This window comes from Micromonospora sp. WMMD1155 (genome assembly GCF_029581275.1).
In the GTDB taxonomy this organism is placed as follows: Bacteria; Actinomycetota; Actinomycetes; order Mycobacteriales; family Micromonosporaceae; genus Micromonospora.
The window spans coordinates 7,016,701-7,074,371 of record NZ_CP120742.1 but is presented as its reverse complement, the minus strand read 5'-3'; the positions used below and the strand labels follow the sequence as shown (position 1 = coordinate 7,074,371).

The following is a 57,671-nucleotide window of genomic DNA, read 5'->3' as shown; positions in this document are numbered from 1 at the left end:
TGAGGGAGCGGTGAAGTACGCCGCGGAGATCATCCCCCTGGTCGAGGACGTGTCGCTGGACACCATCTGGTTGGGCATGCGGGTACGCGGCACCGGTGCGGCGCAGGGCGCGAACCGCTCCTCCGACGTGCTGCTCAGCGCGACCGCCGCGGACGGACCGGGCCGGCTACTCGCGTACCTGACCGAGTCGTTCGGCAACCCGTCGTTCTCCGTCGACTCCGGCGACGGGTTCGACGCCGCCAACGGATACCGGGACGACACCGCCACGCTGCCACCCGACGCCCACACTCACATGAGCTGGGCGTTCACCAAGCCCGGCGTCTACCGGCTGACCATGCGGGCCCACCTGGCGGTGACCCCCGAAACCGCGCCCGTCCCACTGGGTGAGCAGGCGTTCACCTTCGCCGTCGGAGTGGACCCGCACTCGGTGGCAGGGATGGCAGGCGCGCAGGTGTTGAACGCCGGCCACGCCGACGTCACCGTCGACCTCGACGAGCGGCGGCTCTACCTGTTCGCCGACCCGGAGGGCAGCGGTGAAGCCAACCAGCGGGTGTACGACCCGGCCAGCACCGTGATCGAGGTGCCGAACAAGGCGCTGCTGGAGGTGCCCGGTGACCGCAGGTTCCGGTTTCTCGGCCGGCCCGGCACCCAGGTCTACCAGCTGCCGCAGGCGGTGCTCGGCAAGCACGTGCACGGCGAGATCGACCCGCACCTGTGGCAGAACGTCCGCAACGCCATCTCCTATGTGGAGCTCATTCGGGACACCCTGATCGGCGTCGACCCGCACGGCGCGGCGGATTACCGCGCGAACGCCTCGGCCTACATCCGGGAACTGGAGACGCTCGATACCCAGGTCCGCGACACCATCGCCCGCATCCCGCCGTCACGCCGGCACCTGGTCAGCACCCACGACGCGTTCGGCTACCTGGGCCAGGCGTACGGGATGCAGATCTCCGGTTTCGTCACCCCGAACCCCGCCACCGAACCGAGCCTCGCCGACCGCCGCCGGCTCACTGAGACGATCCGCAACCTGAAGATCCCCGCCGTCTTCCTGGAACCCAACCTGGCGGCCCGATCCACCACCCTCACCGAGGTGGCCCGTGAAGAGGGGCTGCGGGTCTGCCCGATCTACGGCGACACGTTCGACCGGGACGTCACCACCTACGCGGACATGATGCGGTTCAACGCCGAATCGCTGCACGACTGCCTGACCACGGACAAGTGATGGAGGAGCCAGTGACGGCAGGACGGGCGCGGCGCCGCCTTCGTACGACAAGCGCCATCCTGCGGTGCGCGGTGGCCACGGTCATCGTGCTGGCCACGACGCATACCCCGGCCCGAGCCGAGGAGCCGACACCGGGCCTCGGCCAGTCGATCGCCGCCGACCAGCCCCTGGCCACCGGCCGGACCGAACTCGCCACCGGTCACGTCGACATCGGTCCCCGCTACGTCGACAACCGGTGGACACTGCTGATCCACGACGGCACACAGGCGCAACCGGTGTGGCGCGACCCCGACGAGACCCTGCTTCGAATTTCCGACGCCGCGTTGCAGACCGTTCCCGACGACCCGGCGTACGCGTTCCTCGGCGTTGACGCCGGCAAGCGGGTGTACGTGGTGCCGCAGACCCAGAACCAGAACGTGGTCTGGCTCGGCTGGAACACCCAGGACCCCCGGGTGATGCAGACCATCGACCGTGGCGTCACCCTGACCTTGCTCGGCGTACAGGGACCGGGGAACCTCACGACCTACCTGCAGTCGGGCAACTTCGCCGCACCCCAGCCGCTCTGGCGCTCCGCCGATTCCACGGCGCAGCCGTTCTGGGCCGAGGTCAACACCCACACCCACGCCAACTGGGTGTTCACCGCGCCAGGAATCTACCTGGTCGCGGTGCGGGCGTCGGCCGACCTGGTCAACGGTGAAACTGTCTCGGCGACCCGCACGCTGCGTTTCGCCGTGGGCGACACCACCAGCGCCGACGAGGCGTTCGCCGCCGCGGCGGACATCCCCACAGCAGCAGGGCCGGCACCAGCTGGCGAGGACCGGGCCGCCGACGACGAGTCAGCGGGCATGGGCACGACACTGCTGCTCATCGCGCTGGCGGGCGCGGCCGCCCTGCTCGCCGTCGGACTGGTTCTCCTGCTGCTGCGCGGACGCGGCGCGAAGCGCCGGGCCGAGACGGAACAGGCCGCCGCAGCGTCGGAGGGTCAGCCGTGAGAGCACTCGAGATCGAAGGGTTGGACGTGGACCTCGGCGGCCGGCCGGTCTTGCGAGACATCCGGCTGCACCTGGACCGGGGCGAACTGGTCGGGCTGCTCGGGCCCAACGGCGCCGGGAAGACCACCCTGCTCCGCGCCATCCTGGCACTGACCCGCACCCGTGGCGGCACCGTGACAGTGGAGGGCAAGCCATCGCGTCCCGGCCGTTCCGAAATCGGTTACGTCCCCCAGCGTCACGAGTTCACCTGGGATTTCCCGATCTCGGTCGAACATGCCGTGATGAGCGGCCGGACCGGGCGCATCGGCCTGCTGCGCCGATCTGGCGTCGCCGACTGGCGGGCGGTCGGCGACGCACTGGACCGCGTACAGCTGACCGGGTTGCGGCGCCGGCCGGTCGGTGAGTTGTCCGGCGGGCAACGGCAACGCGTCCTGGTCGCCCGCGCCCTCGCGCTCGCGCCGCGCATCCTGCTGCTGGACGAACCCTTCACCGGACTCGACATGCCCACCCAGGAACTGCTGGGCGACCTGTTCACCAGCCTGGCGAGAGAGGACCGCGCGGTGCTGATGACCACCCACGATCTCGTCGCCGCGGTGGACTCCTGCACCCGACTGGTCCTGCTCAACGGCCGGATCATCGCCGACGGGCAGCCGGCGGACCTACAGGACGCCGAGCTGTGGACGAAGACCTTCGGGGTGAGCGCCACCTCAGCACTGCTGAAGCTCGTGAGGGCAACCTGATGTCGATCACCGATTTCATCACCGACCTGCTCAACCCCGACCTCGCGTTCCTGCCGAAGGCGCTGGCGATCGCGGTCATGTCCAGCATCGTCTGCGGCGTCATCGGCTGCTACGTCGTCCTGCGCGGCATGGCGTTCATCGGCGACGCCGTGGCGCACGCGGTCTTCCCGGGCATCGCGGTCGCCTTCGTCCTGCAGGGCAGCCTGGTCGTCGGTGGTGCCGTCGCCGGCGTGGCCACCGCACTGCTGATCGCGATCTTCTCGCAGAACCGGCGCGTGAAGGAGGACTCGATCATCGGCGTCTTCCTGGTCGGCGCCTTCGCCCTCGGAATCGTGATCATCTCGCAGGCCCCCGGCTACGCCGGATCGCTGCAACAGTTCCTCTTCGGCTCGATCACCGGCATCCCGGACCGGGACCTGTACGTCGTCGGGGGCACCGGCCTGGTCATCCTCGGCCTGGTGCTCGCCCTGCACAAGGAGTTCGTCGCGGTCTGCCTGGACCGAGAGATGTCCCGCTCGATGGGGTTGTCGGTCTTCTGGCTCGACATCGTGCTCTACGTTCTGGTCACCCTGGCCGTGGTGATCTCCCTGCAGACCATCGGCAACATCCTCGTCCTGGCGCTGCTGATCACCCCGGCGGCGGCGGCACGTCTGCTCACCGACCGGCTCGGCGTGATGATGCTGCTCGCCCCCCTGATCGGCGGTGTATCGGCGACCGTCGGGATGTACCTGTCCTGGAGCTACGACACGCCGGTCGGCGGCACCATCGTCCTGGTCGCCACAGCGGTCTTCCTGGCCGCCTGGCTGTTCGCCCCGCGACACGGCCTCCTGAGTCGACGGTGGCGACGCCCCGGCGGGCAGGAACTCGACGATGACGCGCAGCCGAGTCCTCGTCCAGCCCTATCGCAGGCCAGTTAAAACGACTATCGTTTCCATTAAGCGTTGGTCCACTCGGGACCTTCGCAGGAGAGGAGTCTCTTCGTGCGTAGCACCATCCGTCATCTACTGGCGTCGGGTGTCCTGGGCGTGGCGTTGGTCGCCACGGCCCTGCCCGCCCAGGCCGCCACCACGTCCGCCGTGGTGTTCAACTCCGGCCATCTCGACCTCGTGGACGTGGCCTACGAGGACGGCGCGCTGGAGGTCGGCATCCACGACGAGGACAACGACGTCGAGTACGGCGCCGACGAGGTCAAGCTGATCGTCAAGCGCCAAGCCAAGGTCACGGTCCCCGCCGACCCCGCGTTCGCCTTCCTCGGCACCCCAGGCGCGTCCACGGTGTGGATCCTGCCGCAGATCCAGAACACCAACCTCATCTGGCCGGGCATCGCCGCCGAGGAGATCGAAGCCGGCGTCTTCACCGGCGACGCGCTGACGCTGGCCGTGCAGTCGGTGACCGGCCCCGGCCAGCTCGCGATCTACACCGAAAGCGCTGTCGGCCAGCCGACCATCCTGGCCGACAGCGGTGACGGCCTCCCGGATGCCATCACGGTGACCGCCGGTGACCACACCCACGCCAACTGGGCGTTCGACCAGGCCGGCAACTACAAGGTGACCGTGCGCGCCACCGGCACCCTGGCCGCCACCGGCCAGCAGGTGACCTCCGCCCCCGCCACGCTGCGCTTCACGGTCAAGGCGTGAACGCCATGCGTATCCGCAGCCGGCTGATCGCCGGTCTCATCGTGACTGCCGCACTGCTCGTCGGGACCGGCACGCCCGTCGCCGCGGCACCGGTCGTGCTCTCCAGTGGCCACGTCGACGTGATCGATGTCGACTACGCCGCCGGCGCGCTCACCGTCAACGTCCTGGACGGCACCGGCACCACTGCCGTCGAACGCAACCCCGCCGACGTGCTCTTCCGGGTGCCGAACACCGCCAAGATCACCGTGCCCGGCGGCTCGGCCTGGTCCTTCCTGGGCACGGGCGGTCAGGCGTGGGTCCTGCCGCAGTCCAGCACCGCCGGACTCCTCTGGGCCGGATGGAACACGACCGAGGTGCCCACCGGCGTCTTCCAGAACAACCGGGTCACCTTCAAACTCACCAGCGTCTCCGGACCTGCCGGCTTCAGCATCTACACCGTCTCCGGCGGCACCCCCTCGGTGCTCTTCGACAGCGGGAACGGCCTACCCGACAGCCTCAACGTCACCTACAACACCCACGCCCACGCCAACTGGGGCTTCGACGCCGCCGGCACCTACGCCGTCACCTTCGAGGTCACCGGCAAACTCTCCTCCACCGGTGCCACCGTCAGCTCTGGCGCCAAGACCTTCACCTTCGACGTCCTTCCCTGATCTGTCCCACCGAACCTGACCTGCCACTGTCGGTATCCGCTCCGGCCGGAGTCAGGCGTCACACCGGATCCGACCGCCGCGCGGTGTCTCCTTCGGGCACCGCGCGGCGGACGGTGTCACGGCCCCGGCAACTGCCTGCTGCGCCAGAGACGGAGCACCGGAAGAAATAGAACTTCCGCCGAGGCCGCGGGGGCATCGAATGGTGGCGATAACATCAACGTATATGCACGATTGACTATGTAAGGACGTTTGCTCAGTCGTTCGTCTATCGCCCCTTGGCGGGCGTCGGAACATCGGTTACGTTGAAGCAGGCCGCCGCCACGAAGGGTTTTTCGGCGCGAGGGGCGGTGGCGTCCGTGGCACCACGACTCACCTGAGGAGTCGCATTGCCCCTTCATCTGGCTCCGCGAATCGATCCGACACTCCAGTCGGTGCTCGACGATATCGCCCTCATGACGCAATTATCCGACGCAATGGGATCCCCGCTCGGTGTGATTCTGCCGCATCGGTTGAGGGACAACATCGCCGCATTTCGTGCGGTCTTCACCGAGCACCGCCTCTCGGGTGAGATGTACTACGCGCACAAGGCCAACCGATCCAGCGCCCTGGTGCGCGAGCTCGCCACCACCGACGCGGGCATCGACGTGGCGTCGCTGGCTGAGCTGCAGCACGCGCTCGGTGCCGGCTTCGTGTCGCAGCGGATCATGGCGACCGGGCCGAAGAACGAGGAGTTCCTCTGGCTCTGCGCCCGCACCGGAGTCACCGTCAGCGCCGACTCGATCGGCGAGTTGGCGACGCTCGCCAGGCTGGTCACGGACTGGTCGTTGCCGCGCGTACGGGTGATGGCCCGCCTGTCCGGCTTCACCTCGACAGGCGTGCGGCTCGGCAGCCGTCGCAGCCGCTTCGGGGTGCCGGCCGCCGAGACGAGCGAGATCCTCGACGCGGTCGAGAAACACACCGATGCCCTGAACCTGGTCGGAGTGGCATTCCACCTCGACACGATCGGGCTGCCGGAGAAGGCAACGGCCTTGGAGGGCTGCCTCGGTGCGCTGGACGAGTGCCGCCGGCGCGGTCTGCGACCGTGGTCGGTGGACATCGGCGGTGGGTTCGGCGTCGACTACCTCGCCGACGGCGCGCAGTGGGAGCGGTACACCTCCGCGTTGACCGAGGCGGTGCTCGGCAGGCGTGCGCCGCTGACCTGGAACGGGCACGCCTACGGACTGCGCGCCGAAGGTGACCACGTTCGGGGTTCGCTGAACCTGTACCCCGCCCACCGGCCCGTGTCGGGGCCGGCGTACCTCGATCGGTTGTTGCGGACCCTCTCGCCCGAGCAGCGCCGCCCGCTCGGGACGCTGCTGTTGGACAACATGTACGACCTGCACATCGAGCCGGGTCGGGCCCTGCTCGACCAGTGCGGCCTGGTCCTGGCCCGCGTTCTCGAGGTTCGCGACGAGGCCGACGGCGACACGATCGTGCGCCTGGACTGCAACGCACGGGATGTCAGCATCGAGGAGCACGGCGTCCTGATGGACCCGGTCGTCCTGCACCGGACGACTCCGGCCGGTCCGGGGCCCGCGGGGGTGTACCTGTTCGGCAACCTCTGTCTCGAGGCGGATCTCATCACCCGCCGCAAGGTCTTCCTCCCCTCCAGGCCCCGCACCGGCGACCTGCTCGCCTTCGTCAACACCGCCGGCTACCTCATGGACTTCAGTGCCACGCAGGCGCTGCACCAGCCGATCGGCCGCAAGGTCGCGCTGTACCGCGACGACGGCGGGTGGCGATGGTGCCTCGACGAGCAGTACTGGCCCGTTCACCATCGCGTGGAGGCGACATGAGGTTCGAGAGCATGACGGATGCCATCGGCAACACACCGCTGGTGCGCATCGACCCCGCGGTACACGGTCTGCGCAACATCGACCTGTACGCCAAGATGGAGCTGCTCAACCCGTTCGGTTCCCTGAAGGACCGCGCCGCGTGGAACATGGCCCGGCCCCTGCTCACCCAGGCCGTCGAGCGCGGCGACACCGTCGTGGAGTTGTCCAGCGGCAACACCGCCAAGGCCCTCGCCGTCATCGCCGGCATGCACGGGCTCACCTTCAAGAGCGTCACCAACCGCATGAAGGTCGCCGAGATCAAGGACCTGCTCCTGCTGCTCGGCGCGGAGATCGACGAGCTGCCCGGCCAGGCCGAATGCCTCGACCCCACCGACACCGACGACCCGCTGACCAGGATGTACCACCGGCTCGCCGGATCGGGCGAGGGCTACCTGCACACCGACCAGTACTTCAACGAACTCAACGTCGACGCACACCTCAACGGCACCGGCCCGGAGATCGTGAAGGACCTCGACGGCCGAGCCCCGGACTACTTCATCGCCTGCGTCGGAACGGCCGGCTCGTCCACCGGCGTGGCGGCCGCGCTGCGCCAGCACAATCCCGATGTACGGGTCGTCGGGCTGGTGGCACACAAGTCCGACTTCATCCCGGGGATCCGCACCATCGACGAGGTGCACGAGGTCGGCCTCTTCGACCCCGACGTCTACGACGCAGTCGAGACGATCACCGCCGACGACGCCATCGACGGTCTACTGACTCTCGTACGCCGGTGCGGCACGCTCGCCGGGCCGACCGGTGGCGGCGCATACCAGGGCGCCGTCCGCCACCTGCGCGCCGTCGACGCGCAGCTCACCGAACGCCGCACGGCGGTCTTCATCGTCTGCGACCGGGTGGAGAGCTACATGAGTTACCTGCGGGAGAGACGCCCCGAGCTGTTCGGGCGGCCACCACGACGCAACTCCCTCCGCACGGTCACCGACGCGGAGGTGCGGCAGGCGGCGACGGTGGACGTCGCGGAGGCCGAGCGGTGGATCGCCGAGCGCCGAGGGCTGGTCGTCGACCTGCGCAGCCCGTTCGCGTACCAGGCGCTGCACATCGACGGCTCGGTCAACATCGTCGACGAGCTGTTCGCCGAGCTGCTGCATGGTGGGCTGCCGTTCGGTCGCCGCCAGCCGGTGCTCCTGGTCTGCCCGGTGGGGGAGAAGTCCGCCCGCTACGCCGCTCTGCTGACCCGGATGGGTCATCCGGACGTGCGCTCGCTCGACGGTGGGATCATCGCCTGGCGCGACGCGGGCGCGGAGCTCGTACGCGACTGACATGGGTGTTCTCGACGAGCTGCACACGTGGCAGGACGGGCTGCGTGGTCAGTTCCCGCTGATCACGGCGAACCCGGACGTGGCGTACCTGGACAGCGCCGCCACCTCGCAGAAGCCGCAGGCGGTCCTCGACGCCGTCCTGACCTACCTGACGACGGGCAACGCCAACGCCGCGCGGGGCACGTACCCGTGGGCGAACCGGACCACCACCCGCATCGAGCAGGCCCGCGACCGACTGCGCCGCTTCCTCGACGACCCGGTGCCACAGCGGTCCGGGGTGCACTTCGTCAGCGGCACCACCGAAGGGCTGCGCGCCGTCGCCCGCGACTGGCTCGCCCCGCAGCTACGCGACGGCGACGAGATCATCGTGCCGTTCGCCGATCACGCCGCCAACAACGCACCCTGGCTGGAGGCCGCCGAGCTGCTGCGTCACCAGGGCGTGTCCATCGACGTCCGGGCCATGCCGTACGACGACGCCCACGACTACGACACCGCCGGGCTCGCTGCGATGGTCAACGACCGGACCCGTCTGATCGCCGCGACCCACGTGCACCACGTCTACGGCAACGACATGAACGTGCACCGGCTGCGCGCGGCAGCCGGACCGAGCGTCCCGATCTGCCTCGACGCCGCGCAGGGCGTGGGGCACCTGCCGCTGTCCACCGCGACGACCGACGTCGACTTCGTGGTGTTCTCCGGGCACAAGGCGATGGCGTTGCCCGGGACCGGCGCGATCTGGGCGCGCAATCAGCGCGGTCCGACCTACGCGCCGGCCGGCTGGCTCGGCTCACCCAACACCAGCGGCATCATCAGCCTGGTGGCCGCACTGGACTGGCTCGACGCCGCCGGCCTGGATCGCGTCGCCCGGTGGAACACCGCTCTCGGCGCACGGCTCACCGACGGGTTGCGCACGCTGTCCACCGTCGAGGTGCTGGGCTGTCAGAGCAGCCTGGCCGCCGACAGCCGGACCCAGCAACGCCAGGGCATCGTGGCCTTCCGGCACCGCCTGATCGGCTCGAACGACCTCGGGTTCATCCTGGCCGCGCACGGACTCCTGGTCCGCGCGGACGGTCACTGTCAGGGCGACCAGGGCGAGAAGACGGCATCCGTACGGGTGAGCCTGCACGTCTACAACACCGCCGAGGAGGTGGACCGGCTCCTGTCGGTCCTGATGGAACTCGACCGCGATTGACCGACACGCCGCGATTGGCCGGCTCCTCCGTCTCGACTCGCCTATCCTGTCGGAAATGGCTCTCGTTATCGTTAGCCTTCCCGTCCGTACGTCGTCCGGAGTGCACCCATGGCAACGACCACCGGCGCGCCCGGCGTCGCGCTCGACCCACCGCAGACAGCCCAGTGGCGCGAGACATGGTCAGAGCTCATGGAAGGGTTCGTGCCGTACCTCGCCGGCCTTGAGGAGACGCTGTGCCGGGTCGCCGAGGCCGTTCACGGCCGGGCGCCCCGCCGAGTGCTGGACCTCGGCGGCGGTCCCGGGCTGCTGGCCGAGCGGATGGCCCGGCGGTGGGCCGGTGCCGAGGTCACCCTCATGGACATCGATCCGGTGCTGCTGGCGCTGGCGCGCGGCGCCCTGGCGGGGCAGGTGCGGGCGTTGGAGGGAGACCTGTCGACACCGCGCTGGGTGGACCGAACGGGTGGCGGCCACGACCTGATCACGGTGGTCATGACCCTGCACTACCTGCCATCGTCCCAGGTGCGGGCGTTCTACGACGACGCGCGACGCTGCCTGGCCCCCGGCGGACTGCTCGTCGTCGCGGACCTCATGCCCGACGACGGACTCCCGTCCCTGATGAGCGCGCTGGATCCCGCCCCGAACGAGGCCGCCGCGGAGTTGGCCTGGGCGCAGTGGTGGAACGACATCGCCGACCTGGAGGTGCTGCGCCCGCTGCTGGCGCAGCGGGAGGCGGTCTTCGGCAGCCGCCCACCGGCCGAGTTCACCGCACCGGTGTCGTGGCACACCGCCGCCGCTCGTGAGGCCGGATTCGGCCAGGCCGGAATCCTCTGGCGGTGCGGCAGGCACGCGGCGCTGGCGGCGGTGGCCTGACCGTCGACCGGCCGCCCCCCGAGGAACGCATGCACGTGTCGTACCCCGCCGCCAGACTCACGGCCGCCCGCCTGCGGGCACTGGCATGAGCACCGATCGCCTCGACGAGACGAGGCACGTCCTGGACCGCGCCGTCGTCGTGCTGCGCGCCATGGCGTACGAGCACCGGATGCGCATCCTCGTGCTGCTGCGGGACGGCGACCAGACGCCGGCCTCGCTGGCGGCGGCCATGTCGACGGATTCGACGATCATCGCCCGCCACCTTCGGTACCTCAGGGACGCTCGGTTGATCCGGCGCAAGCGGCGCGGTCGAGAGGTCACCTACACGCTGCACGGAGAGGCCACCAGGCGACTCGTCGCGGAGGTGCTACACCATGCCGAACGCTCGGCCTGACCATCGCGCGGGCGGTGCCACATCGGCGATCACCGGCGCACCCGAACGACGGCCTTGTCCTTGCGCTTCCGGGTCGGGTGGAGCGCGGCGTCGTCGAGAGTCGCTGCTGTTCCGACGTGCGTGCGTAGGCGTCCGTCTCGGCCGCGCTACTCGGCGCGCCGATCAGGGGCGCGTGAGCCGTACGCCGGACCGAACACCACCAGCAGCGCCAGATCCTCGGTCACCTCGTCGAACCGGTGCTCCTCGCCGGCCGGCACGAAGATCACCGAACCCGGGCCCACCTCGGCCGAGCCGTCCGGGGTCACGATCCGGGCCCGCCCCGCGGTTACCACGTAGATCTCATCCTCGGTGTGCGGGCTCTGATCGTCGAGACCACCGGCCGGGATGCAGTACGTCCCGACCGACAGGTCCGGCACCCTCAGGTGTTCGATCCAGTCGTTGGCGGCCCCGGCGGGTGCGGTCCACCGGCCCGCACCTTCGACGATCAGCATGGCCGAACCCTAAGGGACGTCCCGGGACGGGTGAAGACCCTTCCCAGCGCGGCCGTGCCGTCACCTCAGTCGGCGGCGGACCCACCGGAGCGACGACCGGGACAGCACGGGGCGGTCAACGCCGCCGGGCGTCGTCCCGGGCCCGCCGCAGGCCGGCCAGTTCTTACGAAACCGCCCCAGCAGGGCTTGGCGTACCAGTGCGGGTCGAATTCCACCCAGCTTGCGCCGGCTCCGTCGACGAAGCCGTGGGCTTCATCGCCGTTCTGATCCAGCAGATAGGCCCAGTAGATCAATCCGGTTCCCAAGCTGACAGTCCTCCTGCAGGATGACCCGGTGGATGCTTGGCAGTCGGTCGATGACCTCATCGTGCAGCGGCGAAACATCATGGCGATCAAGTCCATCCGCGAGATTGAGTCATGCAGTCTTCAGCGCGCGATCGACCTCTTCACCGAGCGGGCGGAGTTCTTGAGGCAGACACGGCCCAGTGATTTCGCGGTCCCTCCCGACGAACACGGGAACGATGTCTCAACCTGAGTCCCTAGCTGCGTGAGTGACCAACTGCGTGACGACGGGCGCGGCCAGCGCCGGACGCCCATGGACCCTACGGACCGTTCGGCGGGCTCAGCCTTGCTGATGGCGCGGTTCCTCGATGGCCGGTGGTTCCTTCGGACCGAAGCGGTCAGGATTCTGTTCTCTACGCCGGAAGGTCGTGATTCCCAAGCTGATGGCGGCTCGCCCTCACCTATAGACTGATCTGGATTAGCGCAAGATCGTTGGTTGGATGAGGGGTGAGCGTTGGCGGCTCGACAAGGTGTGCCCTGGTTCCCGATCGCGTGGTTCCTGCTTGCGCTGGTGTGCCTGTGGCTGACGGTCGCCACGACGCTAGACCCCGATGGTGCGTGGTGGGTTCCGCTCACCTTCGGTGCCTGCACCATCGTCGCTACAGGGAGCGCCGTTGCTCGGCTGCGGGACCACCGCAATCGGAATCGCCGGACGTAGCCGGTAGGCCGTTGTCGGACAGCAGCGACGGGTCCGACCGAGATGCCGGGTCGGCCATCGGGATCCCTTCGGTGCCGAGCAGGACGGGCCGATGCACCGCGGTCGACGAGCCGCCACGGCGCGGTCGCGGGGCCGCCGGCCCCGCGACCACACCCCGCGTGTTACTTCATTTGGATGGTCATTGCCTCAATCTGGCGGTTCTGCCCGACGGTGCCGGCCACCTGACCGTCGCAACGCTGCCCCTGCCAGCCGAGGTTCTGCACATGGGCCTCGTAGCAGATTCGGTGGATTGCCCCGGTGGCCTTGACCTTGAAGGCCTCCAACTGGAGGTTCCTGCCCATGGTGCCAGCATCCTCGTTGTCGCAGCGTTCTGATTGCCAACCGATGTTCTGCACGTGGGCGGAATAGCAGACGCCGCCCGTGCCGGCGACGGCGAACGCCTCGATCTGTCGATTCTGGCCGGTGGTGCCGGCGATCTGCCCATCGCAATACGGGTAGAGCCAACCGTCGATGTTTTGAAGGTGAACGGCGTAGCAGACGGAGCCCGTCGCGGACAGCGTCGTGCGCCGGTTTACCTCGGCCTGCAGCGCCTGCAGCATTCCCCGAGTCTCGTCATCGGTGACAAAGGATGAATTCGTCGCCGTCTCGTCGGTTACCGCCGCGCTGCTGGCGGTTGCCGGCCAGATCAGCGTCAACGCCACCATTGTGGCCCCGATTGCCTGCTTCGTCCTGTGCAACTTCAAGAGACACCCCCGTGTGACTTGGTGGTGCGGCATCTGCCGCATCAAATGCGCGAGCAGCCCCGTTCGGATGAAGGCACACCACCCGACGGTCTCGGGAACAGGGCTCACGAACAACACGTTCTCGCGGAGATCAATCTATTTGCATTCAGCTACGTTCGCAAGGGCGGCTCTTGCCCGGTGTGGAGGGGGCCGTGCCGGCGTGGCGGCTCGGCTCCCGGCGGTCATCATGGACTGCCGGCAATGGACTGCCGGCGATGTCGGGGCTCAGGAGCTGCGTGACAGATCGGTCTCGGGACGTGGGTTACACGTCCGGCTAGACGATCTTGTTCGTTTACGGCGGGCCCTCAGAGTCGCACGGGTGGATCCTCCTGCGAGGCTGAGGGGGTGGAACAGTCTGCGTGGGCTGAAGTTTCGGCGCTGGTGGCGGCGGCTCCGTATCCGGTGGAGGTGCTGCCGGCCGATCCGCAGCAGGCGGCAGCCTGTCTGGCGGCCCTGGAAATCACGACCAGGTCGTGGCTCGGGGCGGTGGTCGCCAACAGCGGCGGGCTGGTGATCGATCACGGTTGGCTTCGGGTGCTCGGCGGTGGGCACGACGGGCTGCCGGATGTGGCGGCCGAGATAGTCCCGGGGGCTGGTCGTCTGGTCGTCGCTTTCGACGTGATGGGCGGGCAGTTCGCGTGGTTGCAGGCGGAGCCGGCCGCGAGGCCGACGGTGCATTACTTCGGCCCGGAGGACCTGGCTTGGCAGAACCTTGAGCTTGGGTATGGCGACTGGCTGGAGGCGATGCTCACGGGTGCACTGACTGGCTTCTATGAAGGCTTGCGCTGGCCAGGGTGGGAAGCCGAGGTGGCCAACGTTGCCCTGGATCAGGGGATCAGCGCATTGCCAACGCCCTGGACTCGGGAGGGCAAGGATCTCTCGGCGGTGTCCCGCAAGCTGATCCCGCTTGCTGAACTCGTTTCGGTTCACCAGGATGCGGCGCGTCAGCTCGGTTTCCTCTAGAACAGGGGCGCGCGCCCGTCGCTTCGCTGGCGCTCCGACTCCGGGCACGCAACACGCCCGGCGGCTGCGCGGAAGCGAGAAGCCCAAGGGGCCGCCGCAGAACCACAGAGGGCGTTGGCCGGGGGTGATGGACCGGCAGCCGGCCGGGCCGCGCGGCCACGAGCCGGCGTGGCGTAGGGGAGCGCACGCTGGCCGCGTCGGCGAGCTGGCGGCGGCTAGCGGGGTTGCGGTTACTGCGCCTCCGGCGCGGGCGCTCGGGCTCCGGGATGGTTGCAACCCCGTCGGCGCGTTGCGGCCGTGAGTGGTTGCGCAAGCCATCCCGCCGGCCATCGACCCAGGCAAGCCGAGCAGACCACCGACCGACCCACCAGCGTCCGACCGTGCGTCAAGGTCGTCTTGACGTGGCGGGCCGGGCGGTAGCCCGCTCCCCAGAGGGCGGGTCGACGGCAGACGGGACAGCGAAAGGTGGTGGAGACTGTCATGCTTGTGATCATGGATGCGTCCGTCCGGATGAGCAGAGAGTGAGAGGCATGAGATTTGCTATGAAGCGCCGACTACGCCGTATTGCTGCTGGACTGCTGGCTAGCGTCGCAGCGGCTGGCGCCCTGGTCGTTTCGTCCGCCGCACCGGCTAGCGCCGATACCTATACGGCGTGGAACTATCTCACCAACGCGGCAACACAGCAGTGCCTGGCCACCGACTTCAGCACCAGCGTCTACACCTTTACCGGCTGTAACGGGCCGCAAAGGTGGCGAATGCAGAATCTCGCTGCCTACCCGGGAACCTTCATGCTGCAGAACGAGGCGACCGGGCGCTGCCTGAAGCAAGTGACCATCTCCCGGGTAATCAGCGCCTCCTGCGATGGATCCATAATCGAGTTCCGGTGGAGGGTGTCGTCCGGCTATATCTGGAGCGACAACACCGATGGTGACCTGGTCACGGACTACAGTCAGAGAGTGTATCTATACAATGGGGCCATCCTGCCCGGCGATCAGTGGTGGGGCTGGAAGTACTCGCGTGCCGCTGGTTCAGCTTCTCTCTCGCCGATCGAGAGTCTCGTTCTTTAGACCTGTGTGGCACGAGCAGACCGCCACCCGACCCGCCAGCGTCCGTCCGCGTGTCAAGGCCGTCTTGACGTGGCGGGCCGGGTGGCGGCCCGCTCCCAGGAGGGCGGGTCGACGGCAGACGCGATGGCAGGTAATCGCCGGTAGGGTGCCTTGCTATGGGCGCGGATCGATTCCCCTATGGGTCCCGTTAGCTGTTGCTGTGCTCGGTGTTCTGGGCACACTCGGTGCCGCGATATTCGGGCAAATTTGGTCAAAGAGGCGTGAGAAGGAGCGCTGGCGACGGGAACGTGAGGCTGAGCATCAACGATGGGAACGAGAACGCGTGGCCGGCCGCTCCCGCCGATTGGTACCCGACTTCGTGGAAGAGTGGTGGGCCACCGGCCCGGACATGACGACCATCCAGGGCAGCTACGGCTAACGCCACTTTGACCGAGGGCTCCGACATGTCCATGAGGGCCAGGGAATGAACCAGTGCCGGGGGACTGACTCGTAGTGAGCAAGTCAGCCAGTATCGCAAGATCCGGAACCGGCACGGAATGATCACGGGTGGCGCTGCCTGCGAGGCGGACGTTTCTCCTGATAGACCAGCCCGACCACGGTCACGCGCTATCTCCTTCTTAAACCGTGTGTCTCCAGGGCGGTAACAGCAGCGCCGACAGCTGGCGACGGCAGCGCACGAACGAGCGCCCGAGGTGGCGGACGTTAGTAGACGAAGGCTCAGAGCCTGCAAGCGAGGGCCCCATCCGGTCCGGATGAGGATGCCTTACTCCAAGTCTGCCCTGTTCCAGCCCGGCGGAATCTTTTGCAGGCCGATTAGGACGTCTAGGCCAAGGTGTTCTTTCAGCATGTGTTTGAGATTACGGCCTTCGATAATTTCGATGCGTCCGTTCGCGGCGGCGAAGTCGCGGCTCGCCTTGCCCACCCACGAAGTAGTAACGAGAACGCCCTTGGCGGCCCGCTTGTGATCCATCACGCCGGCAAGAGCGTGGACGGCTTCAAGGCCGACAATTTTGCTGTAACGCTTGGCCTGGATGATGCAAAGCCCGCCGACGATTGGATCCTCATTGACAGCGACGCCATCGACTCCTTCGTCCTTGGAGGCTTGCGTGACCCAGGACTTCATGCCGATGCTCTCGAACAGACGGCGGATGAGATGCTCGAACTCTCCGGGAGAGAGTGTTAGTAGGTCCGTTCGGCTATCCAAGCTGGCGACGACGTCCATCTCGTCAACGAACTTGTATTTTGAAAGGTCGAAGGAGACTACTGGCCTGACGCCTTCTAGGTCGTACGGGTGCGGGGAAACGATGGCGTTCAGGTGGCTGCGAAGGCACAGAACCGGGTCCAGCTCTGGCTCATCGAGCTGCACAACGGCAAACTGGTCCCGCTCGGCACCCACGCTCATCAGCAACGGACGAATGGCGCGGCCAGTCGCCTTGTCCTTGGTTGAGGCATAGCCGTTGAAGACGATGCCGGTGACGAGGTCCTGAGAAGTCGCCTCGAAAGTCTCGGCAATGGTGCGCAATGTCAGCCGTGCAAGGACGTCACCGTACAGCTTCTTAGTCTCGGGCTCCTTGCGAGGTATAGCAACCATTCCCTTCGCCGTCGTGTATCGATAACCGACCACGGTGGGCACGACGTCTCGTAGTGGTAGCTCGTACTCGATAAGCAGCTCCCTGGAGGCAGGGTCATAGTGAGCGGCGGCCTTGCCTGTCAGGCCCTCCGGGTATCGAGACTGAGCGAGGACGTGTTGTAGACGCTCAACAAACGCAGATGGTCCGCCGTTCGACAAAGCCGCCCTAAGTTCGAGGTCAGACTCGGCAGCCCGCCTGTTTTTTTGGGCTAGCAGCTGTGCATACTCAGCAATCCTCGTGCTGACGGCCTCGGTCCGGAACTCGGCCTCTGCCATCTTCTGGGCGTGTACCTCCCGCTCCGCCAGGCGCTTCGCGGCGGCTGCCTTGTGCGCCTTTTCGCGAGCGTCGGCAGCTAGGCGTCGTTCCTCAGCACGCTCGCGTTGGGCAGCCTCTCGCGCTGCCTTCGCCGCCGATTGATCGGCCAGCCGCTTCGCCTGCGCATCATGCCTCAGGCGTGCCACCTCGGCCTTCTTGGCCGCAGCCTCGGCTTGCTTAGCCCCGCGGCGTGCCTCCGCCTCCTGGCGCTTTTGCTCGGCAACCAACTCGCGGTGCCAGCGCGCCTCCGCTTGCGCCTGGAGCTTCTTGGCCTGCTTGCGCGCATCGAGCATCTGAGCAATCAGGCCCTTACGTCGCGCCATGCGTCCTCCGAAGGTCCACCATAGACAGGCACGACCGTAACGCACCCGCAACGCAGTGGAAAGCCTGAACTACGTAGGGTAGTTGTGGTGCCAGCGATGCAGGAAGTCAGTGTGAAGGTCGATCCGAAGCGGTTCTATCTGATCGCTTCTCCCACGGAGGTGGGCCTGTCTCGCTAAGGGTGTTTCCGGCGATCTTGGTTAGTAGGTTTCAGCGGCTGGGAAGCGGTCGCTGAAGGTGATGGCGAAGGCGTTCAGGGCGGGTTTCCAGCGCATCGTCCATCGGGTTCTGCCTGCTCCGGTGGGGTCCAACGATCGGGTCACCAGGTACAGACACTTCAACGCGGCCTGTTCGTTGGGGAAGTGGCCGCGGGCTTTCACGGCCCGGCGGTAGCGGGCGTTGAGCGACTCGATCGCGTTGGTCGAGCAGATCACCCGCCGGATTTCGACGTCGTAGTCGAGGAACGGGATGAACTCCGCCCACGCGTTGTCCCACAAGCGGATCACCGCCGGATACCGGCCGCCCCACTTCTCGGCCAGGTCCTCGAACGCCGCCCGGGCCGCGGTGGCGTTGACAGCGGTGTAGATCGGCTTGATGTCGTGCTTGAGCGCGTCCCAGTACTTGCGGGAGGTGAGCCGGAACGTGTTACGGATCAGATGGATGATGCACGTCTGCACGATCGTAGCCGGCCACACGTTCGTCACCACCTCCGGCAGGCCCTTCAGGCCGTCGCAGACGAGGAAGAACACGTCCTTCACGCCCCGGTTACGCAGGTCGGTCAGCACACTCATCCAGAACTTCGCACCCTCACCACCCGAGCCGGCCCACAACCCGAGGATGTCCTTCTCCCCGTCGAGCGTGACCCCGATCGCGGCGTAGAAGGGCCGGTTGGCGACCTGCCCGTCGCGGACCTTGACCACGATCGCGTCGATGAACACGGCGGCGTAGATCTCATCCAGGGGCCGGTGCGACCAGTCGGTCATCTCCTCGATCACCTTGTCGGTGATCCGCGAGATCGTCTCCTTCGACACCGAAGCCCCGTAGATCTCCGCGAAATGCGCCGAGATCTCCCCCGTGGTCAAACCCTTGGCATACAACGACAACACGACTTCGTCGACCCCGGACAGGCGCCGCTGCCTCTTCCGGACGATCTGCGGCTCGAACGTGCCGGCCCGGTCCCGCGGCACGTCGATCTGCACCGGCCCCGACGCGTCGGTCAACACCGTCTTCGCCCTGGTGCCGTTGCGGACGTTGCCCGACTCCACCCCAGCCGACTCATGTTTCTCATAGCCGAGGTGCTCGGTCATCTCCTCGTTCAACGCGGTCTCCAGGACCGTCTTGGTCAACTGCTTGAGCAACCCGTCCGGGCCGGTCAACGACAGCCCTTGCTCCTTCGCGGCCCGGACCAGCTCCGCAGCGGCCTTCGCCTCCGCCGACGGCTCCGCCCGCTTCTTACGTCCGCTCTGGTCGTTCAGTGTCGCGGTCATCACGGCACCCTCCTCACCAGGCACAACGCCCGATGGGTCAGGCCGGAAACACCGTTAGATCCACAGACCCACGGAGGTCGCTGACAGCAGCGGTGACAGCAACGTGCCTAGAGGAGGGCAGCCGCCGGCGGCCGGACGCAGACAGCCGTCCGAGGTCGCGCCTGCGGATGGACCCCGCCGGACGACGCGCCCAGAACTTACAAGCGAGGGGTCGGAGGCACGTGACTCTCGTGCGCTACGTCGCGGACATGTTGTAGCGATCGAGCGTTGCCTTGGACGTCGAGGCGTCCTGGAAGACAAGCTCCCACGGCCCGGTGTTGACGTCCATGTCCTTGCCGAACCCGACCCACTTCCCGGCCATCCGTCGACCCGTGGGCTCGGCGAGGAGCTGGATCGCACCGTGATAGCGGGCGCCACGGTAGTAGCCGGCCGGGTCGGTCTGCTCCACCCAGGTGCCGGTGACGACGGCACCGTCCACGGTCAGGTCCAGCGAGAGGGACGACGCCGCCGAGCCGGGCAGGCTGCGCGCGGTCAGTCGATCGCCGTGCTGGAGCAGTACCACGAAGTGCTGTCCGGCGAAGGAGTCGCCCCGCCCGCTGGAGTAGTACTGATAGCGGCTGAGCCACACACCCTCGTACGACCTGTGGGCCGTGGCGGGCTTGGACGTCGGCGTCGGCGTGGCCAGGTTGGACATGGGGGAGGTCATGTCATGGCCGCCGTGTTCGTCGTCGGCGACCTCCCCGCCGGGCACCGCGGCGAAGCCCAGCAGCGAGATGGGTAGGCCGGTGACGACTTCCAGGGCGCGGGCGTAGACGGGTCGGGGCGCAGCGATCGCGCCGGACTCCCATCGCTGGACGAGTCTCTTGTTGGCGTCGTTGGGCTCACCGACGCGGTGGCCGGCGGCCTGGAGCGCGCGGGCGAAATCGTCCTGGCTCATGCGCATCCCGGTACGGACGGCGCGGAGGGCGGTGTTGGGGGCGGCCATGACCGCCACGATAGCGTCATGTCGCCTGAATGTCGTCGGCAATGTGGTCGAGTTGTCGTATCTCGTGCCGTCGCAGTCGGCGACATAGCGACGTCAGTGTGAACGTGCGACGGTCGCGGGTGCCGTCGTGCTTCTGCTGACGGAGGTGGAGATGGCGGGTGACGGCGGCGAGCCGGCGGTGAGCCGAGGCGAGCAGATCCAGGCGGCCGAGCGGGAGGCGGCCAAGCGACGCCTTCTCGCCGAGGCCGAGGCGGATCGGATACCGGCCGAGGAGACGACCCGGGCGAGGCCGGATCGGAGTCGGCGTCATGGGCAACGTTGAACTGTTGCCCGTGGGGCGGCGGGTGGCGTACTGGCGGGGGCGACGGAAGCTGTCGCAGCAGGTGTTCGCCGACCGGCTCGGCAAGTCGAAGAGCTGGGTCGACAAGGTCGAACGTGGTGTGCGGTCGCTCGACAAGCTGTCGACGCTCCAAGAGATCGCCCGCGTGCTGAGGATCGACGCCGCCGTGCTGGTCGGCCGCGATGTCGCGCCGGTAGAGGCGACCGACTGCGTAGAGGGCGTCGACCGAGTCAGGGCGGCGTTGGCGCGGTACGAGATCCCGTTGGGCCAGCCGGCGGGTCACCGGCCGGTGTTGCCGGTGGACCGGATGCTGCGGGATGTGGAGTATGCGTGGACGACGTTTCAGCACGGCCGCTACCCGCAGGTGATCAACTTGCTGCCGGACCTGCTCACCAATGCGCAGCGCACTCACGCGCAAGCCTCGGCGGCGGGCCGGGTGCCGCTGGTGGAGGCGTACCGGGTCACGGCTGCTCTGCTGGTCAAGCTCGGGGATCTCGGGCTTGCGTGGTTGGCCACCGACCGGGCGATGCTCGCCGCCACCGGCGAGCCGGAGTCAGTGGCCGCCGCAGCCGTGCATCTCGGCCAGGTGCTGCGCACGTCAGGGCGGGCGCGGGAGGCGAAGTCGGTGCTGCTCGCCGCCGCGTACCGGATCGCCCCGCGCGAGGTGGAGAACGGCACACCGGCGGAGCTGTCCCTGTGCGGAACCCTGCTCCTCGAAGCTGCACTGGCAGTTACGCACGACGGGAACAAGGCCGCCGTCACCGACCTGATCGACGAGGCCGCCGGCATGGCAGAGCGCGTCGGCGACGGGCACGATCATCACCGCACCGCGTTCGGGCCGACCGCCGTCGAGGTGGCTCGTGCCGCCGCAGCCGTGGAGGCCGGCGACTTCCATGCCGCGATCCGCTGGCACGACAAGGCCGCCGGGCGGGACGGCTGGCGGTGGTTGCCAGCAGAACACCGCGCCGCGCACCTGCTCGACGTCGCGCGTGCCCATCTGCACGCTGATGATGTGGCCAATGCCGCTCGGTTGCTGGTGCAGGCCGAGCGCACCGCACCGGCCGAGATCACGCACCGGCCCGTCGCCCGGGACATCCTTGCCGAGGTTGCCCGCGACCCGCGCGCCCCGACCACGATCGCCAAGCTCGCTGCCACCCTCGGGGTCGGCTGACATGCTGCTGACGCTCAGCCGGCACGGTCCTGCTGCGGACCGAGCCGGCTGATCTCGTACCCCTCGGGGTAGCTCTTGGTCTTGATCCCGTCGGCGAACAGTGCCGTCGTCCGGGGCGCCCCGAACCACCGTTGCGACCGGGAGCGCAGCTTCAGCGCCACACGTAGGCCGACCCGGACCGGCCACGGCGGCGCGTCGACTCGCATCGCGCGCCGCAGCGGCGCGTCGTACATGGCACTGACCAGCGCGTTGCCCAGCGGTGCGAACAGGCGGGGGATCCGGTCGAGCATCAGCATGCGGGTGGCCCGTTCGATGGCCGCCGCGTCGTCGTTCGGCTGCAGGTGAGCCGCGTCGTGGGCGGTGAACCAGGTCTCGAACTCGTGGTACGACCCGGGGATGTCCGTGATGCCCATCCGCCGCCCGAGCTCCCGGTAGAACAGGTACGTGGCCTGGCGCTCGTGGCAGCAGGGCGGGCGCCAACCGTACTCCTGCAGCCACCGGGTCGGGACGACCACCAGGCAGCCGAGGACGTAGCGGAAGTCGTCGTCGCTGATGTCGTAGGGGCGGTGGATCTGGTTGACGCGTCGCAACGCGTCCCGACCACGGGGTTGCTCGAAGCCGTTGAGCACCATCTCGTACATAAGCAGGCCGGTGTCGTCGATCCGCTTCTGGGTGCGTTCGGTCAGCTCACCGGTGGCCGTGTGCACGGCGGCGATGGCGGGGATCGAGAAGGACCGGTTGAAAGCCAGGTTGAGGCCGAGCTTCATGTCCCACGGGAACTCGTAACGCAGCATGGTCTGGTAGATGTCCAGGTAGTCGCGCTCGGGGTCCAGCGTGCGGATCCGGTTCAGGTTGGCGTAACGGCCTCTCATCGGCGGGCGCCTCCTGCCGTGGGATGGGGACATCTGCGGTCGCGGGTGCTCGGTCGCGGCGATTCTCTCAGCTACTGCCGTCGGTTGGGTTTGCGTCGGTGACGAGCGTCTGTGCCTTGCCGTCACGACCCGGCCTCCTGGCTCAGCACGTCGGCTGATCTCACCTCGGACGAGCGGCCTCTGCCGTGGCGCGGGCCGGTTGTCAGGTCCCGCCGATCGTCGAGATCCCGGCCGAGAACAGCTCGTGACGACGCGATAGCGTTCTGATGCAATGAGGCATGGCCAGACCCACGCGCTTCGCGGACGCCGTCCGTCTGCTGGCGAATGACGACGGCAAGCTGCTCAAAAGCCTCGACCACGTCCTGAGTGGCGTCCTGCTACTGACCGGCGCGATCGGACTGTTCGATCCCAAGAACGATCTCATCCGGCTGATCCGGGACGTGCGGGGCCGGGCGGGTGGTGCCCTGCGGGCCGGTCCACCGCGGGCCCGGTCCAGCCTCATGATCGCCACCCACACCGTTCTGGTCACCGCGGCCTTCTTCGACGAGGTCAGCGCCGGTTCGGTAGTGTCTCGGGTCGGCCTGACCTCCGAGGACGAGCAGAACCTCATGCGGGCCCGGTCCGGCGAGGTCGCCGAACTGCTCACCGCTGTCGTTCCGGTGCCGGCCGCCTGCACCCCTCGGGAAGAGTTCGGACGTGAGCTTGCCGGCTGGTTCGAGGATCTCGGCGCGAACCTTTACAGGTTCCTCACCGGCTTCGCCGTCGTGGAGGAACTGACCGCCGCCGAACAGGCCCGCCTGAAACAACACCTCACCGAGACAGTGCCCGGTCTCGCGCTCGAGAGATACGAGTCGTATGTGCGGGAGTTGGCGCACGAGAGCCCGATCTTCGGGTTCTGGATCGTCGAGTGGGAGTACACGTCGACGCGGGCGGCCGCGGCGGGTTTCGCCGAGGAGACCCGCCGAGGGCTCTCCCAACTCGGCCGGCTCCTGGCGATGGTGCAGCCGACAGGCCGGATGGACCAGCGCTGGCGAGAGCTGGCCGCCGGCTATCTGGCGGAGCTGGATCGGCCGGTGGTGCGGCCGGGTGAGCACGGCGCCGCGCCGGACCTGGTGATCCCGACCCTCGGATCCGCGTACGTCAACCCGGCCTTTCGGGTGGTCGCCGCCGGTGAGGCGAGCCGAGTCTCCGAGGACCACTGGTGGGACGCCGAGGTGGCGCTGCGGGACGACCTGCAGAAGTTCCTCGTCCGGTACCTGAGCTCCCCGGACGCCACGGAGCTGCCGATGCTTGTGCTGGGGCACCCTGGGTCCGGGAAGTCCGTCTTCACCAAGGCGTTCGCCGCCCGCCTGCAGGACACCGGCTTTCGTCCGTTGCGGGTGGACCTGCGTGCCGTACCGGCCGACGCCTCGGTCGTCGACCAGGTCCGACACGCCCTGCGGCAGACACTGCAGCGCGACATCGAGTGGGCGGACCTCGCCGCCGGTGTCGACAGCGCGACGCCGGTCATCTTCTTCGACGGATTCGATGAACTGTTGCAGAGCAGCGCTACCAGCCAAGCCGATTTCCTCGAGCGGATGTGCGAGTTCCAGCGGCTGGCCGCGATCCGGGATGCACCGGTGGCCGTCGTGGTGACCAGCCGCACCGTGGTCGCTCATCGCGCCCGGATCCCGGCCGGCGTGCAGGTGGTCCGCCTGGAGCCGTTCGACCGTGCCCGCATCACGGACTGGCTGGACACCTGGAACAGCTCGAACGCCGACTACCTCCGGCAGCGGCAACTCGTCGGCCTCTCGGTCGACGTCGTGACCCGCTATCCGCACCTGGCGGCCCAGCCGCTGTTGTTGTTACTGCTGGCCCTCTACGACGCCGACGGCAACAAGCTGCAGGACGAGTCGGGTCAGCTCGCCGACGCGGATCTGTACGACCGCCTGCTGCGGGCGTTCACCCGTCGGGAGGTTCGCAAGGACGGGCCGCACCTCACCGACGCCGAGGTCAACGCACTCGTCGACGAGGAACTGGAGCGTCTGGCCATCGCCGCCCTGGCGATGTTCAACCGCGGTAGCCAGTACGTGGCCGAGAAAGACCTCGACGAGGACATGCGGGCACTACTTCTCGCGCACCCTTACGGCGGCCCGGGTCGAGCGCATCAGACCGGCTCCCAACGGCTGGTCGGCAGGTTCTTCTTCGTGCACGTGGCGACCGCTCGATACGCCGACACTCTGCGCACGTACGAATTCCTGCACGCCACCTTCGGCGAGTACCTCGTCGCCTGGTTCGTCGCCCGGGCCCTACCCCGACCGCCGATCTCCCGCACTTTGACCAGTGTGCGACCGGACCGCAACGACAGTCTTCTGGCAGCGATCCTCTCGCACGCGATCCTGGCCGAGCGCGCCCAGATCGTCGTCTACTTCGAGCACCTGGCAACCGTCATGACCGACCGGGCAGGGGTCTACGACCAGCTTCTCGAGGCGTTCCGAGGGTGCTTCGACTCGATCGCCTGGCAGGCATTCGCGGACTACCGGCCGACGAGGGGCAACGTTGCCGAGCGGATGGCTTTCTACAGCGCGAATCTGCTCCTCCTGGCGGTGCTCCTGGCGCCCGGTGGAGAACTCCCACTCGCCGTCGCCTTCGATGTGGCCGACCCGGACGAACTGCGCGTGCGCTGGCACCGGCTCGCCCAGTTCTGGCTGGCAGCCGGGGGCCACACCGCCGTACACGTCGTCAGCGACGAGATCGAGGTGGTCGAGGCGGCCCCGGGGCTCACACTGCGCCGCCGCCGCGAGCACACCGAGGCCCCAGACGGCCTCGTCCACGACCTGATCAGGACGAACAGCCTGGTCCAGGAGCCGGAGCTGGCGGTACTGCTGCGCGCCGTCGAGCCGATCGTCGCCGCGCTGAACGCGGAGGGGTTCCTCCCGGGCGGCAGCGACGAGGCCCCGGTGCGCGGTCTCCTGACGCTGCTGCTCGCGCGCGACGACCAGGTGCGCGACGGGCAGTACTACGCGCTGATCGACACGCTGGAGCGCCATGGATCGATCACCGACCGTATCCGCTATACCGAACTCCTGCTGAGCCACCTCTCCGCCCGCGACGGTCACCTGGACCCCGAGTCCTTCTACGGACTGCTCAGGATGATCGACAACGATCCCGCGGCGGGACCCGCGATCATCCGGCGCTTCCTGCGCGCCCTGGTCCGGCTGGGGCCGGGACTGGAGAGCCACCGCCGGGCCTTGGTGCGCCAAGCCCTGTTCGTGATGATGTCCAGCGACCATAACGACGCCCTGCCCCCCGCCTGGGTGATCCAGGACTTCGTCAACGACCTGCTCGACGACGCCGCGGGCGATCTGCAACTCGTGCCGGTGGTCCTGGAGGTCTTCGCCGCCCGCAGCCTGTGGAAACTCGCCGGCTACCCTGGTCTGCCGCATCAGCTCAACGCCTGGTTGGACGGACTCCCGGAGATCACCAGGGCGGCTCTGCCCGACGAGATCGTCCATGAGATCAGGGTCAGCGCCGGCGATCGGTGGTTGTCGGAGCAGCCGCAGGTTGCCGGAGATCCTTTTCCTGACGAGGACGGCTGAGGCGTCGAGCGACGACGGCCTGCGGGCGGTGTCAGGTCGTGCGGTAGTGGCCGGTGAGCCGACCGAGCTTCATGGCCAGGTGCAGGCACAGTCGTTCGTTGCCGTCCTTGAGGTCGGTCCCGGCGAGCTGCTCCACCCGTTGCAGCCGGTAGTAGAGGGTGGTCCGGTGCAGCCGGAGCTTCTCGGCGGTCGCGTGCGCGTTGCCCGCCAGGTCGAGGTACGCCTCCAGGGTCTCCAACAGCACCTGGTGGGCGTCGTCACGCAGCAGTCGCTCCAGCCCGGGGTGGACGCCCGCGACGTCGAGGTGTCGGCTGTCCAGTTGGGACAGCACCCGGTAGATGCCCAGCCCGGCCCAGGACACCACCCGGCCCAGCGCGGGCAGTTGCGTGCCGACCCGGGCGGCCTGCGCGGCCTCCTGGTAGGACTCGACAGCGCTGGACAGACCGGCGCGAGGCTGACCGATCCCGGTCACGGTCCGCTCCACCGAGGCCAGGCCCCGGGTCGCGGTGCCCAGCGCCTCGTCCAGGTGCCCGGCCGACGCCTCCGGTGAGGGGCGGCCGACGATCCGGTCGCCGCAGAGCAGCAGCACCCCGTGGTCGTGCCAGACGAGATGCAGTGTCTCCCGCACCCCGATCCACCGGCGGGTGGTGACCAGGGCCTGTTCCAGGGCGATCCGGGCCACCTCGTCGGGTTGCCGCCCGCCGGTCGGCACGAGTTGGGCGACGAGCGCGACCGTCGACCCGTCGGCGGCCACCACGCCCTCCTCCAGCAGCGCCCGCGCCGCGTGCTCGCGCGCCTGCCGGCTCTCCACCAGGAGGGTACGGGTGGCCTCGGTCTCCCGCTGCGAGGCGAGTTCACCGAGCAGGTTCTCCCGGTACAGGGCCAGCGACAGGTCGGTGAACGGGCCGGTGGCGGTGGCGATGTCGGCGTCGGTCATCGAACCGTCCGCGTCGATGAACCAGACGAACCCGAGCAGCAGGTCGTCGTGCCGGATCGGCACGCACACCCGCGCCAGCAGGTCCAGATCGGGGCACGCGGGGGTGCGGATCGGCGCGTACGCCGTGAGCACACCCATGCCCCGGAACCAGGCGATCACCTCCGGCGTCGTCTGCCGGCGCAGGATCGACGACCGGCGGACGTCGTCCATCGGGCCGTCGTGCTCGCTGTAGGCGACCACCCGCTGTCGTCGGTCCTCGATGAGGGCGGGCCGCCCCACCCGGGCGGCGACGGCGTCGACGATTCGCTGGAGCTCACCGTGCATTCGACTCCCCTGGTTGCGCTGCGTGACAGGGATCGCGCGACCGCCAGTCCTCACCCTCCGGTGCGGGTGGGGCATCGCGCAAGGTCCACTCGCGAAGTCGCGACAAGAGACGGACGGCGTCGCGACGGTTCCGGCATTTGTCCGAAGACCGGGGAGACAGACGTTCCTAGGTTTCCGGTACGGACCGCACCAGCGCCGCCGCGCATGGTGCGGGCGGGATGACGAGCGGTGTCGGTGGGAAGAGGATTGCCAATTGAGACTGATAGACCCGGGCGCGCGGGTGGGCCAACCACCTCAAATCAGGCGGAACCGGCATGATCGCCGACCTGGATTACCTAAGCACCCCATCGATCACCGGCGCCCGCAATCCCCGCGGGGCCGAATTCGGCCACGTGCGACGCGCCAGCAACCGAGCGATCAACAGCACCCGCGCAGCGGTCGAACGAGCGGTCGCGCACCTGGTCAACTGGAAAGTCCCTGACACCGGCTGGCGCGGACGCCTCACCGACTTTCCTGAAGTTCTACACACGGTCACGGAGTCTCGTACGTGACCGCACGTAGACGTCTCGAATCTGGGAAGCCGCCTGTTCCCACCTACTGGCTTGGGCGTCTGATCATGGTGGGTGAGCGGTTGATCGGTATGGCTTCGGGCAAGGGCCAGGTCGTGGTGTATGCCTGCGTGTCGTCGGCCGACCAGGAGACGGACCTCGACCGGCAGGTTGCCCAGGTCATGGTCTGGGTCACTGGGCAGACACAACGTAGACCGAATGGTGACCGAGGCTGGCTCGGCGTCCAATGGTCACCGTAAGGGGTTCTTCGCTTTGTTGCGCGACCCGGCTAGTATCCACGATTGTGGTCGAGCATCGTGATCGGTCCGCTCGGTTCGGTGCTGAGTACGTGAGGGTATTGTCCGCCCAGGGTCGCCGGCTGTTGGTGGTTGAGCCGGCCAAGGTGGACGGCAACCTAGTGCGTGATGTGACGGAGATCCTGACGTCGATGTGGGCCCATCTGTGCGGACGGCGCGCCGGCGTGAACCGTGTCCGCCGTGTGATCGAGGCTGCCATAAGGGACAGTCCGGCGTGAAGACGGTTCAGGCGTATCGGTTCGCTCTCGACCTGACTCCGGTGCAGGAACGCACGCTGCTAGCGCACGCCGGGGCCGCACGAGTCGCACACAACTGGGTGCTGGCCCGGGTGAAAGCGGTGATGGATCAGCGGGCCGCCGAACGTTCCTACGGCATAACAGAGGACCTGCTTACCCCCGGCCATGTCGTGGTCGCTACCCGCGCTGCGTAAGACGTGGAACACGGCTAAGCACGAGGTAGCGCCGTGGTGGCGTGAGTGTTCCAAAGAGGCGTTCAACACCGGTCTCGATGCCCTGGCCCGAGCCTTGAGGAACTGGGCCGATTCTCGATCTGGAAAACGTGCCGGCCGTGCGGTCGGTTTTCCCCGATTTAAGTCGCGCCGTCGCACCACTGCATCGTTGCGGTTCACCACTGGTGCCATCCGGGTCGAACCTGACCGCACACATGTCGTGTTGCCGAGGTTGGGTCGGATGAAGCTGCACGAGTCGGCGCGCAAACTCGCCCGCCGTCTCGAGGCGGGCACGGCGCGGATCATGTCCGCCACGGTGCGCCGCGATGGTGGCCGGTGGCAGGTGTCATTCACCGTCGAAGTGCAGCGCGCCGAACGGGATCCGGCACGCCCCGGTGCGGTGATCGGCCTGGACGTGGGTGTGAAGCACCTCGCGGTGTTGTCGACGGGCGAGTCCGTCCCCAATCCACGCCACCTCAATGACGCACAACGCAAGCTACGTGCTCTTGGACGGAGGCTGTCGCGCAAGGTCGGCCCCGACCGGCTGTCCGGGCAGCGGCCGTCCAGGCGGTGGCAGCGTGCTCAAGCCCGGCTCGGGCGGGCGCATGCGCGGGTGGCGAACCTGCGCCGCGACAGTCTGCACAAGCTGACCACCGGTCTCGCACGTCAGTACGGCACGATCGTGATAGAGGACCTGCACGTGGCCGGGATGCTGCGTAACCGGCGGTTGGCTCGGTACATCGCCGACGCTGGGTTCGCCGAACTGCGCCGCCAACTGGCGTATAAGACCATTTGGAATGGCGGCCGGTTGGCCGTGGCTGACCGCTGGTATCCGTCCAGTGCGACCTGCTCGGGTTGTGGCGTGGCGAAAACCAAACTCGCCCTGTCCGAGCGGACCTACACCTGCACCGCCTGCGGCCTGATCCTGGACCGGGATCTGAACGCCGCACGTAACCTGGCCGCTCTAGCGGCCGACTGCGATACCGCCGGGAGTGGCCCGGTGGCTGGACGTGGAGCCGACCGTAAGACCCGCCTCGGTGGGCTGGTGGCTGTGAAGCGTCAACCCGGCACCGCACCTGCGGAGAAGACCGGGACCGTCCCGCCGCAAGGCGAGACTGCTGATCGTGTGCCTGCTAGAGCACACTGAGAGGTAACGGGAGTACCGGGCTCTCTCTCCGACGATGAGCGGGCTGCGGTGGTGAGGGCGACGGTGTAGGCCGCGCCGTCCGGCTGCGCGGTGGTGCCGGGCATCGCTGGCTACGGCAGCAGGCAGGCCTGCCGTTGGGCGGAGCATGCCTGGGCCAGCGCCCACGGCGTGCTCGCGCTGCCACCCGAGGTACCGCCCGCCCGCGCCGCCGACGTGATCGCCCGTGACCTGGGCCGGGCGCTGCCGCTCTACGCCGAGCTGCATCCGATCCTCGGCTGGGCCCCCCGGCCGGAGTCGGTGCAGGCCGTCAAGCTCGCCATGGCCTGCGCGGGGCGCTTCGGCGGGCGGTGCCGTCCACCACGTGGACCCCTGCCCGTGGCTGACGCCGACCGGTTGCGTCGGGACGTGCTGCGGGCTCTAGCGGCCACCGTCGAACCGGCCTCCGGCGGCCGCCCCCGACTGAGCCGCCGGTGGGCGCTGGTCCTTCAGGTGTCGGAAGTCGCCGGCCCACCTGCCGACATCTGCACGGTGACCGGCACCGGCCCGTGCTCCTAGATTCGCTGCGCGGCCTGCTGACAGGTGTCCCGCGCAACCCCCACCGGGACGCCGGCGCCGCGTTTCCTCCGACGAGAGGTGGTTCCGTGCCCCGTACCCCCCATCGAACCCGGCTGAGGCGGGCCGTGCTGGCCGCAGCCGTGGTGACCACGCTCGTGGCGACCGGGGCGGCGCAGGCCGCCGCCGCCCCGGCCAACCCGGCCGGCGGCACCGCGCCGTTCCAGGTCCTCGACCCGCAGGCATGGCAGAACCCGGACACGATGACCTGGAACGACTACAAGGCCGTTCCCGGCAAGAACTGGGCCGACCCGAGCGTGTCCGGCTCGGTCCGCAACTTCAAGATCGCCCTGGTGGCGCTCGACTATCCCGACGAGACGTTCGCGGTCTCCCAGCGGGCCCGCTCGACGGTCTTCGGCAACCCCCAGTCCGTCGCGACGAACATCCCCCGGGCGGACGTGCCGAAGTTCTACCAGGACTTCCTGAACACCCCGAACACTCTCAACAAGGGCCACACCCTGCACGAGTACTGGATGCAGGACTCCAACGGCCGCTACGGCGTCGACCTCACCGGGTTCGGGCCGTACCAGATGCCGGCCAAGTCCTACCAGTACGGGCTGGACAACGGGTTCAACCCGGGCGCCTGCCCGAGTGGGGACGTGTGCGGCAAGAACATCCGCACCGACGGCCTGGGCGCGTGGCGGGCCGCCGTCGGCGAGGAGGTCGCCAACCAGTACGAGTTGGTGTTCATCCTCAGCGCCGGCCAGGACGAGTCGTCGACCTGGCAGGAGTTCGGGCAGATGATCTTCCAGAACAAGGAGGACGTGCCGGACGCCTGGGGCCCGCCGGACCCCAACCTGCCGAACTGGGCGAAGACCCGCTACGTGGACTGGACCTCGTGGAAGGCGGCGGCGACACTGTGGCCGAACGCCGGCGGCGGCTCCTCGACGCAGGGGGAGAGTTCCGGTATGGGGGTGTACGCCCACGAGCTGACCCATCTGCTGGGCATCGGCGACAACTACAACAACCCGTACGGCGAGCCGCTGCGCCGGGCGTACACCGGGATCTGGAGCATGATGTCGCGCGGGTCGTTCAACGGCCCGGGCGGCCCGCACACCCGCTGGCAGATCCCGCCCACCAACGGCGGCTCGATGGGCTCGCTGCACACCGTGCGGGACAAACTGAAGATCGGCCTGCTCGGCGAGGAGCACGTGCTGCGGCTGTCGCGGGAGTCGCTGGCCTCCTCGGGCCTGGTCGTCGCGCAGGTCACGGCCCGGGCGGTCGACGCCGGTCCGAAGGGTCTGACCGGGGTGAACATCGCGCTGAACAAGGACCTGTCACCCGCGTGCGGCGTCAGCACCGACCCACTGTGTGACGGTGGCAGCTTCAACAACTACACGGTCGAGGTCGTCGACCGGATGGGTGCGGACTCCTTCACCCCGGACAGCGGCGTGCTGCTGAGTAAGACGAAGAACGCCGACAGCGCGCCGTTCCAGTGGGTGGTGGACGCCAACCCGCAGGACATCGACATGATCGACTTCTACCGGCCGGACGGCACCCCGCAGAAGATCACCATGGGTGACTACCGGCAGCTCTCCGACGCGTTGTTCCACGCCGGGGCGGACACCGGAAGCCAGTACGAGTACGTCGACGAGGCCAACCGGTTGCACTTCTACATCGTCGACCTCAAGCGGGACGCGGCCGGCTCGCTCTCGTACACGGTGGCGGTGCGTTCGCTGGACGGCACCGGCGGGCCGAGCGCCCACGGCGTGGCGCTGGGCAAGGGTGAGGTGACCGGCGGCGGCAAGCCGACCAACCGGGGAGTGACCTGCTCGTTCGAGCTGACCAACACCGGTACCTACTCGGCCGGCGGGCAGCAGCACCCGGAGGACGTCAGCGCGTACCTGAAGTCGGACGTCTACCGCCTCTCCGCGGAGGTGGCCGGCAAGGGCTGGCGGACCTGGCTGCCCAACCAGCTCGCCACCGCCCAGTTCGGCAAGGCCACCACGGTCAGGGTGTCGGTGGGCGCCACCGCCGCCGCGGCGGCCACCGGCTTCGTGAAGCTCACCGCGACCTCGGAGAGCGACCCGACGAAGACGGTGACCAAGCAGTGCCGGGTCGAGAAGTCCTGACCGACGCCAGACGTCGACCCCGTTCCTGCCGGGTCCACGGCGGCCCACCGCCGCGGACCCGGCAGGCGGGCGAGAGGAGGATGACGTGCGGCGACGCACCACGGCTCTGCTGCCCCTGCTGCTGGTCGGCGCGACCGGCTGCGGCACTGTCGGTGCCACCCAGGAGGCGGTCTCCCCGACGACCGTCCGGGTCCTGGTCCGCGACATCAACATCCGAGCCGCTGGTGTGGACTGCGCGGGCACCGGTCCCTACCAGCACTTCCACAACCGCGCGCCGTTCCGCGTGCTCGACCCGGACGGGGCGGCCCTGGCCAGCGGGGAGTTGTCGGCGGGGACCGCGGTGGCCGCCTTCGCCGAAGACCTGGGCGTCGAACGCCTGCCCACCTACTGCGAGTTCGCCGTCGGGGTACGCGTGCCGCAGCGCGACTCCTACCGACTGGAGGTGGACGGCCGGCCGCCACTCGACCTGACCCCGGACAGCAGCGAGGGCCCGGCGCTGGTCGCGGTGGTGCCGTCATGAGGCGGGCGTTCCTGCCGCTGCTGCTGGCGGCGGCGCTGCTGGGCGGATGCAGCACGCCCGAGCCCGAGCCCGCGCCGACGCCCGCCGGAGGGGCTGCGGCGCTGCCCGGACCGGTCCCCGCCGACCTGGCGTTGCGCCCGGTGCCCGGCACCGCACCGGCCGCCCCGACGTTCACCGGCGCGCTCACCGACGGCACACCGTTCGCCGCCGCCGACGTGTGGGCGCAGCGCCCCGTCGTGCTGACCTTCTTCACCTCCTGGTGCACCACCTGCGCCAGCCGCCAGGCCGCGCTCAGTGACCTGGCCCGCACCTATCGGGACCGGGTGGTGTTCGTCGGCGTGGCCGGTGCCGACCACGCCGACGACGTTCAGGAATACCTCCGCACCCACCGGGTGGAGTATCCGATCGTCCTGGACGACCAGCAGACCATCTGGCGCTCGTACGCGGTGCGGGAGCCGCCGACCGTCGTGCTGGTGGCCAAGGGTGGCGCCCTGCTCCGCGGCTGGCCGGGTGGCCTGGACGCCCCGGCACTCGACCAGCGGCTGCGGGAGCTGGTGCTGGCCGACCGGCCGTAGGCCCGTCGAACCACACCGGGCGAAGTTCCTACACGTGCAGGTGGTGGCACCGGCCACCGGCTCGTAGCGTACGCAACCTCGGACACATCAAGGAGACTGCATGTCCACAGTGGGAACGCGCTGGCGCAGATGCGTGGCCGTACTGTCCGCGACGGTGCTCGCCGCCCTCGGCGCGGCGCCGCAGGCACTGGCGGCGGACGGCCCGCCGTCGATCGTCGTCCAGGACGGCGTCACCCAGCCGGTGTTCGGCTACGCCGACGCCATCCGGGAACGCCTCTTCATCGACTCCACCTTCGACAGCGACAACGACGGTCTACGCGACATCATCGCGTTCGACCTGATGCGGCCGGCGGCCACCGCGCAGGGCCTCAAGGCGCCCGTGGTGATGGACGCCAGCCCCTACTACTCGACGGTCTGCCGAGGCAACGAGTCCGAGTGCAAGGCGGACCTCGACGGCGACGGGCTGCTGGACAAGTGGCCGCTGTTCTACGACAACTACTTCGTGCCGCGCGGCTACGCGGTGATCCTGCTGGACATGGTCGGCACCAACAACTCCACCGGCTGCCCCACCACCAACGCCAACCAGGACAACCTGAGCGCCAAGCAGGCCATCAACTGGCTCAACGGCCGGGCCACCGCCCGTAACGCCGCCGGTCAGATCGTCAAGGCGGACTGGCACAACGGCAAGACCGGGATGATCGGCAAGTCGTACGACGGCTCGCTGGCCATGGCCACGGCGGTGACCGGCGTGAAGGGCCTGACCACTGTCGTGCCCATCAGCGGACCGACCGAGTACTACGACTACGTCCGCAGCAACGGCGTCATCACCCGTGGCAACAGCTACGTGGCGTCGCTGGCCAACACGGTCACCAACCCGGAGCGCCGGGACTACTGCAAGCCGGTACGCGACGCGATCGGCGCCGCCGACGGTGACGAGCACGGCGACTACACGGCCTTCTGGAACGAGCGCAGCTACGTCAAGAAGGTCCCCAACGTCACCGCCAGTGTGCTGCTCTACCACGGTCTCAACGACGACAACGTCCGCCCGGACCACTTCAGCAAGTTCTGGTACGCCCTGGCGGAGAACAACGTGCCGCGCAAGCTGTGGCTGTCGCAGGAGGGCCACGTCGACCCGTTCGACTCGCGCCGCGCGGTGTGGGTGTCGACGCTGCACCGCTGGTTCGACTTCTGGTTGCAGGGCGTCGTCAACGGCATCATGGACGAGCCGCGGGTGGATCTGGAGCGCTCCGCCGACGTGTGGGAGACCCACGCCGACTGGCCCATCCCCGGTAAGGCCGACACCGAGGTGTTCCTGCAGCCCGGCACCACCGGCGCGGGCGGCCTCGCGCTGGTGCCCACCGCGAAGCCGGCGACCGGGGCGTTCCAGGACAGCCGCACGCAGAGCCAGAACACCATGATCCTCAACCCGGACGTGGTGCAGCCGAACCGGCTGGCGTTCCTCTCCGCGCCACTGACCGCGCCGCTGCACATCTCCGGCACCCCCACCGTGCAACTGCGGGCCTCCGCCGACCAGACCGACACCAACCTCGGGGCGATCCTGGTCGACTACGGCACCGACGAGCGGGTCGCGCACCGGGCCTCCGGCGAGGGGATCATCACCCTGGACACGTCGGACTGCTGGGGCGAGAGCAGCCCGACCGACGACGGCTGCTACAAGCAGACGGCGAAGCGGGTGGCCACCGCCGACTACGAGCTGGTCACCAAGGGCATCATGGACGCCCAGAACCGGCAGTCGATCCGCGTCGGCGTGCCACTGGTGCCGGGGGAGTCGTACAACTTCAGCTTCCCGCTGCTGCCGGAGGACTACGTGTTCAAGTCCGGCCACCGGATCGGTGTGATCATCGTGGCCAGCTACCCGCAGTACTCCAGCCAGGCGGACACCACCGCCGCGAACCTGCAGGTGGCGCTGAAGAGCAGCAACATCGTCCTACCCGTGGTCGGCGGCACCGCCGCCGCACACGCCGCCGGTCTCTGACCCGTTGATCGGGGACGGCCGCACGCGAGCGGCCGTCCCCGCAGGTGTTGCGAAGTGTTTCGAGGGTCAGCGGTTCGAGGCGGGTTGGACCCGCTCGAACCGCACCTTGCTCAGCCACCCCGGTAGGTCACTGAGTACGTACAGTTCGCCGTTCACATCGGCGCCGAACGCCGTCGGCTGGGTGGGGAAGGTGCCGATCTCGGCGGACTCGTAGCCACCCGTGGACTTGGCACGGATGGCGAACGCGCGGGTCGAGCAGTAGTCGCTCGCGACGTAGGTGCCGCGCGCCTCCGGGGTGACGGACCCCCGGTACACCAGGCCGCCGATGATGGAGCAGTTCTCCGTCATGTAGTGGTCGTACTCGGCGATCGGGTCGGTGAGCCGCACGCCCGGGCGGCACTGCGTCTGGTCGAAGACCGGCGTGCCCTCCCGGCAGGACCAGCCGAGGTTCGCTCCGCGCTGCGACGGGCGGATGTGGTTGATCTCCTCGATCAGACCCTGGCCGACGTCACCGATCCACAGCGAGTTGTCGACCGGGTCGATGGAGAACTTCCACGGGTTGCGCAGCCCGTAGACCCAGATCTCCGGACGCGCGCCCGCCGTACGGACGAACGGGTTGTCGAAGGGTACGCAGTAGGGCTTGCCGCCGCAGCTGCGGTTGACGTCGATCCGCACGATCTTGCCGAGCAGGGTGCCGAGGTTCTGGCCCGACTTGAACGGGTCGTTCGCGCCGCCGCCGTCGCCGGTCGACCAGTAGAGGTAGCCGTCGCGGCCGAACGCCACCTGCCCGCCGTTGTGGTTGCCGTACTCGGGGTGCTCCTGGGTGAGCAGCACCTGCAACCGGTCGGGAGCACCGAGGGGCACGCGCGCCAGGGTCAGCGTGCCGGCCGGCAGGCTCGTGTAGGCCACGTAGAGGATCCCGGTCCGCGCGAAGTTCGGCGCGGGCGTGATGCCGAGGAGGCCACGCTCGTTGTCCGACGTGTCGATCCGGGCGCTCAGGTCGAGCACCGGATCGGCGGCCAGACCGGTGTCCGGGTGGTAGGCACGGACGGTGCCGGCCTTCTCCGCGATCAGCATGCGGCCGTCCGGCAGCCCGGTGATGGCGATCGGCCGCTGCAGGCCGAACGCCACCCGTTCGGACACCACGGTCAGTTCGGTGAGTGGCACCGCCCGGGTGCGGGGCGGGCCGGCGGTCACCGATGACTGTGGCAACAGGAGCGCGGACAGGGTGAGGATGAGCAGCCCGGCCAGTATGGCGGCCGGGCGACGACGTCGTCGCGACATGTTCAGCTCCTCGAGCAGGTGGGTGGTGGTGGTGATCTGGGAGCGTTCCCACGCTACATCGAACCAACTCGATATCCAACTCTGCCCTGAGGAACGATCCGCACGGTTACGGCGTGAGCATCAGCTGCCCCAACTCCTGTGTGCACCGGGTGAGGGCGACGTAGAGACCGTTCCAGCCGCGCGGCTCGGCAGCGATCCGGTGCGGGTCGACGACCAGCGTCGCGTCCCACTCCAACCCCTTGGACTCGGCGGCGGTGAGCACCGGCACATCGCTCAGCACGGAGGAGAGTTCGGCGATGCGGTCCGCCGGGGCGATGACGCCGACCGTGCCGCCGTACCACCGTCGCCGCAGCCGTCGCACCGCCTGGGCGGCGGCGTCGGCAAGCTCGGCGGGTGTGATCGTCAGTTCCCAGGGCGTGATGCCGGAGGACCGTACCGCCCGGGGCGGCGCGTTGTGGCTGCCCGCCTCCCTCAGGACCGGTGCGGTGAGGTCCATGACCTCACGCGGCGTCCGGTAGCAGATGGTCAGCTCCGCAGCGGTCCAGCGGTCCCCGAAGGCAGCCCGCACCGCTTCCGCCCAACTGGTGTGCCGGTGTGCCGCCTCCGCCTGGTCGATGTCGCCGACCGCCGTGATGGATCGACTGGGACACCGCCGCAACACCATGAGCCACTGCATCTCGGACAGCTCCTGCGCCTCGTCGATGACGACGTGGCCGTACACCCACCCGCGCTGCCGGCGGGCGCGCTCGGCGACGAACTCACCCTGCGGTGACGGCGCGTCGACCTCGCCGAGCAGGTCGGCGACGGCGTCGAGCAGGGGGATGTCGCTCGATGCCCACGGCGACGGCTCCGCCGAGACCGCCGAGATCTCCGCCGGAGACAGTCGCGGTGCGAACCGGGCCAGCAGGGTGCGGTCGGCCAGGAAACCAGCCAGCACCGTCTCGGCGTCCAGAGTGGGCCACCACGCCTCGACGAACCGGGCGATGGTGGCGTTCTCGGCGATCCGGTCACGGAGGTGTTCGACCTCCTCCTCGGACAACAGACCGTCGATGTCGCTGCCCGCGGGCGCCCGGCTGGACCGGTGGTCCTGCCGCATGTCCCGGTCGACGCGAGCGAGGATGTCCTCGAAGCCCTCCTCCATCTCGTCCATCAACGCCTCGCGCTGCTCGACGACGGCCTCGGCGAGGAGGTGGTGCAACTGCTCGGCGAACGCCGCGCGGGCGCGGTGGTACGGGCGTCCCTGCACCGCCGAGGCGAACGCCTGCGCCACCGGGTCGGCTGCGATGACGTAGGACTCCCCTTCCCAGCGCACCGTCAGCTCGCGGGGCCGGGGGAGCAGCGACGTGACGTAGCCTTCCAGGGCCGGCTGCCAGAGAGCGCGACCCTTGATCTCGGCGACGAGCCTGCTCTCGTCGCGGGCCACGCGGACCCCGGGCAGCAGGGTGTCACAGGTCGCCGAGACGACGGCGGTCTCGCCGAGCGCGGGCAGGACCTGCGCGATGTACCGCAGGAACCGCGGCGAGGGGCCGAGGACCAGGACCGCCTGATCGGCCATCCGCTGGTGGGCGAACAGCAGGTAGGCGACGCGGTGCAGGGCGACCACCGTCTTGCCGGTGCCGGGGCCGCCCTGGACGATCAGCGGCCCGGTCGCCTCGGCCCGGATGATGTCGTCCTGTTCGCGTTGCAGCGTGGCGATCGCCGTCGACATGTGGCCGGTGCGCCGCTGGTCGAGGGCGGCAAGAAGCGCGCCCTCCCCGACGAGTTCCCCACTGACCGTCCCGTCCAGTGGCTCGTCGTCCACCCCGACGACCACCGATTCCCTCGTTCGGATGTGACGGCGACGCGCCTGACCCTGTGGGTCGACAGCCGTCGCCGTGTAGAACGGGCGAGCTGCGGGAGCGCGCCAGTCGAGGAGCAGCGGCTCAGCGTCCTCACCGTCGGTGCGCAGACCGACCCGGCCCACGTGTCGCACGGTGCCGTCGAGACCGTCGAGCCGACCGAAGACCAGCCCATCCCGGGCCCGCCGTAGCTCCTCGTACTGCTGACGAAGCATGCGCTGCCGGGCCTGCTCCAGCGCGTCCAGGGCATCCGACGACAACTCGATCCGTAGGCGGTCGGCCAACCTGTCACGCTGGGCTGTGGCCAGGTCGAGAAACGCCTGCTCCTCGGCGACCGCGGATCGGCGCGCGACGCCCTCCGCGGTGGCGACCGGCGGTCCTGCGCTGACCTCGGTAGCGGCGTCGTTCAGGGCAGACTTCCGGCGCATTCGCAGGCCCTCGCAGTGGTGGTGTCCCCCCGGCCCCGGATGAGCCGCAGTGCATTCGGCGGCAAGCATAGAAGTGTCCCAGCCGACCTCGGCCGAGGTGACGCTAACCCAGCTGCGGATGCCGGAGCTGACGATCGCCGACATCGAGCAGGCGGAGGCCGACTCGCTCAGGTACCGCTACGAGTGAACGCCCTCCCGGCAACCAGCAGGGTCAGTGGCCAGGCGTACGACGACGCCGCCAGGTGTCCGGGCTGGCCTCGCCGGTCAGGAGATCGGCCCGTACTCGGTCGGGTCGCCCCACACCGCGCCGCCGGTGGGGGTGCCGGGGTAGACCCAGACCTGTCCCGTCGCCGCGTCGCCCGCGACCAGGTCGTCGTGACCGTCCTGATCGAAGCGGAGGGCGGCGAGCTCGTTTCGGCCCGCCCAGCCACCGCCGAACACCTCGACCCTGCTGCCGAAGGAGCCGCCCGCGGCGGTACCGGGATAGAGCCACAGCTTCCCGGTGGCCTTCTCCACGGCCATCAGATCGTCGTACGCGTCCCGGTTGAACCGGCCCCGCACGACCGCGCCCAGGGTGTTCCAGTCGCCGGAGTCGATGATGCTGCTCGCGCCCCAACCGCTGCCGGCAGCGGTGCCCGGGTAGAGACGCAGCTTCCCGGTCGTCTTCTCCACAGCCACCACGTCGTCGTACCCGTCGCCGTTGAAGCGGCCCGCGGTCAGCCGCTCCAACCCCAGCCAGTTGAAACCGACGGGCGTCGTGCCACGACTGCCCCAGAAGGTGCCGGCCGCCGTGCCCGGGTAGAGCCAGAGGCTGCCCGTGCTCAGCTCCATGGCGAGCAGGTCGTCGTAGTCGTCCCGGTTGAACCGGCCGACCGTCAGATCCCGGTAACCGTTCCAGCCGGAGCCGACCGCGATTCGCGGACCCCAGCTGCCGGCGGCGGTGCCCGGGTAGAGCCAGAGCCGCCCGGTGCCCTTCTCGACACCGATCAGGTCGGCGTACGCGTCGCGGTTGAACTCGCCGGTCACCGACTCCAGCAGACCGTGCGGCTGCAGGACGGGAACCCGGCCGACGGGTTGTACGCGGGCACCCAGACTGCCGCCGACGGCCGTGCCCGGGTACAACCACACCTGGTCGCTCTCCACGGCGACGAGGTCGTCGTAGCCGTCCGGGTTGAGCTTGCCGGCCGCGAGCGCGGTCAGCCCCTTGCCCCCGGTCTGGATGGTGGACACCTGCCCCCAGGTCGATCCACCGGCCGCGGTGCCCGCGTACATCTGGATGTCACCGCTGCTCTTGTCCACCACCACCAGGTCGTCGTAGCCGTCGCGGTTGAAACGCCCGGCGACCAGCTCGCGCTTGCCCGTCCACCCGCTGAACCCGATCTCCGTCAGCGTGCCCCACAGGGTGCCTCCGGCGGACGTGCCCGGGAACATGAGCAGCTTGCCGGTGGAGAGCTGGATGCCTGCCAGGTCCTCGTAGGCATCCCTGTTGAACCGGCCGACGACGAGGTCGGCCAGGTCCTGCCAGTTGGTGCCGGCCACCACGCGGTCTCCGAAACCACCCCCGCCCGCGGTGCCGGGGAAGAGCCACAACGTGTTGGTGGAGACCTCGACGCCCAACAGGTCGTCGTACGCGTCCCCGTCGAACTGGCCGGCGACCAGGTCCCGGTAACCGCTCCAGTCGGTCTCCGGCTCGATCTGGAGCCGCTCGCCCCAGACCCGGTCCGTCGACGTGCCGGGATGGAGCCAGAGCTTGCCCGTGCCCGGCTCCGCGGCGATCAGGTCGTCGCGTCCGTCGCGGGTGAACTCTCCGACGACGGTGTTGGACAGCGCGTAGGGCTGGAGGTGGAGGGTCTGCCGGAACCAGTCGCCCAGGTCGTCGAGGCGGGTCTGGGTGACGCCGGTACGCGTCTCGGTCTCGCCGAGACAACCGTGTTGCCAACTCAGACTGTTGATCGCCACCAGTTCGGGGCCGGTGCCGGTCTCCCGGAAGGCCGGGCCACCCGCGTCGCCCTTGCAGACCGTGGCCGCCGCGGAGGTGCCGGCGACGTCCACGGTCGCCGCGCCCACCGCGTCGACGGTGAAGGTGGCGGTGTGCAGCCGGTCGGGTGTCCACTCGGTCGCGGTGCGCCCGTAGCCGGTGACCCGCAGTGTCTCCGCCACCGTGGGCGGTGTGCCGGACCAGGGGATCGGCGTGACGTCGGTGACCGGCGCGGACAGCTCGGCGAGCAGGACGTCGCGCGTCGGGTGCGGAACCACGGTGGTGACCGCGAGGCGATGCCCCGAGGTGCCGGCGAGGTTCGTCCGCCCCACCAGGGCGCTCGTGGGACGGCTCGGCGCACCCTCGGCGACCGGCGCCGTTCCGTCGGCGAAGCAGGTCTTCGCGGTGACGATCCACCGGCTGGCGACGAGAGCGCCGGTGCAGCTGTGCAGGCTCCCGAACATCACCTTGGCGGTGAACGGGTGGCCGCCGTCCGGGACATCCTGGCCACCTGAGACCGCGGATGCGCCGCTGCCGGCGAGCACTCCGCCGGCCAACGCGGCCGTCGCCAGAACGGCGCCGCGGGCGCGCGCGAGCCTACTGAACACGATGATCCCCCGTCACCCAGGTGGCCGACGCGACGTCGGGCTGGTGGTCGAAGGCTATCCATGTCTGCGCGGCGGGCGAGACCCGCGAGGACAAGCCGGGCGAATCACCACGAGGCCCCGGCCGCGACCGAGGGCGTGGGCGGGCGGCTCACCCTCCGCCGAGGTCGCGACGCGGCTGGCGTACGCGCTCAGGCGTGCCCGGGCTATCGGCGGCGTCGGGCGTCGGCCTCGGCGTCGAGCAGGTCGTTGAGGGTCAGCGCCGAGTTGATCAGCGACAGGTGGCTGAACGCCTGCGGATAGTTGCCGATCTGTTCACCGGTCGCGGCGATCTCCTCGGCGTACAGACCCAGGTGGTTGCTGAAGGTGAACATCTTCTCGAACGTGAGTCGGGCGTCGTCCAGGCGACCGGAGCGGGCCAGCGCCTCGACGTACCAGAAGGTGCACATGTTGAAGGTGCCCTCGTGGCCGGGGAGGCCGTCGGGGGAGTGGACCGGGTCGTACCGGTGGACCAGGCTGTCGGAGACGAGTTCGCGCTCGATCGCGGCCAACGTCGACTGCCACAGGGGGTCGCTCGGCGTGACGAAACCGACGGCCGGCATGGCCAGCAACGCCGCGTCCAGCACGCTCTCGCCGTACGCCTGCACGAAGGTTCCGCGACCCCGGTCGTACCCGCGTTCCATGACCTGGTTGTAGATGCGGTTGCGTTGCTCGGTCCAACTGGTGACGTCTCCGGGCCGGCCGGTACGGGTGGCCAGGCGGACGGCCCGGTCCAGCGCGACCCACGACATCACCCGGCCGAAGGTGTAGTTGCGCGGGTGGTGGCGACTCTCCCAGATGCCGGCGTCGGCCCGGTCCCAGTGCCGGCAGAGCCAGTCGACGAGCCGCACGGTGCTCTTCCACACCTGGTGGGAGACCCGGATGCCCTGTTCGTCGGCGAGATGCATGGCGTAGAGCGCCTCGCCGTGGATGTCGAGCTGGAGTTGGTCGGCGGCACCGTTGCCGATCCGCACCGGTCGCGAGCCACGGTAGCCCTCCAGGTGGCCGAGGGTCTCCTCGTGCAGGTCGGAGGAGCCGTCCACCCGGTACATGATCTTCAGGGGGTCCTGGAGGTCTCCGGCTTCGCGGATCCGCTCGTCCAGCCAGTCCATGTACCGGCTGACCTCCTCGGTGAAGCCGAGGCCGAGCAGTGCGTGCACCGAGAACGACGTGTCCCGCACCCAGGTGTAGCGGTAGTCCCAGTTACGGGTTCCGCCCACCAGTTCGGGCAGCGCGGCGGTGGGTGCGGCGATCATCGCGCCGGTCGGGGCGTACGTCATGAGTTTCAGCGTGATGGCGGAGCGCTCCACCATCTCCCGCCAACGGCCGGTGTAGCGCGAGCGTTCGAGCCAGCGCCGCCAGTAGTCCCGGGTCCACTCGAACATCCCTTGGACCTCTTCGGGCGAGAAGATCCGCGGGTCGGCGTCTCCCGTCTCCAGGACCACCCCGCCGGTGTCGCCCTGGTTCAGGGTGCCGTACGCGACCAGGTCGCCGTCTTCGAGGCGGACGTCGCCGCGTTCGGCGATCAGGTGCCGGACCGGGTCGACGGGGTTGAACGTCAGGTTCGCCGACCGGCTGCGGAAGACGTAGCCGTGGCGGCGGGTCTCCAACTGGTGCTCTTCGCGGGCGTAGTCGAACCGGGGTCGGCACTCGACCTTGAAACGCATGCTGCCGCGCACCATGGTGACGAGACGGACCAGGCGGTGCGTGTCGGTGGCCCGCTCGCCGGTGACCGGCATGAAGTCCATCACCTCGGCCACGCCGTCCGCGCTGATGAACCGGGTGATCAGGATGGGGGTGCCGGGCAGGTAGAGCTGTTTGGTGACGTACCGGACGTCGCACGGCGCGATCCGGAAGTAGCCGCCCTTGTCCTTGTCGAGCAGCGCCGCGAAGATGCTCGGTGAGTCGAAGCGGGGCGCGCAGAACCAGTCGACCGTTCCGTCACAGGTCACCAGCGCCGCGGTCTGCAGGTCGCCGATGAGCCCGTGATCCTCGATCGCCGGATAGCTGTCCACGTCTCTCCCCGGTTCGGCGGCCTCCTGCGCATCGAACCTAGGGGGAGAATCTTCGGGTCAGGTGAGATTCACGTTCTGCCACCCTGTCGCGTGGTCCGCTGTCCCACCACCTGCGATCACCGTCGTCCCGGTAACGGCCTCGACGGCCTGCCGGGCGTGGTATCAATTCCCGGAGGGGGAACGAAGCGGGCGGAATCGGGCGGCCGGATGTCAACAAGAGCGGCAGCGCTGCTTCGTAAGCCGGGGCAACCGGAGCGGCCGAGCCTGCTGGAGCTGTTCTTCGACCTGGTGTTCGTCTTCGCCCTGAACCGGGTCTCCCACCGGCTGGTGGAGGACCTCACCGAGCGGCGAGCGGTCGTCGTCGAGGCCGGCGAGACACTGCTGTTGCTGCTGGCCTTCCTCATTCTCTGGTTCGTCACGGCGTGGGTGACCGACATCTACGACGCGAAGGCGCCACAGCTTCAGGTGCTGGTCTACGTGGCCATGCTCGGTGCCATGATGATGGCGGTGGCCGTGCCCCGGGCGTTCGGCGACGCCGGCCTGGTGTTCGCCGGCGCGTACATCGCGGTGCACCTCATTCGTGGTCTCGTCATCGTGCCGGCGCTGCACGGTCACGAGGCGCAGCGCCGAGCGGCAGGGGTGCTGCTCTGGTTCTCGTTGTCCGCCGTGCCGTGGATCGCCGGCGCGATCCTGCCGGACCCGGCGCGCGGGCTGCTGTGGGCGCTCGCCGTCGCCATCGACGGCACGGCGCTGCTGCTCTTCTACCCCGCCCCGTGGACCCTCGCCACCCCGCAGCAGTGGCCGGTCTCCGCGGAGTACATCTCCGAGCGTTACCGACAGTTCTTCATCATCGGGCTCGGCGAACTCATCCTGACGACCGGTTCGGCCTACAGCGACACCTCGTTCCGGGGGGCCGGCGCCGTCGCGGCCTTCGCCGTCGCGTTCGCCACCACGGTGCTGCTGTTCCGTGTCTACGTCTACAAGGCGGGCCAACTGTTGCCCGAGGCGCTCGCCGCCGCCCGCGAACCATCCCGCCTCATCCGGGAGGCGTTCATCGCGCACGTCCTCATGATCACGGGCGTCGTCGCGGTCGCCGTCGGCTACGAGATCGTGATCAGGCACCCGTTCGGGCACACCGAGACGGCCTGGACCGTCGCCATCCTCGGCGGTCCGATCCTGTTCCTGTTCGGGCGTGCCCTGGTGGAACACGCGGTGTTCGCCCGGGTCTCCCGTTCCCGGGTGATCGGCGCACTCGTACTCGCCGGGATCGCGCCCACCATGACCTTCGTGCCGCCGCTGACCGTCGCCGTCGCCGCCGTGGTCGTGCTGGCCGGTATCGCCACCGCCGACATGATGCGCGCCAGAGGCAAACCTCCCGAGCGGCCGGCAGTGCCCCGTTGACGCGTCGACCAGTGCGCCGTGACGCGGTGGTATCACCCGTCGAGGTGTGATCAGGGCACCAGGATGACCTTGCCGGCGACGGTGCGGGATTCGGCGAGCGCCAGCGCCGACGCGGCCTCGGCCAGTGGGATCTGAGCGGCGATCTGCGGGTCGAGCACACCGTCGGCGAGCAGTCCGAACACCTGGGTCAGGTCCTCGGCCAGGGTGCGCCGGAAGGTTCCCAGGCGGCGGTGGCCGGCCCAGAAGTTGTAGAAGTAGGCGCTGCGGTGGTTGGGCAGGGTGTGCCAGAGCTTCAACTGCGCGAAGAGCTTCAGCACCGGCAGCCGCGAGTCGCCCTCCTCGTCCTTCGTCGCCGCCGTGCCGTAGGACACCAGCGTGCCGCCCCTGCGCAGCAACTGCCAGGACCGCTCCACGCCGGGGCCGCCGACGTGGTCGAACACCGCGTCCACGCCGTTCGGTGCCAACTCCCTGATCCGGTCGTACATGCCCGGGTCGCGGTAGTCGACGGGGGTGGCGCCCAACTCGCGGACCGCGTCGTGGTGCCGCTGCGACGCCGTGCCGATCACGCTGATCCCGGAGTGCCGGGCCAGTTGGACGAGCGTGGAGCCGACGCCGCCGTTCGCGCCCAGCACGACGATGACGCCCCCGGAACGGACCTTGGCCAGCCGGTGCAGCATCTGCCAGGCGGTGATGCCGTTGACCACCACGGTCTCCGCCGCGGCGGGGGACACCCCGTCCGGCACCGGGACCAGGTCGGCGGCCTCGATCAGCACCCGGGTGGCCCATGCGCCGATCTTCGTCACCGCGGCGAACCGGCGTCCGACCAGGCCGGTGTCCACGCCGGGCCCGACGGCCGTGACGGTGCCGACCAGGTCATATCCGGGTACGAAGGGGAACGGCGGCTGGTCGTAGTACTTGCCCCGGCGCATCTGCTGCTCGGCGAACGACACACCGGTCGCCTCCATCCGCAGGACGACCTGTCCCGCCGCCGGCGCGGGCAGCTCGCGGGTGCGCACCTCCAGCCCGGTCGGCTCGACCACGCCGGGTAGGACTACCTCGGTCGTACTCGTGGTGACGGCGTTGGGCATGACGGCAATCCTCCGGAGGATCTCGGCTACTGGTCGGGTCGTCGCGGGTGTGCGATCGTGTCGGCGTCGGACGGCAGGACCGCCACCACGGCCGGCAGGGTCAGCGGTTGTCGTCGGGGCCCAGCGCCCCGCGACGCCAGGTGTACCAGCCCCGGCACAGCACGTAGCCGGCGATGGTGGTCAGCGAGACGAGCCCGTCGGCGATCAGGGTGAGTGGCGCGTGCGGAACATCGAGGATGAACGCCGCCTGGACGGTGACCGCGATCTTGTGGAGCAGCAGGAGCTCCCACATGCCGCGCTGCTTGCGGGGCGCGACCGCCAGCAGGGCCCACATGCCGGCGAAGACGAGGTAGGCGCAGGTCCGCCAGTATTCGGTCAGGATCTGGTCTTCGGGGAGGTCACCGAGGCGGGTGAGGCCCTCGACGAACGGCACCAGGGTGGCCGCTGCCGTGATCGCCATCAGGATGCGCCCGGTCCGATCCTGCCAGCGGGTCGGTGCCGTGGCGGCGGTGGCGACGTCGGTCTGGGTGATCATGTGCTTTCCCCGTCTGCTGGAGCACGTCGTATTCGTGACGGGTAGACCATCCGTCAGCGGGGCTCGGCGTCGCGTCGGTGGTAATTGCGTAGTCGCCCGTGCGGTCGCTCGGCTCGTCGGGGACGTACATCGGGTCATCTGACAGACCTCGGACGGGCCGTGCCGGGCGCGACGACAGTGCGGTTCCGGGCGTCTCTGCCGGCCCCCGGACACGGGTAGCCTGTCCGGCGTGCGATCCGCCGCTGTTCCCCCGGGCCCACTCGTCGGCAGGGACGTCGAGCGCAAGGTCCTCGACGAACTGATCCAGGGTGCGCGAGCGGGTCGGGGCGGTGCGCTGGTGGTGCGCGGCGAGGCCGGCATCGGCAAGAGCACCCTGCTGGCGTACGCCCGCGACGCGGCGTCCGACGCACGTGTCATCCAGGCGTCCGGCGCGGAGTTCGAGCGGGAGCTGCCCTTCGGCGCGCTGCACCAACTGTGTGTGCCGGTGCTGGATCACCTGGCGGATCTGCCCGTCCGGCACGCCGACGCGCTCCGGGTCGCCTTCGGGCTCACGGCGGGCACGCCCGACCTGTTCCACATCGGCGTGGCGACCCTGAGTCTGCTGACCGTGGCGGCCCGGGCGCATCCCCTGCTGTGCGTTGTCGACGACGCCCACTGGCTGGACACGGCGTCGTCGAAGGCGCTGGCGTTCGTCGGCCGGCGGGTGGCCGCCGAGCCCATCGCCATGCTGTTCGCGCTGCGGATGCCCGCCCCGGACGAACTGCACGCGCTGCCGGGCCTCGACGTCGGTGGGTTGAGCGACGCCGACGCGCGGAGCCTGCTCGCGGCCCGACGGCACCTGCTCCTCGACGAGCAGGTGCTCGGCCGCCTGCTGGCCGAGGCTCGGGGAAACCCGTTGGCGTTGCTCGAACTGCCCACGGCGGGCGGCTTCGGGCCGTCGGGCACCGCGCCGGTGTCGACCCGGATCGAGCGCAGCTTCCAGGCCCGGCTGTCGAATCTGCCGGACGAGGCCCGTCTCCTGCTGACCGTGGCGAGCGCCGATCCGACCGGCGACCCCACCCTGTTGTGGGCGGCCGCGCGACTGTCGGGCGTCGACGTGTCGACCGCCAGCGCCAGCGCTGCCGCGACCGGGCTGGTCGAGTTCGCCATCGGCATCCACTTCTGCCACCCGCTGGCCCGCTCCGCGGTCTATCGGGCCGCATCGGAGCCCGAACGACAGCAGGCGCACCGGGCGCTGGCCGAGGCGACGGACGCCGGCACCGACCCGGACCGGCGGGCGTGGCACCGCGCCCAGGCCAGCGTGGGCCCCGACGACGACGTGGCCGCCGAACTCGTACGATCCGCCACCCGCGCCCAGGCACGCGGTGGCGTGGTGGCCGCGGCGGCATTCCTGGAACGGGCGGCCGAGCTGTCCCGGGATCCCGACCGCCGGATCGAACGAACGCTCGTCGCGGCGGAGGCCACCCTCGTCGCGGGCCGTCCCGAGCGGGCCGCGGCGCTGGTCCGGGCGATCGAGCACACCGCGCTCGACGAGTTCCAGCTCGCGCACGCCGACGTGGTGCGTGGGCGGATCGCCTTCCAGAGCGACCGGGACGTGAGCGGCCCGGAATTCATGATCCGCGCGGGGAGACGGCTGGCCGGGCTGGACCCGGAGCGGGCCCGCAGGTGCTTCGTGGACGCGATCGAGTCGAGCCTCCTCGTCGGTCGGGCGAGCGGCGTGCAGGACCTGGTGCTGGCCGCCGTACGGTCGATACCGGTGACCGTCGCACGTCCGCCGGACGTACTGGATGCGCTGGAAGCGCTCAAGACGGCGGGATACGGCCGCGCGGTCCCGCTGATCCGGCAGGTTCTCGACGCCCCCGACGGTCCGGGGTGGACCGAGCATCCCGCCCTCGCCCTGATGCTCGCGGCGGAGACCTGGGATCCGCACCGGTATTCGGCGATCGTCGAGTGGCTGATGCGGACCGGCCGTGAGTCCGGGTCGCCACTGTTGCTGCGGCTCGGGCTCGCGCAGAACGGCTCGTACGGCGCGCTCACCGCCGACCTCGGCCTGGCGGCGGCGTCGATCGCCGAGGAGGAGGCGATCGCCGACGCGACCGGCGGGTCGCCGATGCTCTACCACCGGATCCACCTGGCGGCCGTGCGTGGTCGCCGCACCGAGGCGCTGGCGCTGTTCGAGAGCGCCCTGGCCGCGGCCACGACCAGCGGCAGCGGTCTCCTCATCGGCAACATCGACTGGGCGTCCGCGGTGCTGTACAACGGTCTCGCCGACTACCCGGCCGCGCTGGCCGCCGCCCGGCGGGCCGTCACGGACGGCGCTCTCTTCCTCGCCAGCTTCTCCCTGCCGGAACTGATCGAGGCGGCGGTCCGCTGCGGTGACCCCGACGCCGCCGCGGTGGCGCTGGAGTCGCTCGTCGACCGCGCCGACGCCAGCGGAACCGAGACCGGCCTGGGCATCGCGGCGTACGCCCGCGGCCTGGTGACCGGCTCGGAGGAGCAGTACCGGGCCGCCGTCGCGCACCTGGAGCGGAGCCCCTTGTCGGCGTACCGGGCCAGGGCCCATCTCGTGTACGGGGAGTGGTTGCGGCGCGAGGGCCGCCGACGGGACTGCCGAGAACACCTGCGCATCGCGCACCGCATGCTGTCGGATGCCGGAATGGGCGCCTTCGCCCGGCGGGCCGCCGTCGAGCTGCGCGCCACCGGGGAGCGGCCACGTCAGCGGTCCCCACACACGTACGACCAGCTGACGATCCAGGAGCTGCACATCGGCCGTCTGGTCGCCTCCGGCGCGACGTCCAACGAGGTGGCCGCCCAGTTGTTCATCAGCCCACGCACCGTGGACACCCACCTGCGCAACATCTTCCGCAAGCTCGGCGTCACCTCGCGACGGCAGCTGAGGGGCCGACCCGATCTCGGGGGGTGACCCGTCGGCGTCGCCGGGCGGCCGTGGCACCACCGCAGCGTCCTGACTTTCGCGAAACATCGTCGGCGCGCCTTGACGGGTCGCTGGGCATCTACGAAAGTCGATGTGGGTTGGCTGGCGCGTCGTCCGGGAGCACGGGCGCCGGCGAGACGCCGATGACGTCGGCGCCGAGGTGCGACGGGCCGCACCTGGGAGCGCTGACGATGACCGACGCGGCTGACCCGATCAGGGCATCGGTTGCCCGCGGTCATCACCATCCACTGCCGGGGCTCCGCCGTGGGCGCGTCCACGACGTTCGGCCGCACCGCCAAGGGCACCCCGGTGACACCGTCCCTCACCTGTCTCCGCCTGTCGACCCGGGCGGCCCCAGCATCTCAGGAGAATGTCGATGAGAAGACCGAGAAAGACCACAACGGCCCTGACGTCGGTGGGGGCCGTCCTGCTGGCGTCGACGGCGGTGGCCACGGCGGTGCCGGCCGGCGCCGCGGCCGCCGGCTGTTCGGTGGATTACGCGGTGTCGTCGCAGTGGCAGGGCGGCTTCGGGGCCAACGTGACCATCACCAACCTCGGCGACGCGATCTCCGGTTGGAGCCTGACCTGGTCCTATAGCGCCGGTCAGACGGTCACGCAGGCGTGGAACGCGACGGTGACCCAGAGCGGTGCGGCGGTGACCGCGAGGAACGTCGGTTACAACGGGGGCATCGCCACCAACGGCACGGCGTCGTTCGGTTTCAACGGCTCGTGGACCGGCAGCAACCCCGCGCCGACCAGCTTCGCGTTGAACGGGGTGGCCTGCACCGGCGACACGACCCCCACCACTCCGCCGCCGACGACCCCGCCGCCGAACGGGCCGGCGGACATCACGGTGAACAGCGCGACCAGATACCAGACCGTCGACGGGTTCGGGGCGGCGCAGTCCATCTGGGGTAGCGCCTGGTCGACGGCCGAGACGCAGACCCTGGTCGGGATGGGCGCCAACCAGTTGGGACTGTCCATCGTGCGGACCGGTCTGTCGCCGGTGTCGAGCGAGTGGGCGACGCATGTGAACTCGTTGAAGACCGCGAAGTCCTCCGGGTCGAACGTGAAGATCCTCGCGTCGCCGTGGACCGCGCCGGCGGCATGGAAGACCAACAACAGCCGGGTCAACGGCGGGAAGCTGCGGACCGACTACTACGACGACTACGCCAACCACCTGAACAGCTACGTGCAGTACATGCGCGGCCAGGGCGTGACGATCGACGTGACCTCGGTGCAGAACGAGCCGGACTGGCACCCGGACTACGACTCGATGGACTGGAGCGGCACCGAGCTGCGCACCTTCGTCCGCGACCAGGGCGCGAAGGTGCAGAACACCAAGCTGATGGTCGCCGAGGCGGTGAACCTGAACTACAACTTCACCGACCCGACCCTGAACGACTCGACCGCCCGCAACAACATCGGCTACATCGGCGGGCACCTGTACGGCACCGAGGACGCCGGCCGGCTACGGCCCTACTCCCTCGCCCAGCAGCACGACAAGCCGGTCTGGATGACCGAGTGGAACCTGCACGCCGCCGACGGCGGGGGCTCCAACATCTGGGGCAACCCCGCCAACACGGCGGTCTGGAACGAGACCCTCGACGACATCATGCGCACCGTGCACAAGTCGATGGAGGCCGACTGGAGCGCCTACATCTGGTGGTACGGCAAGCGCTACTACTCCTTCATCGGCGACGGCGAGTCCGCGTACGGCACCGTCGCGGGAGCGCCGCTCAAGCGGGGGTACGCCTTCTCCCAGTACGCCAAGTACGTACGCCCCGGCTACCAACGCGTCGCCCTGACCAAGAGCTCCAAGGCGTCCCCGCTGGAGGTCACCGCCTACCAGGGCGACGGGAAGATCACCCTGGTCATCCTCAACCGCTCGAACAGCGCGGTCACCAACGCCGTCGTCCAGGCCCCGCAGAACGTCACCCGGGCCGAGCACTACCTCACCTCGCAGAACGCCAACGCGGCCAGCCAACCGACGAGCGTCAACGGAGGGCAGGCCACCATCAACGTGGGCGCTCGCAGCATCTCCACACTCGTGTTCACCCTCTGAGGTGGCCCTAGCGAACGCCTCCTGAAACGGTCGGGCCGGTGTGGTGCGGTCACCCGCACTCCGCCGGCCCGGCCGGACACGTGCCGGCGTGCACCGGACGGCGGCCCCGCCCGAACCGGTGCGGCCCCGGCGCCGGCCACCGCCGTCGCTGCGGCCGCCCGGTGGTCAGCCCAACGCGAAGGTCACGTCGTCCACGTCGAAGGTCGTGACGCCGTTGCCGGCCGTCTCGCTGGCGAGGAAGCTGACCGTCGCGGTGCGCTCGGTGGTCGCCGTGCCGCTCGACATGGTGTATTGCCGCCACTGCGCCCCGCCGTCGAAGGCCAGCGAGAACCGCGTCTTCGGGGGTGTCCCGGTGACGGCCAGTCCGACGTTCAGGTAATCCCCGCGGCTGGTCTCCGTGGTGGTCGTGCGCACCCAGAAGCGGACGGTCAGGTCGCAGTCGGCAGGCACCGTGACGGTGGTGCGCAGCAGGTCGCTGCGCGTCACGTCCAGCCCGGCGAAGGTGGCGTACGCGCGGCCGGTGTGCGCGGGTCGGGTCGTGTCGCCGAACACGACGATCCGGGGGCCGGCGGTCCAGTCGGTGGTGCCGCGCTCGAACCCGGGGTTGGCGTGGATCTGCCCGGCGCAGGGCGCGTCGGCTGCTGGTCGGCCCTGCGACGCGCTGCCCGTGGTCAGGAGTAGCAGGGCCGCAGCCGAGACGGTGGTGATGAAGCCCTTCATCAGTTCCCCCCGTGTCGAGACATCTGAGTTCATCGATGTTTGATTGACGATGCGTGATGGATGTCGGCGCGTCAAGTCCTTCCCGGTTCGCAGGTCACAGGTCGCGGACAGCGCGAAGCGGGCCCGTCCAGGCGGTGTGGACGGGCCCGCGGCGGCGGTGATCGCTAGTGCGTGCGGCGGCCGTAGGTGCGGTCGAGGATCGCGACGCCGGCCACGGCGAAGGCGAGCTGCAGGCCCAGTTCGATCCAGTCGATCCCTGCGGTGTCGTCCACGCCGAGAGCCCCGGCGACCAGCGTGCCGACGATCGCGGCGACAACGCCGACGGCGAGCGTCACCAGGAATGACAGGTTCTGCTTACCCGGCAGGATCAGGCGTCCCAGCACGCCGATGATCAGGCCGATGATGATCGCGCTGAAGAAGCCAGCGATTTCCATTGTCGTTGTCCTCCCACCGAATTCTCGTCGGGCTGATCACTGCCCCGGCCTGGACGCGGGCAAACCCCGCCGGGGTGTCCGTCGGTGCGCCCGAGGCGGACGCCCGCCGGGGCGGGCTCCGGCAGGAATCGTCGAGCAGCGACAAGAGTCGATATTGCCGGGGTGGTTGCCGGTGTGCTGGAATGACCCGGGCCGCAGCACGGGGGCAACCGTGCTGGGCAACGGCCGACACGGGAGCAGAGCGGTGCCGGAAACCCGCCACGTCGGCGGCGTACGCGGCATCGCCGGGCCATCTCCACGAAGACGGGCAGGCGTCCGCCGTACGTGACCCGCCACGACCTCCGTCCCGCCGGAACGTCCGATGCGTCGGGCCGGCGCGTCCACCGGTGACGAGGCGGGCAGCGAGCGCCGTGTTCGGAAGAACGGTTCCCGTTCCTGCCCGCTCGGCAGGGATCCGATCTCACGAAGGATGACCATGCGCCGTTACCTTGCGGTGTTCACCGCCGCCCTGATCCTCGGCACGACCGCCGGCAGTGTCCCGGCGGGCGCGTCGGGTGCCTCCCACCGCTCGTGCGCCACCCGTGGCCTGCTCTTCTGCGAAGACTTCGAGCGGCTCCCTCCGGGCGGTGCCAGCACGTTGGACTGGGGCGTCGACACCCGCAACGGCACGCTCACCGTGGAGCGTGGCCGACGCGGCAACCAGGTGCTGCACATCCACACCGTCGACAACGGGCGCGCGTTCCTGCGCGTCGACGACTTCGCCGCTCCCGGTAACCGCTTCTACGGCCGGATGCGACTGCGTGTCGACGCCTTCCCCACCGCCCCCGACTGGGCGCACTTCACGCTCGTCGAGGCGACCGGCACGGGCAGTTCCGAAGTCGTCCGCCCGATCGGCGGCCAGTACGCGCCCACCGTCCCCGGGATCTTCTGGGGTGTGGGTGCCGACGGCGGCCCGACCGGGGACTGGACCAACTGGCGGGAGTCCGCCCCGGTCACCGAGGACACCTGGCAGTGCTTCGAGTGGAGACTCGACCCGACCGACAACCGCGTCGCGGTGTGGATCGACGGCGTGGCGAACCCGGAACTGACCGCCTCCACCACCGACCACGGAGGCAACGACGTGCCCTTCGTCCTGCCGACGGTCGACACCGTGAAGGTCGGCTGGCAGCTCTACCAGGGCGGGACCACACCCGGCGCGTTCGACCTGTGGATCGACGACATCGCTCTCTCGACCAAACGGCTCGGCTGCTGACGTCGATCGTCACGTTCCACAGCCGGCGACCGCCGGTCACCGCCCCGGGTGTCGACGCCGCCCGGGGCGGCTCGCCATCTCAGGGGACGGGTGACCAGGCCGGTCGGCGCGGTCCCGTCGATCTCCTGTTCCCTGCTGTTCGATGTCGCGTCGATTCGGATCGATAGGGTGCGTCGGGCCGCCATCGACGGCGGTCCGGGTGCGAAGGAGAGTCGATGCGCAAGACGACAGTCTGGTCCGCTCGGGCCCTGGGGGCTCTGACGACTGCGGTGACGCTGGTGGCGGCCCTGCTACCGGCCGCACCGGCGGCCGCGGCGACCGTGGCCTTCAGGGCGGCGACCCTGAACATCTACAACGGTCTGAGCCAGGCGGACTTCGTCCACGACCTGAACCTGATCGCGTCGACGGCGGACGTCGTCGGCCTCAACGAGGTCGGCAACCGCAAGGCTTTCCTGGAGAACTGGGCCGCGACCAACGGCTGGTGGCTGTACGCGCCGGGTGGGACCAACCAGGCCGGTGAGGCGCTGATCGCCAAGAAGAGCATGTTCGACGTACTCGACAAGGGTTCGGTCTTCGTCTGTGACACCAACGGTCCGGGTGAGGTGCCGCCCGCGCGGTACGACAACTGGGTCAGGTACCGGCACAAGGCCAGCGGCCGAGCCGTGACCCACATCAACGCCCACGCCGTGGCGGGCATCGAGGCCGCCGGCCGACCGGAGGACCTGCCGCGCACCAGGTGCGCCGAGGCGCAGTTCCAGAACCTCAGGGACCTGGCGGTCGCCAAGCAGGCCGAGGGTCAGGTCATCGTCAGCGGCGACCTCAACGTGGACTTCAGCGCCGACCGGAGCTACGGGTACGCGAAGTTCCCGTGGAAGGTCTTCGAGGCCAACGAGCTGCCGAACCTGCGCTCCACCTACAACCTCTACGGCGAGAAGGGCACCGGGACGCACGGCAACCGGCACATCGACTACGTCTACTTCTGGAAGCGGCTGCCGGAATACCAGCTCATGTGGATGACCGGATACGACATCGTCGGCGGCACGAAGTCCGACCACAACGGGGTCGTCGCCACCTTCTCCATCCGGAGCTGAACCGCTCGTGGACGGCGACGGATGGGCCGTCGCCGTCACCGCCCTACGCCGCGCGCGGTGTGGAATGGCTGCTCGAGTGCCCGGCGGCAGACGACGAGGCGTTCGGCCAGATCCGGCGAGGCCCGGTGGACGGACGAGAGGTCGCCACGAAGGTCCAGCATCTGGGACCACGCGACGGCGCGCCCCTGTTCGAGCAGTTCGATGCCCACGCTGACGGCGCCGGTGCCGGCGGCGCTGGCAGCGGCGTCACAGGCGAGGCCGGCGGCGTGCGACTCGATCAGGAACTGCTGGTCGTCGGGGTCGATGCCGCGCCAGGCGAGCAACGGCAGCAGCCCCACCGCCGCGCCGTACGCGTCGACGGCGGCGGACGGGCCGTCCCGTTCGGCGACGGCTCGCGCGGCGCGGATGGCCGCTCGGAGCCGCATCGCCGCCGGGGCGGTGACCGAGGCCCGCGCCGCGGACCAGGCGTCCACCGCGTCGCCGACGTCGGCGTCGTCGCCGGACGACTCGTACCGGTCGTGCAGGACGGTGCCGAGCAGAGTCAACCGGTCGGCACGCTCGGGGCTCTCGACGGCTGTCGCCGCGACCGCCTGCCGGGCCAGCGTGACCGCCTCGTCAAGGGTGGCGTCACCGCCCGCCCCGGCGGCATGCAGCCGCAGCGCCCCGGCGAGGTTCATCAGGTACCCGGCGCGGTCGGGAGCATTCGTCGGGCCGGCCGCCAACGCCCGCCGCCCGACGTCGACGGACTCGTCGAGGTCGCCGTCGCTGCGGCGCCGGGCGTACCGCAGCCGTAGCTGCCCGCCCAGGTTGGACAGGTACATCGCCGGGTGGGCGGCCGCCGCGACCGCCCGCCGGCACATCTCGACGGCCTCGTCGAGGTCGGCGGCGTCGCCGTCACGCTGGGCGCGGCGGCACAACGCCCCGCTGAGGAGGTTCCAGAGGGCAGCCGCGTCGGGGTGGCCCTCCGGCTGATGGGCCACCGACCGACGGCTCAGCGTGATGGCCTCGTCGAGATCCGCCCTGACCCCGGCCAGGTCGTACCGGTGCACCAGCGCGCCCGCCAGGTTCGCCAGGTGGATGACGTACGACGAGGGGGACATGCTCGCGGGCAGCCCCATCCGGCCGAAGGCGATGGCGTCGTCAAGGTCTGCGGTCAGGCCCGTCCGCCGGTACCGGACCTGGATGGCGCTCGCCAGCCGGCCGATGACCAAGGACCGGTACGGGTGATCGTGCGCGATGACGCCGATCGTCTCCCTGCCCACCAGGATGGCCTCGTCGAGATCCGCCAGGGGCGCGGCGGCCGGGTCGGAGTCGCGCGCACCCTCGATGACCTGCCTGAGCGCCTCCTCCAACACCACCGGGTCGCCGGTACGCCGTGCCTGCCGGATCAGGTCACGGGTGGTCCTCGCCTTCGGCGCGGAGTCGGCGACGTCGTCGGTGCCCAGCATCCTCCGCAACAGCGGCCCGGGCAGGGCCCGCAGGTCGACGCGGGCGACCTGCAGGAACAGCTCGATCGCCCGGCGGAGGTCCGGCTGCTCGCCGTCCGCCGGCAGGGCGAGGTAGCGGCACCAGTGCAACCAGGCCGCCGCACGGACCACCTCGAACCGGGTCGCCGGGTCGGCATCGCGCAGCAGGCGATCCACCTCGGACAACGCCTCCTCGTCGAGCACCTGAGCAGGGTCACCGAGGTCGAAGGCGTGAACGCGGCTGCGAACCGCCGCCAGGAGTCGCTCGACGTCGGACACTCGCACCCTCCGGTGTCATGTTGTCGGCGGTTCTGCCGCTCAATCTTCGCTGCTGGAATCACTACGCTGGTGAGCCGTATCGTTCATCCGACCCACGGGACGGTGCCGCAGCAGATGGTCCAGCCCTGGCACGACACCACGTCCGCCACCGACCGGCGAATGGCCCTGGCGCGCGAGTGGGACCGGCTCGTCGACGAGGTGCGCGAACTGCCCGACCTCGCCGACTTCCTCGAACCTCCCGACCTGGACACGCTGCTGCCTCCGCCCACGGAGGGACCGGTGGTCGTCGTCAACGTCAGCCGATGGCGCTGTGACGCGTTCATCGTCCGGCACACCGGCGTGACGTCGCTACCGTTGCCCGAGCTGACCGCGCAGAGCGCGGCCGACTGGACCAACAGCTACCTGGGCACCCTTCGCGACGCCGAGCGGGCCGCCGGCGACCTCGACGCGCTCCGCGAGCACCGGCCCGGCGGCGGCATGAGAGGACGTCAAGCGGTGCAGCGGGCCGAGCGGACGATGTCGACGGCGCTGAGGGCGACGGAGGCGATGCTCACCGATCTGCTCGCCTGGCTCTGGGATGTCGCGGCCGGCCCGGTGCTCGACGAGCTGGGTCTGCGCGAGACACCGCCGTCCGGAGCACGGTGGCCGAGGATCTGGTGGTGTCCCACCGGTCCGATGACGCTGTTGCCGCTGCACGCGGCCGGGCATCACACCTCCGGCGACCGACCCGGGCGTACCGTCATCGATCGGGTCGTGTCGTCCTACACGCCGACGCTGCGCGCTCTGCGCGAGGCACGCCGCCCGCTCGCCCCCACCCCCGCCGCACACCGCATGCTGGCGGTCGGCGTCAGCGACGCCGAAGGGCAGTC

Annotated in this window: 47 protein-coding genes and 1 pseudogene (2 of these 48 only partly in view); 32 read left to right on the top strand and 16 right to left on the bottom strand. The window is 69.5% G+C overall.

Annotated features, from left to right (window positions below; all coding sequences use genetic code 11):
- The 11 genes from O7617_RS32365 to O7617_RS32315 form a co-directional block, all read left to right on the top strand.
- On the top strand, positions 1-1,225 hold the 3' portion of the coding sequence (locus tag O7617_RS32365; protein ID WP_282260388.1) for an anchored repeat ABC transporter, substrate-binding protein. The gene continues 359 nt to the left of window position 1, outside the view; the window shows 1,225 of its 1,584 coding nt (coding positions 360-1,584); its start codon lies beyond the left edge, outside the window; its stop codon occupies positions 1,223-1,225.
- Positions 1,225-2,217: a choice-of-anchor M domain-containing protein gene (locus O7617_RS32360; RefSeq protein ID WP_282260386.1), complete on the top strand. Its 993-nt coding sequence runs from the start codon at positions 1,225-1,227 to the stop codon at positions 2,215-2,217. Before O7617_RS32365 ends, O7617_RS32360 begins: the two co-directional genes overlap by 1 nt.
- The gene (locus O7617_RS32355; RefSeq protein WP_282260385.1) at positions 2,214-2,957 is read left to right on the top strand and encodes an anchored repeat-type ABC transporter ATP-binding subunit; all 744 of its coding nucleotides are present in this window, start codon (positions 2,214-2,216) and stop codon (positions 2,955-2,957) included. Before O7617_RS32360 ends, O7617_RS32355 begins: the two co-directional genes overlap by 4 nt.
- Positions 2,957-3,874, top strand: coding sequence for an anchored repeat-type ABC transporter permease subunit (locus O7617_RS32350; RefSeq protein WP_282260384.1), 918 nt, complete (start codon positions 2,957-2,959; stop codon positions 3,872-3,874). The genes O7617_RS32355 and O7617_RS32350 overlap by 1 nt, the downstream gene beginning before the upstream one ends.
- 63 nt (positions 3,875-3,937) lie before the next feature.
- Positions 3,938-4,594 carry a choice-of-anchor M domain-containing protein gene (locus O7617_RS32345; RefSeq protein WP_282260383.1) on the top strand — a complete coding sequence of 219 codons (657 nt, stop codon included), beginning with the start codon at positions 3,938-3,940 and terminating at the stop codon, positions 4,592-4,594.
- Positions 4,591-5,244 carry a choice-of-anchor M domain-containing protein gene (locus tag O7617_RS32340; protein WP_282260382.1) on the top strand — a complete coding sequence of 218 codons (654 nt, stop codon included), beginning with the start codon at positions 4,591-4,593 and terminating at the stop codon, positions 5,242-5,244. The genes O7617_RS32345 and O7617_RS32340 overlap by 4 nt, the downstream gene beginning before the upstream one ends.
- Before the next feature lie 473 nt (positions 5,245-5,717).
- On the top strand, positions 5,718-7,079 hold the full coding sequence (locus tag O7617_RS32335; protein WP_282260380.1) for a Y4yA family PLP-dependent enzyme: 1,362 nt from the start codon (positions 5,718-5,720) through the stop codon (positions 7,077-7,079).
- 11 nt (positions 7,080-7,090) lie between these two features.
- Positions 7,091-8,395 (top strand): pyridoxal-phosphate dependent enzyme, encoded by a 1,305-nt coding sequence (locus O7617_RS32330; protein ID WP_282260379.1) that lies wholly within the window; start codon positions 7,091-7,093, stop codon positions 8,393-8,395.
- A gap of 1 nt (position 8,396) precedes the next feature.
- Positions 8,397-9,587, top strand: coding sequence for an aminotransferase class V-fold PLP-dependent enzyme (locus O7617_RS32325; RefSeq protein ID WP_282260378.1), 1,191 nt, complete (start codon positions 8,397-8,399; stop codon positions 9,585-9,587).
- A gap of 108 nt (positions 9,588-9,695) precedes the next feature.
- Positions 9,696-10,457 carry a class I SAM-dependent methyltransferase gene (locus O7617_RS32320; protein WP_282260376.1) on the top strand — a complete coding sequence of 254 codons (762 nt, stop codon included), beginning with the start codon at positions 9,696-9,698 and terminating at the stop codon, positions 10,455-10,457.
- Between the two features lie 85 nt (positions 10,458-10,542).
- The gene (locus O7617_RS32315) at positions 10,543-10,851 is read left to right on the top strand and encodes a metalloregulator ArsR/SmtB family transcription factor (protein ID WP_282260375.1); all 309 of its coding nucleotides are present in this window, start codon (positions 10,543-10,545) and stop codon (positions 10,849-10,851) included.
- Between the two features lie 146 nt (positions 10,852-10,997).
- Here O7617_RS32315 and O7617_RS32310 read toward each other — a convergent pair whose 3' ends face one another.
- On the bottom strand, positions 10,998-11,342 hold the full coding sequence (locus O7617_RS32310; RefSeq protein ID WP_282260374.1) for a cupin domain-containing protein: 345 nt from the start codon (positions 11,340-11,342) through the stop codon (positions 10,998-11,000).
- A 333-nt stretch (positions 11,343-11,675) separates the two neighbouring features.
- On the opposite strand from O7617_RS32310, the gene O7617_RS32305 reads away from it, so the two are divergent.
- Positions 11,676-11,876: a hypothetical protein gene (locus tag O7617_RS32305; protein WP_282260372.1), complete on the top strand. Its 201-nt coding sequence runs from the start codon at positions 11,676-11,678 to the stop codon at positions 11,874-11,876.
- A 626-nt stretch (positions 11,877-12,502) separates the two neighbouring features.
- Here O7617_RS32305 and O7617_RS32300 read toward each other — a convergent pair.
- Positions 12,503-13,036 (bottom strand): hypothetical protein, encoded by a 534-nt coding sequence (locus tag O7617_RS32300; protein ID WP_282260371.1) that lies wholly within the window; start codon positions 13,034-13,036, stop codon positions 12,503-12,505.
- Positions 13,037-13,468: 432 nt separating this feature from the next.
- On the opposite strand from O7617_RS32300, the gene O7617_RS32295 reads away from it, so the two are divergent.
- A complete protein-coding gene (locus O7617_RS32295) occupies positions 13,469-14,086 on the top strand; it encodes a DUF2625 family protein (RefSeq protein ID WP_282260370.1) in 618 nt (205 codons plus the stop codon).
- Between the two features lie 542 nt (positions 14,087-14,628).
- The gene (locus tag O7617_RS32290) at positions 14,629-15,153 is read left to right on the top strand and encodes a hypothetical protein (RefSeq protein ID WP_282260369.1); all 525 of its coding nucleotides are present in this window, start codon (positions 14,629-14,631) and stop codon (positions 15,151-15,153) included.
- A 763-nt stretch (positions 15,154-15,916) separates the two neighbouring features.
- Here O7617_RS32290 and O7617_RS32285 read toward each other — a convergent pair.
- The 3 genes from O7617_RS32285 to O7617_RS32275 all read right to left on the bottom strand — a co-directional run bounded on the left by O7617_RS32285 (position 15,917) and on the right by O7617_RS32275 (position 19,892).
- Complete coding sequence (locus O7617_RS32285) at positions 15,917-17,422, bottom strand: restriction endonuclease (protein ID WP_282260368.1); 1,506 nt, start codon at positions 17,420-17,422, stop codon at positions 15,917-15,919.
- Between the two features lie 198 nt (positions 17,423-17,620).
- Positions 17,621-18,907 carry an IS256 family transposase gene (locus O7617_RS32280; RefSeq protein WP_282258381.1) on the bottom strand — a complete coding sequence of 429 codons (1,287 nt, stop codon included), beginning with the start codon at positions 18,905-18,907 and terminating at the stop codon, positions 17,621-17,623.
- 235 nt (positions 18,908-19,142) lie between these two features.
- Positions 19,143-19,892 carry an XRE family transcriptional regulator gene (locus tag O7617_RS32275; protein ID WP_282260367.1) on the bottom strand — a complete coding sequence of 250 codons (750 nt, stop codon included), beginning with the start codon at positions 19,890-19,892 and terminating at the stop codon, positions 19,143-19,145.
- 127 nt (positions 19,893-20,019) lie between these two features.
- On the opposite strand from O7617_RS32275, the gene O7617_RS32270 reads away from it, so the two are divergent.
- The gene (locus O7617_RS32270; protein WP_282260366.1) at positions 20,020-20,214 is read left to right on the top strand and encodes a hypothetical protein; all 195 of its coding nucleotides are present in this window, start codon (positions 20,020-20,022) and stop codon (positions 20,212-20,214) included.
- Positions 20,201-21,403 (top strand): helix-turn-helix domain-containing protein, encoded by a 1,203-nt coding sequence (locus O7617_RS32265; protein ID WP_282260365.1) that lies wholly within the window; start codon positions 20,201-20,203, stop codon positions 21,401-21,403. The genes O7617_RS32270 and O7617_RS32265 overlap by 14 nt, the downstream gene beginning before the upstream one ends.
- 14 nt (positions 21,404-21,417) lie before the next feature.
- Here the strand turns inward: O7617_RS32265 and O7617_RS32260 are convergent, their stop codons facing one another.
- Entirely contained in the window at positions 21,418-22,275 is an 858-nt protein-coding gene (locus tag O7617_RS32260; protein ID WP_282260364.1) for an oxygenase MpaB family protein, read from the bottom strand.
- A gap of 278 nt (positions 22,276-22,553) precedes the next feature.
- On the opposite strand from O7617_RS32260, the gene O7617_RS32255 reads away from it, so the two are divergent.
- Complete coding sequence (locus tag O7617_RS32255; protein ID WP_282260363.1) at positions 22,554-25,853, top strand: AAA family ATPase; 3,300 nt, start codon at positions 22,554-22,556, stop codon at positions 25,851-25,853.
- Between the two features lie 31 nt (positions 25,854-25,884).
- On the opposite strand, the gene O7617_RS32250 is transcribed toward O7617_RS32255, so the two are convergent.
- Positions 25,885-27,114: a PucR family transcriptional regulator gene (locus O7617_RS32250; protein WP_282260362.1), complete on the bottom strand. Its 1,230-nt coding sequence runs from the start codon at positions 27,112-27,114 to the stop codon at positions 25,885-25,887.
- A gap of 314 nt (positions 27,115-27,428) precedes the next feature.
- On the opposite strand from O7617_RS32250, the gene O7617_RS32245 reads away from it, so the two are divergent.
- The 9 genes and pseudogenes from O7617_RS32245 (at position 27,429) to O7617_RS32205 (ending at position 35,349) form a co-directional block, all read left to right on the top strand.
- Positions 27,429-27,665 carry a hypothetical protein gene (locus tag O7617_RS32245; RefSeq protein ID WP_282260360.1) on the top strand — a complete coding sequence of 79 codons (237 nt, stop codon included), beginning with the start codon at positions 27,429-27,431 and terminating at the stop codon, positions 27,663-27,665.
- Positions 27,662-28,197 (top strand): annotated as a pseudogene (locus O7617_RS32240) (IS607 family transposase). Before O7617_RS32245 ends, O7617_RS32240 begins: the two are co-directional and overlap by 4 nt.
- Positions 28,194-28,409, top strand: coding sequence for a helix-turn-helix domain-containing protein (locus tag O7617_RS32235; protein ID WP_282260358.1), 216 nt, complete (start codon positions 28,194-28,196; stop codon positions 28,407-28,409). Before O7617_RS32240 ends, O7617_RS32235 begins: the two are co-directional and overlap by 4 nt.
- On the top strand, positions 28,381-29,574 hold the full coding sequence (gene tnpB, locus O7617_RS32230) for an IS607 family element RNA-guided endonuclease TnpB (protein ID WP_282260357.1): 1,194 nt from the start codon (positions 28,381-28,383) through the stop codon (positions 29,572-29,574). Before O7617_RS32235 ends, tnpB begins: the two co-directional genes overlap by 29 nt.
- 93 nt (positions 29,575-29,667) lie before the next feature.
- Positions 29,668-30,129: a hypothetical protein gene (locus tag O7617_RS32225; protein ID WP_282260356.1), complete on the top strand. Its 462-nt coding sequence runs from the start codon at positions 29,668-29,670 to the stop codon at positions 30,127-30,129.
- A gap of 86 nt (positions 30,130-30,215) precedes the next feature.
- On the top strand, positions 30,216-32,258 hold the full coding sequence (locus tag O7617_RS32220) for a M6 family metalloprotease domain-containing protein (RefSeq protein WP_282260355.1): 2,043 nt from the start codon (positions 30,216-30,218) through the stop codon (positions 32,256-32,258).
- An 85-nt stretch (positions 32,259-32,343) separates the two neighbouring features.
- Positions 32,344-32,778 (top strand): hypothetical protein, encoded by a 435-nt coding sequence (locus O7617_RS32215; protein ID WP_282260353.1) that lies wholly within the window; start codon positions 32,344-32,346, stop codon positions 32,776-32,778.
- Entirely contained in the window at positions 32,775-33,353 is a 579-nt protein-coding gene (locus tag O7617_RS32210; protein ID WP_282260351.1) for a TlpA disulfide reductase family protein, read from the top strand. Before O7617_RS32215 ends, O7617_RS32210 begins: the two co-directional genes overlap by 4 nt.
- Positions 33,354-33,453: 100 nt before the next feature.
- Entirely contained in the window at positions 33,454-35,349 is a 1,896-nt protein-coding gene (locus O7617_RS32205; RefSeq protein ID WP_282260349.1) for a CocE/NonD family hydrolase, read from the top strand.
- 66 nt (positions 35,350-35,415) lie between these two features.
- Here the strand turns inward: O7617_RS32205 and O7617_RS32200 are convergent, their stop codons facing one another.
- The 4 genes from O7617_RS32200 to O7617_RS32185 form a co-directional block, all read right to left on the bottom strand.
- Positions 35,416-36,633: a PQQ-dependent sugar dehydrogenase gene (locus O7617_RS32200; RefSeq protein WP_282260347.1), complete on the bottom strand. Its 1,218-nt coding sequence runs from the start codon at positions 36,631-36,633 to the stop codon at positions 35,416-35,418.
- A 106-nt stretch (positions 36,634-36,739) separates the two neighbouring features.
- Positions 36,740-38,899, bottom strand: a complete 2,160-nt coding sequence (locus O7617_RS32195; protein WP_282260345.1) for a UvrD-helicase domain-containing protein — start codon at positions 38,897-38,899, stop codon at positions 36,740-36,742.
- A gap of 264 nt (positions 38,900-39,163) precedes the next feature.
- Positions 39,164-41,485 (bottom strand): FG-GAP-like repeat-containing protein, encoded by a 2,322-nt coding sequence (locus tag O7617_RS32190; protein WP_282260344.1) that lies wholly within the window; start codon positions 41,483-41,485, stop codon positions 39,164-39,166.
- Between the two features lie 203 nt (positions 41,486-41,688).
- Positions 41,689-43,536 carry a glycoside hydrolase family 15 protein gene (locus O7617_RS32185; protein ID WP_282260343.1) on the bottom strand — a complete coding sequence of 616 codons (1,848 nt, stop codon included), beginning with the start codon at positions 43,534-43,536 and terminating at the stop codon, positions 41,689-41,691.
- Positions 43,537-43,743: 207 nt separating this feature from the next.
- Between O7617_RS32185 and O7617_RS32180 the strand changes: the two genes are divergently transcribed.
- Complete coding sequence (locus O7617_RS32180; protein ID WP_282260342.1) at positions 43,744-44,937, top strand: low temperature requirement protein A; 1,194 nt, start codon at positions 43,744-43,746, stop codon at positions 44,935-44,937.
- A gap of 50 nt (positions 44,938-44,987) precedes the next feature.
- Here the strand turns inward: O7617_RS32180 and O7617_RS32175 are convergent, their stop codons facing one another.
- Together O7617_RS32175 and O7617_RS32170 are read right to left on the bottom strand one after the other, a co-directional pair.
- A complete protein-coding gene (locus O7617_RS32175) occupies positions 44,988-46,025 on the bottom strand; it encodes a medium chain dehydrogenase/reductase family protein (RefSeq protein ID WP_282260340.1) in 1,038 nt (345 codons plus the stop codon).
- A gap of 100 nt (positions 46,026-46,125) precedes the next feature.
- Complete coding sequence (locus O7617_RS32170; protein WP_282260338.1) at positions 46,126-46,560, bottom strand: hypothetical protein; 435 nt, start codon at positions 46,558-46,560, stop codon at positions 46,126-46,128.
- A 229-nt stretch (positions 46,561-46,789) separates the two neighbouring features.
- Here O7617_RS32170 and O7617_RS32165 point away from each other — a divergent pair, with 229 nt between their 5' ends.
- Complete coding sequence (locus O7617_RS32165) at positions 46,790-49,483, top strand: LuxR family transcriptional regulator (protein ID WP_282260337.1); 2,694 nt, start codon at positions 46,790-46,792, stop codon at positions 49,481-49,483.
- 388 nt (positions 49,484-49,871) lie between these two features.
- Positions 49,872-51,560, top strand: a complete 1,689-nt coding sequence (locus O7617_RS32160; RefSeq protein WP_282260334.1) for a cellulose binding domain-containing protein — start codon at positions 49,872-49,874, stop codon at positions 51,558-51,560.
- 165 nt (positions 51,561-51,725) lie between these two features.
- On the opposite strand, the gene O7617_RS32155 is transcribed toward O7617_RS32160, so the two are convergent.
- Together O7617_RS32155 and O7617_RS32150 are read right to left on the bottom strand one after the other, a co-directional pair.
- A complete protein-coding gene (locus O7617_RS32155) occupies positions 51,726-52,280 on the bottom strand; it encodes a hypothetical protein (protein ID WP_282260331.1) in 555 nt (184 codons plus the stop codon).
- A 164-nt stretch (positions 52,281-52,444) separates the two neighbouring features.
- Positions 52,445-52,714: a GlsB/YeaQ/YmgE family stress response membrane protein gene (locus tag O7617_RS32150; protein ID WP_282260328.1), complete on the bottom strand. Its 270-nt coding sequence runs from the start codon at positions 52,712-52,714 to the stop codon at positions 52,445-52,447.
- Between the two features lie 475 nt (positions 52,715-53,189).
- Between O7617_RS32150 and O7617_RS32145 the strand changes: the two genes are divergently transcribed.
- Together O7617_RS32145 and O7617_RS32140 are read left to right on the top strand one after the other, a co-directional pair.
- The gene (locus tag O7617_RS32145; RefSeq protein ID WP_282260327.1) at positions 53,190-53,966 is read left to right on the top strand and encodes a hypothetical protein; all 777 of its coding nucleotides are present in this window, start codon (positions 53,190-53,192) and stop codon (positions 53,964-53,966) included.
- 215 nt (positions 53,967-54,181) lie between these two features.
- Positions 54,182-55,057 carry an endonuclease/exonuclease/phosphatase family protein gene (locus O7617_RS32140; RefSeq protein WP_282260325.1) on the top strand — a complete coding sequence of 292 codons (876 nt, stop codon included), beginning with the start codon at positions 54,182-54,184 and terminating at the stop codon, positions 55,055-55,057.
- 35 nt (positions 55,058-55,092) lie between these two features.
- Here the strand turns inward: O7617_RS32140 and O7617_RS32135 are convergent, their stop codons facing one another.
- Positions 55,093-56,802, bottom strand: a complete 1,710-nt coding sequence (locus O7617_RS32135; RefSeq protein WP_282260322.1) for a hypothetical protein — start codon at positions 56,800-56,802, stop codon at positions 55,093-55,095.
- 69 nt (positions 56,803-56,871) lie between these two features.
- On the opposite strand from O7617_RS32135, the gene O7617_RS32130 reads away from it, so the two are divergent.
- Positions 56,872-57,671: the 5' portion of a CHAT domain-containing protein gene (locus tag O7617_RS32130; RefSeq protein WP_282260321.1), read on the top strand. The gene runs 550 nt beyond the window's last position; 800 of the gene's 1,350 nt are visible here — the first part of the coding sequence; the start codon lies at positions 56,872-56,874; its stop codon lies beyond the right edge, outside the window.

What these genes read in the sequence shown, in the direction of transcription:
- O7617_RS32360 (WP_282260386.1), top strand. Translation starts at nt 1,225, where the DNA reads ATGGAGGAGCCAGTGACGGCAGGACGGGCGCGGCGCCGCCTTCGTACG.
- O7617_RS32350 (WP_282260384.1), top strand. Translation starts at nt 2,957, where the DNA reads ATGTCGATCACCGATTTCATCACCGACCTGCTCAACCCCGACCTCGCG.
- O7617_RS32335 (WP_282260380.1), top strand. Translation starts at nt 5,718, where the DNA reads ATGGGATCCCCGCTCGGTGTGATTCTGCCGCATCGGTTGAGGGACAAC.
- O7617_RS32330 (WP_282260379.1), top strand. Translation starts at nt 7,091, where the DNA reads ATGACGGATGCCATCGGCAACACACCGCTGGTGCGCATCGACCCCGCG.
- O7617_RS32325 (WP_282260378.1), top strand. Translation starts at nt 8,397, where the DNA reads ATGGGTGTTCTCGACGAGCTGCACACGTGGCAGGACGGGCTGCGTGGT.
- O7617_RS32320 (WP_282260376.1), top strand. Translation starts at nt 9,696, where the DNA reads ATGGCAACGACCACCGGCGCGCCCGGCGTCGCGCTCGACCCACCGCAG.
- O7617_RS32315 (WP_282260375.1), top strand. Translation starts at nt 10,543, where the DNA reads ATGAGCACCGATCGCCTCGACGAGACGAGGCACGTCCTGGACCGCGCC.
- O7617_RS32310 (WP_282260374.1), bottom strand. Translation starts at nt 11,342, where the DNA reads ATGCTGATCGTCGAAGGTGCGGGCCGGTGGACCGCACCCGCCGGGGCC.
- O7617_RS32290 (WP_282260369.1), top strand. Translation starts at nt 14,629, where the DNA reads ATGAAGCGCCGACTACGCCGTATTGCTGCTGGACTGCTGGCTAGCGTC.
- O7617_RS32285 (WP_282260368.1), bottom strand. Translation starts at nt 17,422, where the DNA reads ATGGCGCGACGTAAGGGCCTGATTGCTCAGATGCTCGATGCGCGCAAG.
- O7617_RS32280 (WP_282258381.1), bottom strand. Translation starts at nt 18,907, where the DNA reads ATGACCGCGACACTGAACGACCAGAGCGGACGTAAGAAGCGGGCGGAG.
- O7617_RS32275 (WP_282260367.1), bottom strand. Translation starts at nt 19,892, where the DNA reads ATGGCCGCCCCCAACACCGCCCTCCGCGCCGTCCGTACCGGGATGCGC.
- O7617_RS32265 (WP_282260365.1), top strand. Translation starts at nt 20,201, where the DNA reads ATGGGCAACGTTGAACTGTTGCCCGTGGGGCGGCGGGTGGCGTACTGG.
- O7617_RS32260 (WP_282260364.1), bottom strand. Translation starts at nt 22,275, where the DNA reads ATGAGAGGCCGTTACGCCAACCTGAACCGGATCCGCACGCTGGACCCC.
- O7617_RS32255 (WP_282260363.1), top strand. Translation starts at nt 22,554, where the DNA reads ATGGCCAGACCCACGCGCTTCGCGGACGCCGTCCGTCTGCTGGCGAAT.
- O7617_RS32250 (WP_282260362.1), bottom strand. Translation starts at nt 27,114, where the DNA reads ATGCACGGTGAGCTCCAGCGAATCGTCGACGCCGTCGCCGCCCGGGTG.
- O7617_RS32245 (WP_282260360.1), top strand. Translation starts at nt 27,429, where the DNA reads ATGATCGCCGACCTGGATTACCTAAGCACCCCATCGATCACCGGCGCC.
- tnpB (WP_282260357.1), top strand. Translation starts at nt 28,381, where the DNA reads ATGTCGTGGTCGCTACCCGCGCTGCGTAAGACGTGGAACACGGCTAAG.
- O7617_RS32210 (WP_282260351.1), top strand. Translation starts at nt 32,775, where the DNA reads ATGAGGCGGGCGTTCCTGCCGCTGCTGCTGGCGGCGGCGCTGCTGGGC.
- O7617_RS32205 (WP_282260349.1), top strand. Translation starts at nt 33,454, where the DNA reads ATGTCCACAGTGGGAACGCGCTGGCGCAGATGCGTGGCCGTACTGTCC.
- O7617_RS32200 (WP_282260347.1), bottom strand. Translation starts at nt 36,633, where the DNA reads ATGTCGCGACGACGTCGTCGCCCGGCCGCCATACTGGCCGGGCTGCTC.
- O7617_RS32195 (WP_282260345.1), bottom strand. Translation starts at nt 38,899, where the DNA reads ATGCGCCGGAAGTCTGCCCTGAACGACGCCGCTACCGAGGTCAGCGCA.
- O7617_RS32180 (WP_282260342.1), top strand. Translation starts at nt 43,744, where the DNA reads ATGTCAACAAGAGCGGCAGCGCTGCTTCGTAAGCCGGGGCAACCGGAG.
- O7617_RS32175 (WP_282260340.1), bottom strand. Translation starts at nt 46,025, where the DNA reads ATGCCCAACGCCGTCACCACGAGTACGACCGAGGTAGTCCTACCCGGC.
- O7617_RS32170 (WP_282260338.1), bottom strand. Translation starts at nt 46,560, where the DNA reads ATGATCACCCAGACCGACGTCGCCACCGCCGCCACGGCACCGACCCGC.
- O7617_RS32160 (WP_282260334.1), top strand. Translation starts at nt 49,872, where the DNA reads ATGAGAAGACCGAGAAAGACCACAACGGCCCTGACGTCGGTGGGGGCC.
- O7617_RS32155 (WP_282260331.1), bottom strand. Translation starts at nt 52,280, where the DNA reads ATGAAGGGCTTCATCACCACCGTCTCGGCTGCGGCCCTGCTACTCCTG.
- O7617_RS32150 (WP_282260328.1), bottom strand. Translation starts at nt 52,714, where the DNA reads ATGGAAATCGCTGGCTTCTTCAGCGCGATCATCATCGGCCTGATCATC.
- O7617_RS32145 (WP_282260327.1), top strand. Translation starts at nt 53,190, where the DNA reads ATGCGCCGTTACCTTGCGGTGTTCACCGCCGCCCTGATCCTCGGCACG.
- O7617_RS32140 (WP_282260325.1), top strand. Translation starts at nt 54,182, where the DNA reads ATGCGCAAGACGACAGTCTGGTCCGCTCGGGCCCTGGGGGCTCTGACG.